This is a genomic window from Paenibacillus sp. HGF5 (assembly GCF_000204455.1).
Lineage (GTDB): Bacteria > Bacillota > Bacilli > Paenibacillales > Paenibacillaceae > Paenibacillus_AQ > Paenibacillus_AQ lautus_A.
On the sequence record NZ_AEXS01000033.1, the window covers coordinates 1 to 41,033 of the forward strand.

At 52.9% G+C, this 41,033-nt stretch carries 36 protein-coding genes; 8 read left to right on the plus strand and 28 right to left on the minus strand.

Annotation, left to right across the window (positions count from 1 at the left end):
- Window positions 1-2,734, plus strand: a 2,734-nt coding sequence (locus HMPREF9412_RS06055) for a glycoside hydrolase family 2 TIM barrel-domain containing protein (RefSeq protein ID WP_009590526.1), incomplete at its 5' end; no start/stop codon positions are given.
- Between the two features lie 160 nt (window positions 2,735-2,894).
- On the opposite strand, the gene HMPREF9412_RS06060 is transcribed toward HMPREF9412_RS06055, so the two are convergent.
- The 10 genes from HMPREF9412_RS06060 to HMPREF9412_RS06105 all read right to left on the minus strand — a co-directional run bounded on the left by HMPREF9412_RS06060 (window position 2,895) and on the right by HMPREF9412_RS06105 (window position 16,669).
- Complete coding sequence (locus HMPREF9412_RS06060; RefSeq protein WP_009590516.1) at window positions 2,895-3,962, minus strand: hemolysin family protein; 1,068 nt, start codon at window positions 3,960-3,962, stop codon at window positions 2,895-2,897.
- Between the two features lie 77 nt (window positions 3,963-4,039).
- A complete protein-coding gene (locus HMPREF9412_RS06065; protein ID WP_009590510.1) occupies window positions 4,040-5,338 on the minus strand; it encodes a hemolysin family protein in 1,299 nt (432 codons plus the stop codon).
- A gap of 506 nt (window positions 5,339-5,844) precedes the next feature.
- The gene (locus tag HMPREF9412_RS06070; protein WP_009590503.1) at window positions 5,845-6,339 is read right to left on the minus strand and encodes a pyridoxamine 5'-phosphate oxidase family protein; all 495 of its coding nucleotides are present in this window, start codon (window positions 6,337-6,339) and stop codon (window positions 5,845-5,847) included.
- A 216-nt stretch (window positions 6,340-6,555) separates the two neighbouring features.
- A complete protein-coding gene (locus HMPREF9412_RS06075; protein ID WP_009590509.1) occupies window positions 6,556-8,571 on the minus strand; it encodes an alpha-L-arabinofuranosidase C-terminal domain-containing protein in 2,016 nt (671 codons plus the stop codon).
- Window positions 8,572-8,622: 51 nt separating this feature from the next.
- A complete protein-coding gene (locus HMPREF9412_RS06080; protein WP_009590524.1) occupies window positions 8,623-9,516 on the minus strand; it encodes a carbohydrate ABC transporter permease in 894 nt (297 codons plus the stop codon).
- Window positions 9,517-9,529: 13 nt separating this feature from the next.
- A complete protein-coding gene (locus HMPREF9412_RS06085) occupies window positions 9,530-10,492 on the minus strand; it encodes an ABC transporter permease (protein WP_009590505.1) in 963 nt (320 codons plus the stop codon).
- 33 nt (window positions 10,493-10,525) lie between these two features.
- Window positions 10,526-12,097, minus strand: a complete 1,572-nt coding sequence (locus HMPREF9412_RS06090; protein WP_009590517.1) for an extracellular solute-binding protein — start codon at window positions 12,095-12,097, stop codon at window positions 10,526-10,528.
- A 194-nt stretch (window positions 12,098-12,291) separates the two neighbouring features.
- Window positions 12,292-13,935: a response regulator gene (locus HMPREF9412_RS06095; RefSeq protein ID WP_009590525.1), complete on the minus strand. Its 1,644-nt coding sequence runs from the start codon at window positions 13,933-13,935 to the stop codon at window positions 12,292-12,294.
- Between the two features lie 4 nt (window positions 13,936-13,939).
- Window positions 13,940-15,739 carry a sensor histidine kinase gene (locus HMPREF9412_RS06100; RefSeq protein WP_009590502.1) on the minus strand — a complete coding sequence of 600 codons (1,800 nt, stop codon included), beginning with the start codon at window positions 15,737-15,739 and terminating at the stop codon, window positions 13,940-13,942.
- A gap of 75 nt (window positions 15,740-15,814) precedes the next feature.
- Window positions 15,815-16,669, minus strand: a complete 855-nt coding sequence (locus tag HMPREF9412_RS06105; RefSeq protein WP_009590522.1) for an AraC family transcriptional regulator — start codon at window positions 16,667-16,669, stop codon at window positions 15,815-15,817.
- A 123-nt stretch (window positions 16,670-16,792) separates the two neighbouring features.
- Here HMPREF9412_RS06105 and HMPREF9412_RS06110 point away from each other — a divergent pair, with 123 nt between their 5' ends.
- Genes HMPREF9412_RS06110 through HMPREF9412_RS06120 form a run of 3 tightly spaced genes read left to right on the plus strand, consistent with a single transcriptional unit; the run spans window position 16,793 to window position 19,533 of the window.
- Window positions 16,793-18,331, plus strand: coding sequence for a sulfatase family protein (locus tag HMPREF9412_RS06110; protein ID WP_009590519.1), 1,539 nt, complete (start codon window positions 16,793-16,795; stop codon window positions 18,329-18,331).
- A gap of 20 nt (window positions 18,332-18,351) precedes the next feature.
- On the plus strand, window positions 18,352-18,978 hold the full coding sequence (locus tag HMPREF9412_RS06115; RefSeq protein ID WP_009590514.1) for a chromate transporter: 627 nt from the start codon (window positions 18,352-18,354) through the stop codon (window positions 18,976-18,978).
- A 24-nt stretch (window positions 18,979-19,002) separates the two neighbouring features.
- Complete coding sequence (locus HMPREF9412_RS06120) at window positions 19,003-19,533, plus strand: chromate transporter (RefSeq protein WP_009590507.1); 531 nt, start codon at window positions 19,003-19,005, stop codon at window positions 19,531-19,533.
- Between the two features lie 225 nt (window positions 19,534-19,758).
- On the opposite strand, the gene HMPREF9412_RS06125 is transcribed toward HMPREF9412_RS06120, so the two are convergent.
- The 4 genes from HMPREF9412_RS06125 to HMPREF9412_RS06140 form a co-directional block, all read right to left on the minus strand.
- Window positions 19,759-20,553, minus strand: coding sequence for a sugar phosphate isomerase/epimerase family protein (locus HMPREF9412_RS06125; RefSeq protein ID WP_009590530.1), 795 nt, complete (start codon window positions 20,551-20,553; stop codon window positions 19,759-19,761).
- Window positions 20,554-20,583: 30 nt separating this feature from the next.
- Complete coding sequence (locus tag HMPREF9412_RS06130; RefSeq protein ID WP_009590527.1) at window positions 20,584-21,330, minus strand: phytanoyl-CoA dioxygenase family protein; 747 nt, start codon at window positions 21,328-21,330, stop codon at window positions 20,584-20,586.
- 78 nt (window positions 21,331-21,408) lie between these two features.
- The gene (locus HMPREF9412_RS06135) at window positions 21,409-22,287 is read right to left on the minus strand and encodes an AraC family transcriptional regulator (protein ID WP_009590520.1); all 879 of its coding nucleotides are present in this window, start codon (window positions 22,285-22,287) and stop codon (window positions 21,409-21,411) included.
- 68 nt (window positions 22,288-22,355) lie between these two features.
- Window positions 22,356-23,264 (minus strand): LysR family transcriptional regulator, encoded by a 909-nt coding sequence (locus HMPREF9412_RS06140; protein WP_009590515.1) that lies wholly within the window; start codon window positions 23,262-23,264, stop codon window positions 22,356-22,358.
- A 130-nt stretch (window positions 23,265-23,394) separates the two neighbouring features.
- Here HMPREF9412_RS06140 and HMPREF9412_RS06145 point away from each other — a divergent pair, with 130 nt between their 5' ends.
- Complete coding sequence (locus HMPREF9412_RS06145; RefSeq protein WP_254664009.1) at window positions 23,395-24,867, plus strand: carboxylesterase/lipase family protein; 1,473 nt, start codon at window positions 23,395-23,397, stop codon at window positions 24,865-24,867.
- On the plus strand, window positions 24,867-25,634 hold the full coding sequence (locus tag HMPREF9412_RS06150; RefSeq protein WP_009590518.1) for a sulfite exporter TauE/SafE family protein: 768 nt from the start codon (window positions 24,867-24,869) through the stop codon (window positions 25,632-25,634). The genes HMPREF9412_RS06145 and HMPREF9412_RS06150 overlap by 1 nt, the downstream gene beginning before the upstream one ends.
- 141 nt (window positions 25,635-25,775) lie before the next feature.
- Here HMPREF9412_RS06150 and HMPREF9412_RS06155 read toward each other — a convergent pair whose 3' ends face one another.
- From HMPREF9412_RS06155 to HMPREF9412_RS06220, 14 genes are all read right to left on the minus strand, one after another.
- Window positions 25,776-26,990: a TraB/GumN family protein gene (locus HMPREF9412_RS06155; protein ID WP_009590533.1), complete on the minus strand. Its 1,215-nt coding sequence runs from the start codon at window positions 26,988-26,990 to the stop codon at window positions 25,776-25,778.
- A 162-nt stretch (window positions 26,991-27,152) separates the two neighbouring features.
- Window positions 27,153-28,457 (minus strand): ABC transporter permease, encoded by a 1,305-nt coding sequence (locus HMPREF9412_RS06160; protein WP_009590508.1) that lies wholly within the window; start codon window positions 28,455-28,457, stop codon window positions 27,153-27,155.
- A complete protein-coding gene (locus HMPREF9412_RS06165; RefSeq protein ID WP_009590529.1) occupies window positions 28,450-29,352 on the minus strand; it encodes an ABC transporter ATP-binding protein in 903 nt (300 codons plus the stop codon). The genes HMPREF9412_RS06160 and HMPREF9412_RS06165 overlap by 8 nt, the downstream gene beginning before the upstream one ends.
- A gap of 22 nt (window positions 29,353-29,374) precedes the next feature.
- A complete protein-coding gene (locus HMPREF9412_RS06170; RefSeq protein WP_009590513.1) occupies window positions 29,375-30,277 on the minus strand; it encodes an ABC transporter ATP-binding protein in 903 nt (300 codons plus the stop codon).
- A gap of 6 nt (window positions 30,278-30,283) precedes the next feature.
- Complete coding sequence (locus HMPREF9412_RS06175; RefSeq protein WP_009590531.1) at window positions 30,284-30,685, minus strand: GntR family transcriptional regulator; 402 nt, start codon at window positions 30,683-30,685, stop codon at window positions 30,284-30,286.
- Window positions 30,686-30,759: 74 nt separating this feature from the next.
- The gene (locus tag HMPREF9412_RS06180; protein ID WP_009590536.1) at window positions 30,760-31,485 is read right to left on the minus strand and encodes a hypothetical protein; all 726 of its coding nucleotides are present in this window, start codon (window positions 31,483-31,485) and stop codon (window positions 30,760-30,762) included.
- Between the two features lie 484 nt (window positions 31,486-31,969).
- Window positions 31,970-32,434 (minus strand): DUF420 domain-containing protein, encoded by a 465-nt coding sequence (locus HMPREF9412_RS06185; protein WP_009590512.1) that lies wholly within the window; start codon window positions 32,432-32,434, stop codon window positions 31,970-31,972.
- A 25-nt stretch (window positions 32,435-32,459) separates the two neighbouring features.
- Window positions 32,460-33,368, minus strand: a complete 909-nt coding sequence (gene ctaG / locus HMPREF9412_RS06190) for a cytochrome c oxidase assembly factor CtaG (RefSeq protein WP_009590521.1) — start codon at window positions 33,366-33,368, stop codon at window positions 32,460-32,462.
- A 100-nt stretch (window positions 33,369-33,468) separates the two neighbouring features.
- Window positions 33,469-33,792, minus strand: coding sequence for a cytochrome C oxidase subunit IV family protein (locus HMPREF9412_RS06195; RefSeq protein ID WP_012818913.1), 324 nt, complete (start codon window positions 33,790-33,792; stop codon window positions 33,469-33,471).
- A 3-nt stretch (window positions 33,793-33,795) separates the two neighbouring features.
- The gene (locus HMPREF9412_RS06200) at window positions 33,796-34,416 is read right to left on the minus strand and encodes a cytochrome (ubi)quinol oxidase subunit III (protein ID WP_009590523.1); all 621 of its coding nucleotides are present in this window, start codon (window positions 34,414-34,416) and stop codon (window positions 33,796-33,798) included.
- The gene (gene ctaD, locus HMPREF9412_RS06205) at window positions 34,413-36,260 is read right to left on the minus strand and encodes a cytochrome c oxidase subunit I (RefSeq protein ID WP_374705894.1); all 1,848 of its coding nucleotides are present in this window, start codon (window positions 36,258-36,260) and stop codon (window positions 34,413-34,415) included. Before ctaD ends, HMPREF9412_RS06200 begins: the two co-directional genes overlap by 4 nt.
- 83 nt (window positions 36,261-36,343) lie before the next feature.
- Window positions 36,344-37,393 (minus strand): cytochrome c oxidase subunit II, encoded by a 1,050-nt coding sequence (gene coxB / locus HMPREF9412_RS06210; RefSeq protein WP_009590534.1) that lies wholly within the window; start codon window positions 37,391-37,393, stop codon window positions 36,344-36,346.
- Between the two features lie 437 nt (window positions 37,394-37,830).
- On the minus strand, window positions 37,831-38,580 hold the full coding sequence (map, locus tag HMPREF9412_RS06215) for a type I methionyl aminopeptidase (protein ID WP_009590504.1): 750 nt from the start codon (window positions 38,578-38,580) through the stop codon (window positions 37,831-37,833).
- Between the two features lie 269 nt (window positions 38,581-38,849).
- Window positions 38,850-39,038 carry a hypothetical protein gene (locus HMPREF9412_RS06220; RefSeq protein WP_006208082.1) on the minus strand — a complete coding sequence of 63 codons (189 nt, stop codon included), beginning with the start codon at window positions 39,036-39,038 and terminating at the stop codon, window positions 38,850-38,852.
- Window positions 39,039-39,416: 378 nt separating this feature from the next.
- Between HMPREF9412_RS06220 and HMPREF9412_RS06225 the strand changes: the two genes are divergently transcribed.
- Together HMPREF9412_RS06225 and HMPREF9412_RS06230 are read left to right on the plus strand one after the other, a co-directional pair.
- Window positions 39,417-40,454, plus strand: a complete 1,038-nt coding sequence (locus HMPREF9412_RS06225) for a serine hydrolase domain-containing protein (RefSeq protein WP_009590528.1) — start codon at window positions 39,417-39,419, stop codon at window positions 40,452-40,454.
- A 165-nt stretch (window positions 40,455-40,619) separates the two neighbouring features.
- Window positions 40,620-40,898, plus strand: a complete 279-nt coding sequence (locus HMPREF9412_RS06230; RefSeq protein ID WP_009590511.1) for a hypothetical protein — start codon at window positions 40,620-40,622, stop codon at window positions 40,896-40,898.
- Window positions 40,899-41,033 lie beyond the last annotated feature (135 nt).

The following is a 41,033-nucleotide window of genomic DNA, read 5'->3' on the forward strand; positions in this document are numbered from 1 at the left end:
ATACAATCCCGTGGGCTCCTACATCCGTGAATTCACGGTACCTGACGTTTGGAAGGAACAGCCCGTTTATATTAGCTTCCAAGGCGTTGAATCCGCTTTCTATGTATGGGTAAACGGCGAGATGGTCGGGTATAGCGAGGATACGTTTACGCCTGCCGAGTTCGACATTAGCCCCTATCTGGTTGAGGGCAAGAACAAATTGGCCGTTGAGGTATACCGATGGTGCGACGCGAGCTGGCTTGAGGATCAGGATTTTTGGAGGCTTAGCGGGATCTTTCGCGAGGTCTACCTGTATTCGGTCCCTGCCGTCCATATCTCCGATTTCTTCGTTCGTCCGGTTCTTGACGACGAATACCGGCATGCGGAGCTGCAGATCGATGCAGCCGTCACGAATTATTATAACGAGACCATCGACAAGAACACGCTCCAGCTGGAGGCGCTTCTCTACGATCAGGACCGGCAGCTGGTCCAGAAACAAACACTCACCATTGCGGATTACATCATTGACGAGGGCAGCTTTACCCTGAGCATGAACGTCCCCGAACCCGAGAAATGGAGCGCGGAATCGCCTTATTTATACACCGTTGTCCTGGCATTGAAGAATACGGACGGAGCTTGCCGCGGAGCCGTAAGCTGCCGCACGGGATTCCGCCGCTTCGAGCTGAAGGACGGGCTGATGCGAATCAACGGTCAGCGCATTCTGTTCAAAGGCGTAAACCGGCATGAATTCTCCCCGGATACCGGACGGGCTCTCAGCCGTGAAGACATGATCACCGATATTGAGCTGATGAAGATGCATAACATTAATGCGGTACGGACTTCCCATTACCCGAATCAATCCGTATGGTATGACCTCTGCGATGAATATGGGTTATACGTTATTGATGAAACGAATTTGGAGACGCACGGGACCTGGAGGTATGGGCAGCAGGAGCTGGAAGAAACGGTGCCCGGCAGCAAGCTGGAGTGGCGCGACAACGTATTGGACCGCTGCAATTCGATGTTCCAACGCGACAAGAATCACCCCTCCGTCATCATCTGGTCGCTTGGCAACGAATCGTTCGGGGGCGACAACTTCATTGCGATGCACGATTTTCTGAAGGAGGCCGACCCGTCGCGGCTGGTTCATTACGAGGGAATCTTCCATTACAGGGCGTCCGAAGCGGCCAGCGACATGGAATCCACCATGTATGCAAGGCCGCAGGATGTGGAGAAGTATGCCAACAGCAATCCGGACAAGCCTTATATCATTTGCGAGTACAGTCACGCGATGGGCAATTCCTGCGGCGGGCTTCACCTGTATTGGGAGCTGTTTGAGAAGTACGACATTTTGCAGGGGGCTTTTATATGGGATTGGATCGACCAGGCGATCCGCACCCAAACGGCGGACGGTATACCCTATTTGGCGTACGGCGGGGACTTCAACGAAACGCCGCATGACGGCAACTTCAGCGGGAACGGCCTGATCTTCGCGGACCGAACCAAAACCCCTAAGCTGGACGAAGTGAAAAAATGCTACCAGAACGTCAAGTTCGAAAGCCTGGATCCTGCCGCAAGCCGGATTCGGGTCAGCAACCGCTTCTTGTTTACCAGCCTCGATCCGTATCTTGTACAATGGGACGTAACGCTAAACGGCAAAGTCAGCCAATCCGGCACGCTCGAGCTCTCGCTTCAGCCTGGTAATCAAACGGAAATCCATGTTCCGTACTCCCCTCTGGATGACGAAGGAAAAGAAGCGATTCTCACCGTCTCCCTCGTTCGGAAGGAGAGCACCAAGTGGGCGCCTGCGGGACATGAGGAGGCTTGGGAGCAGTTTGTGCTGACGCCGTATATTGCCGAGCAGCCCGAAACGGACGCTCTTGCAAACGTGCAAGCACTGGAAGCTGCCGAGTCGGATGAAGAGCTTATCATCAGGGGTTCTGCCGTCTCGTTGCGTTTCCGCCTTGGCACCGGGGATCTGACATCCTACGCACTGTCCGGCAGGGAATGCCTGCTGGCGCCGGCAAGACCGAATTTCTGGCGGGCCGTCACCGACAACGATCTGGGCAACCGGCTCCCTGAACGCAGCGGCGTGTGGAGAACGGCCCATGATCGGCGAAAGCTGCTGTCTTTGCGCTGGCATGCGGAAGGCCCTGCCGTCGTGGTCTCCAGCCACTATCGGATCGAGACCCATCCCGTATCCAGCCTGACGCTGGAATATCGAATCTATCCGGACGGTACCGTCCGCGTGCTTGAAACCTTGATCCCTGGCGCCGGTCTGCCCGACATTCCGGAAGTCGGCATGCTGTTCTTGCTGGATGAAGGACTCGATGCGATCAGCTGGTATGGGCGGGGACCACATGATAATTATTGGGACCGGAAAACAGGAGCCAAAATCGGCCGATACGAGGGCAAGGTCGCTGATCAGTTCGTCCCTTATCTAAGGCCTCAAGAGTGCGGGAATAAAACGGATGTGCGCTTCGCACTGCTAACCGGGGAGAATGGCGGGGACGGACTGAAATTCGAGAGTTCCTCCCTCATGGAGGTATGCGCACTGCCGTGGACGCCGGAGGAACTGGAGGGCAGCGACCATGCGTACAAGCTGCCGCCAAGCGATAAAACCGTCCTGCGCATCAACTACAAGCAAATGGGCGTCGGCGGCGACGACAGCTGGGGAGCGCCGATCCATGAAGAATTCACGCTGCCTTCCAACCGCACGTACAGCTTCGGCTTTACGATGGGGGCAGCACGGTAGCATGCTGACCTACTCGATAGGACACATGCAAAAAGAGCAGCTTCGTGTTGAAGCTGCTCTTTTATGTTTCGGTTATTCCATGCCCTCTCACCACGGAGGGGTGGCCACAAGGACGTTTAACCCTATTCCAGAATCGTGCCCGATGCTGGTTCGCCTTCGCTTAGGCGTGTGCCCCCTGCAGCTCGCGGCGATCCGATTCGTCCCGAATGTCGCCCACGATCTCCTCCAGAATATCCTCCATCGTCACCAGCCCGATCGCCGTGCCGGATTCGTCCGTCACGACAGCCATATGCACGCGGATTTGCTGCATTTTGATCAGGACGTCCTTGATCGAAGACGACTCCGGAAAACGCGGCATGTCGTGAATAAAGTCATTCACGCTGCAGTTTCTTCCAGCCGCTATGCCCGTCAGCATCTCCTTCGTATGGATAAACCCGATGAAATCCTCCGCGCGTCCCGATTCCGTCACCGGGTAACGGGTATAGTCGTACTCGCCGAGAACCTCCAGGATATTGGCAAGCGGCCACCCTCGTTCTACCGTAACGATGCGATCTCTCGGTACCATGATTTCGCGCAAGGTGCGCTCCTCAAAAGCAAATATATTGGTCAAATACCCCATCTCGGTCTGGTTAATTTCGCCGCTCTCGTAGCTCTGGTCCACGATCCACTTCAATTCCTCCTCGGAATGGACCGTTTCATGCCCTGCCGGCTTTACGCCGAATACTCGAAGCAGGAGACGCGAAGCTCCATTCAATGCATAAATGAACGGATACATGATCTTCCCGAACCAATACAAGGGAGATGCCAGCAGCAGCGTCATTTTCTCGGCAAATTGGATCGCCAATGTTTTAGGCGCCAGTTCCCCGATGACGACATGCAGGAACGTGATGATCCCGAGGGCAATGGCATAAGAGAGCACCGTTGCCACCGCCGCCGGCACGTCGAATCGTTCAAACAACGGATGCAGCATCCTTTCGACGGTCGGTTCGCCCAACGCGCCCAGCACGAGAGCCGTAATGGTAATTCCAAGCTGGCAGGCGGACAAATAGTAATCCAGCTCATGGGCTACCTTCCTGGCCGTGACCGCCCGTTTATTCCCCTCGGCGATCAATTGATCGATCCGCGACAGCCGCACCTTCAAGATGGCGAATTCGGCCCCTACGAAAAATGCAGTCAGTCCTATGAACACGGCTACCAAAAATAAATTCAACGCGATTATTCCGTCCAATGATTTCCCTCTTGCGAGGGATTCACCTCCAAAAAAGTTATGGTCTGAATGTACACGGGATCATGCCATGCCCTTGATCATCCGTGTCTGAGAATGACGTGTTTGATCTGAAAATTATCCGTTTCCGCTACGGCCCATATATGCTCGCCATGCTGGATCTCATCGCCGTCCTGAGCCGTCGTGCCTTTCTGGTACTGAATCCAGCCGCCGATCGTATCCATCTCCTCGTTATCCTCGAATACCAAACCGAAGCGCTTCTCAAGCTCCTCCAAGAGAACCCGTCCGCTTATCAGGTATTCGCGTTCCCCGATCTTCCGGATATCCGCTACTTCATCTTCATCGAATTCGTCGCGAATTTCCCCTACGATCTCTTCCAAAATATCCTCCAGGGTCAGGATCCCCGCCGTACCGCCGTATTCATCAATCACCAAAGCCATATGCATCTGCTCCTGCTGCATCTTCAGCATGGCATCCTGGATCGGCGTAATTTCAAGCACGACCGGGAGGTCCCGAACGAATTCTTCCAGCTTGCGGTCTCGTCCTGCCACGATGTGGGGCAGCATCTTCTTGACGTTGACGACGCCAACCACCCGATCCTTGCTGCCGTCCTCGATGACAGGGTACCGCGTATAGTTGTGCTCATCCAGGATACGGACGATGTCCGGGTATTCCATGCTTTTATCCAGGGTGATCAGATCCGTTCTCGGTACCATAATGTCTTTGGCCACGCGCTCATCAAACGAAAACACGTTTTCCATGTAAGCCAGCTTGGTCCCATTGATCTCGCCGCCCTGAAAGCTCTGCGCCATGACGATGCGCAGTTCCTCCTCCGTATAGGCCTGCTCATGCGGCGCAGGTTTCACGCCGAATGCACGAAGCAGCACGCGCGAGGCTCCATTCAACGCCCAAATGAACGGATACATCAGCTTGCCGAACCAATACAGCGGGGCTGCAAGGAGCAGCGTCGTCTTTTCCGAGAATTGAATAGCCAAGGTCTTGGGCGCCATCTCTCCCACCACGACATGCAAAAAGGTTACGAGAATGAACGCAATGGCGTAAGAGGCAATCGAGGCCGTAGAAGCCGATACGTCAAACCAATCGAATACCGGGTACATAATGCGCTCAACGGCCGGCTTGCCGATGGCCCCGAGCCCCAGCGCCGTCACCGTAATGCCGAGCTGGCAGGCCGAGAGATAGTAATCGAGATCGCCGGCTACCTTTTTGGCAACAACCGCCTTTTTGTTTCCTTCCGTTATCAATTGATCGATCCGCGACATGCGGATTTTAACGACGGCAAACTCGGACGCCACGAAAAAAGCGGTCAACGCAATCAGTATGGCAAGTATGAATAAATTAGTGATGGTAATAATGTCCAATGATTTCCCTCTTCAGAGGGATTCACCTCCAGATTGAATTAAAGGCCATGTGCTTTTGCATCTGAACAGGTCATGTCTCTATACGATATCTCCATGAAAAAGAGGTAGTTCGCAGAAGAGAATTACAACCTAGTTCCGCAATTTGATCCATTTGCAATAACGCCTTCCCAATGTACTACCTCCTCTCCTGGAATCTATTTTTCATGTTTATGAAAAAATTATATCATGATCGCAATCAAACCATCCAGTTGCACGTTATGGTTTGCGGACGAATTCCCACACGAATTCACATAATTCTCACTTGTTTGATGAGGTATATTCCTTGTTGGTGCTAAATATGCCCTGTTATGTATTAAAGTGCCCACCCTATCCGGTGCTCATCCATTCATAACCAATACGGGTTCCGTCTTGAAGGATATGCGCCCGGGTTCGGCTAACATAAAAAACCGCAGGATCGTGATGCTGGATCCTGCGGTTTTGCCACTGCTAATGAACATATTTCGTTATCAATGGAGATCTACGGTTTTGTTTATATCCGAGTCGCCCTTTGGCTCTTGGCCCACCATTTTCTTGAAGAAGGCTATCACCGTTTTCGTTTTGTTTCCGGTTTCCCAATACTCCGCGGTGTCCGTGTCCACCTTGATCAGAATAATGTTGGGATCGTCATAGGACGTCTGCAGAAATTTTTCGTACGCCGCATTCCAGAGCGCCTTTTTCTTCTCCAGATCATTCACGACTTCGGCTTTGCCTCGGATCGATACGTAGGATTTCCCCACATAAGCGACATTCACGTTGGGATTCGCCAGGATTTCTTCGTATTTGCTGGTATCCCGCTTCGTTAAGAACCACAAGTCGCCGTCGAATTCGATATCCTGCGTCTGCATCGGCCTGGCATTGATCCCGCCCTCCGATATCGTGGAGAACATGGCCGTTTCGATATCCTTGATAATCTCCTTCACGGTTTCGACCGCTTCCTGGTTTACAACGGTTCCGTTTGCCATCTCAATCACCCCATCCTTGTATTTATCTCTAATTACACTTCCCATAAATAAGTTAAACGATGAATCATGTAACATTTCGTGTCCATTCGTAACGGTCTTCCTGCGTGGATTCAGGCCGGAACGGAACCGTTCCCTGCGCAGAAAAAGCCGGAACTGCAGGCGCAGTCCGACTTTATCGCACGAAACATTCATTTTTAAAAGGACGGCTTCATATCATCACACCTGAGCTCTGAATTCCAGCGCGTAAACGGATGAAGGCCGCAAGTCGTAACCTTGGCGCCATGCCTCTGCAGGAACCCTGCTTTCCTTGCACATAATATGTTCCGGCTGGAAAACGGAGTTGATGTCATCGTAAGAATCGCCGGTGATTTCGTAAAGGGTCGTTTCCCCGGAAGCCTCGAAGGCTTTCAAATCCAGCACGGCCCTAACCGCCTCCAGGCTTCGATTTACGATCAACACGGTGACGATGCTGCCGTCGTCATTCGTCCCCGCCACGATGTCCAGGTCCGGAAGTGCGTCAAGCGCCAAAGGCGTCTCCTTCCTCGAAGCCACGGAGAAGGTTCCGCATTCCGCTTGGACGGGAAGGACGCGCCGAACGTCCCGATTGGCGTAAAGCTTCAGCACTTCATAGGTCGGCGTCCCGTAGATCGTAAGGGGATGCCCGCTCCAGCCGGGCTGCTTGCCGCAGTATTGGTCCGCATAATAGTCCCCGACGCGTATGCAGCCGCCCAGCCAACCATTTACCAGGTCAGAGAAGCTGCCGATGTGCACCATGTCGCTGCAGCGCATCATTTCATTCAGGTTGGCAGCATTGGCCACCGCGGCTCCCAGCGTGTGCTCATTCGGCAGCCCTTTCCGTACCGTATTCGGATAATACATCGTGTTGTATTCAGTGATCGCCAGCTTGACGTGGCTGTGCTCCGGGCGGGACCGGATCAGCTCCGTCGTCTGCCGGACATGGTGCCGGGTCCACTCGGGATAAGAGGCAATCGCCTTATAGCGATCCTCCGCCGGCGTATCCCGGTTCATGCCGAAAGGGCCGTAGCCGTGATACAAATGCAGCGTCAAATAATCGATGCTCTCGCCGGCCAGGTCCAGCACGGCCTTATTCCAGTTCTGCTCGTAATGACCGCAGGCCAGCAGCACGATGGAAGGGTCCGCCTCCTTCATGGCCTTGGCAAACGATATCGTCCGCTCCGCAAACTGCTCGGCCGTGCAAGTTCCGACCTGCCATTGGCCCCACACTTCGTTGCCGATCTCCCAGTACTTGACGTTATACGGCTCTGGGAAGCCGTTCCGGGCACGTAAAGCCCCCATCGGCGTATCCGCGCCCCCGTTGCAGTATTCGATCCACTGCGCGGCTTCTTCAGGGGTGCCCGATCCGTCGTTCACGCAAATCAGGGGCTCCACCTGCAGCTCTCGGCAAAAGCGGATGAATTCGTCCGTTCCGAAATATTTGCTGGTCCACCCTCCCCAGGCCTCATTGTACATGACCGGCCTTTCCAGGACGGGACCGACGCCATGCTCCCAATGGTAAGCGCTGATGTAATTGCCTGCGAGTCTCATCATGCCCGCATTCAAATCTTTAGTCATCTCGACCACTTCGCGTTTGACCATGGCGATGCTGTCGACGGGCAGAAATGAGACGTGATCGATCCAGAGCATGCCGGTGGACACGTGATCGATCCACCTTGGATGCTCAGCCGGAACATATACCCGGATTTCGGCATCGCTGCAAGCGCGCGATATGGACAGCTGCGCCTCGCAGTGCTGCCAGTTATGGCTGCCAAGCTCCATGCGAAGCCGCCCAAGCGTCTCTTCCGTGCGCCGGTCCACGGCTTCCACCGTCACGTATTGAAGCTCGACGGAGGCCCGGGCGACAAGACGAACCGTATAGTTCATCGGCCCTTTTAATGCCGCTTTCTGCGTTATGCCGGCATAAGCTTCATCATCGCTCAGGATGCGGATGCGCTGGGTTCTCCCCGAATGCCGGGGCGCCGGTGCTTCCATCGCATACTGGGTGTTGCGTCCGTTCGTATACGCGCGCCAGCTTCCCGATACCGGCGTCTTCGTTTCTGCATCGCTCTCAAAATCCATGTCCTTCAGCGGAAACGCGAGCATCGCCTCCATATGGTCCCGGATATCCTCCACAAAATGACCGAACAGATACGGATTAATCTCATGCTCGCTCTTGCGGCTGCAATCAATGGTAATCGTTGCGTTCGTATTCAAGAATATAACCTCCAATGGAATTTTAGGGTGAGCGGTGCGATCATACCGGCATTACCCTTTGATCGAGCCGATCATGACGCCTTTCACGAAATGCCGCTGCACCAAAGGATACATCAGCAGTACAGGCAAACTGGATACGATAATGACCGCGTATTTGATGCTTTCGGCCAGCAGGATGCTTTCTTCCAGTCCCACGCTGCCGTCCACGGCATCCGATTGGCTGATCAGCAAAATTTCGCGCAGCACCAGCTGAAGCGGGTGCAGGTCTTCGTTTCGGATGTATATGAGTGCATTAAAGAACGAATTCCAGTGGCCGACCGCATAGAACAACACCATGACCGCCAGGATCGGCTTCGATAGGGGGAGAATGATGCTAAACAGCAGCCTCCAATTGGAGCAACCGTCGATATGAGCCGCCTCCTGCAGCTCCCAAGGAATGCTCGATTGGAAATACGTCCTCATCACGATCAGATTGTACGTCGCGATCGCCCCGGGTATGATCAGCGCCCACATCGTGTTGACCATTCCCAAATCTTTGACCAACAGATACGTCGGAATCAGCCCGCCGTTGAAGAACATGGTCAGCGTGATCAGCACCATGATCCCGTTGCGTCCGGGAAGGTCGGGTCTCGACAGCGGATAGGCCGCCAATATCGTCATGATGATATTGATCGCCGTGCCGACGGTCGTGTAGAGGATGGTATTGCGATATCCCGTCCAAATCTTGTCGTTGTGCAAAATATTCTCATAGGCATCCAGCGTCACGCCCTTCGGCAGCAGCCAAACTTCGCCGTTCAATACCCGTGCCGGGTCGCTGAACGAAGCGCTGACGATAAACAACAGCGGGTACAGCACGATGACGATAATGATCGCTGCGATCGCATAGATCATAATGTCGAATAGCCGTTCACTCGAGGCACCTTTTACTGTCGATGGCTTGGACATGTCCGTCCCCCCTTTACCATAAGCTCGTCTCCGACGTCTTGCGCGCAATCCGGTTCACAAGCAGGAGCAGCACCAGATTGATGGCGGAATTAAACAGGCCGATTGCAGCCGTGTAGCTGTACTCCCCTTTTAAAATGCCCGTCGTGTAGACAAACGTGGAAATAACGTCGCTTGATTCCAGATTCAAGTTGTTCTGCATCAATAATATTTTCTCGAAGCCCACGTTCATGAAATGGCCGATATCCAAAATAAGCAAAATGATGATGACAGGCGCAATGCCCGGCAAGGAAATATGCCAAATGCGCCGCAGCCTTGAAGCCCCGTCCATCTTCGCCGCCTCGTACAGCTGCGGGTTCACGCCGCTCAGCGCCGCAATGTAGATAATGGACTGCCATCCCATGTTCTGCCATATGTTAGAACCGATAAAGATCGTCTTGAACCACCCCGCTTCCTCCAGAAAGCGGATCGGCGTGCCTCCGAAGGCCTCGATCAACAGGTTGACGGGACCGCTGGTCGGAGACAGGAACACGTTCAGGATGCCGACGATGACGACCACCGAAATAAAATGCGGGATATACGTAATGTTCTGCAGCCATTTGCTGAAGGTCTTGCTGCGAATTTCGCTGATGATTAGGGCCAGCAGGATCGGAATCGGAAAGGCAATCAAGAGCGAGAACAAATTAATGGATAGCGTATTCCACAGCAGCCGCCAGAAATAATACGAGTCGAAGAAGCGTTCGAAGTGTCCGAAGCCCTCCCAGTTGCTGCCGAGAATGCCTTTGGCCGGATTGAAATTTTTAAAGGCAATCTGAAGCCCGTACAACGGACCGTAGTGAAACACCAAATACCAGACGATGGGCAGTAGCAGCATGAGATACAGATCATACCGCTTGGCCATTTGCTTTAAGAGGCGGGGGCCCCGCCTCGAATCGCTTCGAGGCAGAGCCATCGCTTTATCGGCGTTGGCGCTCTTCATGGGCATCCACTCCTTCACGATGATGTGGCAGCTTTATTTCTCCATCTTGTCATAAGCATCCTGATACAATTTCTCCAGTTCGCCGATTTTCATCTTTTGGAGCGTGGATTGGAATTCTCCCCACTTGTCGAAGCTAAGCGCGCCCACAATGAACTTCGTGCTTTGCTCCTCGTAGTATTTGTCGATGTCGTTGCGCAGAATGTTGACCTGCTGCGCGGTTTGCTCATCAAACATCGGGGCGGCGTAACGAACCTTCGGCATGAACGGATCGAGCTGCTGCTGCGCCTCCTGCACCTGCGGCGGGTTGATGAACGAAGCGACCTGTTCGCTGATGATGTGAGGGGCCCCTCCTCCCGCATAAGGCGTGATTTTGGCCTGATTGGTAATATCCTTCAGGAAATCCTCCGTATAGTATGGAATCCCGTCCTTGAGCTCGTAATGCTCCCCTTCCCTGCCGAATCTCAGAAGCGTCGATCCTTCGTCGCTGTAAAAATAATCGATCCAGCGCATCGTGACTTCCGGATACTTGTTGATGGACGTGATGGCAAAGGCACCGAAGTCCCGCGCAATCGGCAAGGCCTGACTTTGCATCCGGTCTCCGTTCGGACCTGCGGGCGGCGCGATTCCGGTATATTGATCCTGAATCGACAAGAAGTTATTGTTGGTTTGGTCAAAGAAGAATCCCGCATTGCCCGACCCTTGCTTGGCCAAATACTGCGCTTCGGTGTGCGAGAAGATCTCGGGGTCCAGCAGCTTTTCCTTATAGAGCTTGTTTAAGTACATAAGCATCTCTTTATTCTTGTCGCTGCCCATCCAGATGCTCACTTTGTCGTTGTCGATATTGATGTTATATCCGAGCTGCGTATCGAGACCGAATGAGCCGCTCATCGCGGCAACGATCGCCAATCCGATACGGGCCGTCATCGGAATTTCATCCTGCTTCCCGTTGCCGTTCGGGTCACTGTCGCGGAAGGCAAGCAGCACCTCATACAGTTCGTCCGTCGTCTCCGGTACCTCCAGATTCAGCTTCTCCAGCCACATCTGGTTGATCCATTTCTTATCCGTCCGCGCCGCGCCCAGCGTCACAATGCCCGGAACCGCATAGATATGTCCCTCCGGCGTCGTGATGCCCGCGCGGATTTCAGGATATTCCTCCATCAATTTCTTCAGGTTCGGCGCGTATTCGTCGATGAGGCCTTCCAGCGGGATCAATTGGCCTGCCGATCCGTAGCGAACGGCCTCGAGCGGCGACAGACCGGAGCGGAACAAGGCATCAGGCAGCTCGTTGGAAGCAAACAGCAGGTTTTTCTTCTCCTGGAAGCCGTCCGTCGGCGCTTCGATGAATTCCACCTTGACGTTGCTCAATTTCTCGTAATCCTGGAACACCGGCATTTCCTTGAACGGACCGTTCACGGGCGCAATCCGGGTGAACATTTTCAGTTCCACCGCTTGATCGACGATCGGAAACCCCGTGGTATGTACGACATTCTCCGCAGCTTCGGGTGCGGCTTCCTTCTTCGATCCTCCATCGGAACTGCATCCGGCCAGCATCAAGCTGGAAACGATCATGGAGATGACCGCGTTTCTTCCCCATCGTTTAAGCATGTATCAGCTACCCCCATATCTCTTAATCACCAACCCCTTTTGTAAGCGTTTACTGTTGGTGTGTGCTTATTATAATTCACGCGCCCCGACGGCCCGTTACAAAAATTTGACTATTTACTCCACATATTTTACGGTTTATAACAAGGCGGCTTTCGAGTCCGTTTTCCTGCCCATCCGAATACTTGGTTTTATCCTTATCCTCTTCCCAGGCGGTTCAAATACTCCTGCGGGGTCAGGCCCGTCATTTCCTTGAATACCTTGAAAAAATAATTATGGGTCGTAAACCCCACCTGCCCGCTGATTTCCTTGATCGAATATTTGCCGCTTTCCAGCAGCTTGCGCCCCGCATCGATCCGAACCCGATTCAGGTACTCCGAGAACGTCCGCTGCGTCTCTTCCTTGAATATTCGGCTCAAATAGGAAGAGTTCAGGCCGATGGCGCCCGCGGCAAGCTCCAGCGTCACATAACCCGGGTACCGCTCCAGAATAAAGTGTATGGCCTGCGTGACATGCCGGGAATAAGGCCCTCCCGCCCGGTGCTGCTTCAGCAGTCCGAGCAAGCCTGCATAGAAGGATTGCAGCCACTGCACCAGCTCCCCGACGCTGCCGATCCTTCCGAGCTCGCTTCGGGACGGGAGCTTTACCTTGGCGTCTTCCGTCCCTGGCATCCAGGTTTTCAAAGCCTTGTCCCCGGTTTGCATGAGCTCGCTGACCATCATCTGGACCGTATGCGAATGGATCGGCAGATGGTGGATGGAAGCAAAAACAGAATCGATTAAACCGTGCACGCCTTCGATGTCCAGTCGTTCAATCGAAAGCAGCAGCTGTTTGTGCTCCTCGATCGTTAGAGACACCCGCTGGTGGTATTCATCGGCAAGCCCGCCGGCCCGACCCGGCATCCTGAGGGTCGCGCTGCTGCCGGACGGCTCCGAGCGGGAAGCGTCGAGTAGCCGTTCGGCGGAGCCGTAGCTTGTGCCGAGCTGGGTCAGGCTGGTGCACACATGTCCGACGGCGCTGACGCATTTTAAATTGAGGAACAGCTCAAGCGCATGCTGAAGCTTCCTCATCTGTCCGTCGATTTCGCTCTTTATAGCATGTTCGCTCCGTTCCTTAAACGCAAACACGATCATGAAGCGTCCATCCTCCACATAAGCTGCCGTCCGCTCCCGGATATCGCCAAGGCTCTGCTGCATCATATCGACCACCTGCTGAACCAGCCGATTCGTCTGCACGTCGCTATACGACTCCGTCAGCAGCAGGAACGGAACAATCTGCAGGGCCGCGGCCGCATAGCTTGACGCACCGGTGTACAGGCCGTTTTCTCGCGGAAACGCCTCAACCTCCAGGGTGGCCTCCTTCCGTCCCCTGACCAGATGCACGATATAGTCGCGGATGTGCACGGGATGTATCCGCTCGGTCTTAACCTTGCGGGCCTCGCTCTCTTCCGGCAGCCGATCCGCCTGGCGCAATTCAAGGACCGCTTTGTTAAGCAGGGCAGCAAGCGTCGCACCGTCCAGCCGATGCTTCAATAAATAATCGATGGAGCCGTTCTTCAGGCACTCCCGCACGTAGTCATAATCATCAAAGCTGCTGAGCATGATCGTCTGAATGGACGGAAACCGTGCCTTAATCGCCCGATTGAGCTCCACGCCGTTCATTTCCGGCATATTCACGTCTATAATCGCGATATGCGGAGGAGACTGCTCGATCATCGCGAGCGCCATGATGCCGTTATGCGCTTGGCCGCATAATTCGAATCCGTGCTCATTCCAGTCCAATAACGTTCGCAGATCATGCCGCACCAGCGGTTCGTCGTCAACAAGCAGCACTTGAAACATGGCTTTATATCACCTCTTGTCGGGATTTATCCTTATTCTCCACTATGTTCGGAAGCCGAATCTCGGCCTTCGTATATAAACCCGGCTCACTGTACAATTTGACGCCGTAGCCATCGCCGTACATGTGAACGATCCGCTCATGCACATTGCGTACCCCCATGCCGCTGAAGCGGGACGTGTTTCCGTTCTTGCCCGTCTCCCCCAACAGTTGTTCCTGCTGCCCCGCCGTCATCCCCTTGCCATTGTCGATCACTTCAATCTTGAGGTCGCTTCCCTCTTCACATACGCGTATCAGCACGAGTCCCTCCTGCTCCAGCGGTCCGATGCCATGAATGATGGCATTTTCCACGAGGGGCTGCAGCATCAGCTTCAGGACCCGGCATTCCAGCAAAGCATCGTCCTCCACCTGGGTGACCATCCGGATCGGCTCCATATACCTGTACTTCACGATGGAGATATAGCGTTCTACATAATCCAGCTCCTCTTGCACCGTTAAAAATTCGCTCGAATTGCCCAAAACGCCGCGCATGAGCTCAATCAACGATCCGGACACCTCTTCGATATTCGGCACGCCGTTCATCTTGGCCAAATACTTGATGGTATTCAGCGAATTGTATAAAAAATGAGGATGAATCTGCGCCTGTAGCGCCGTTAATTCGGCCTCCCGCTTCTCTTTCTCGCTGACCCGGATCCCTTCCAGCAGCCGCTTCAAATCCTCCACCATGCTGATGAAGACGCGGTACAGCTGTCCGGTCTCGTCCTCGCTTTTGATTTCCTTTTTCGGAAACGTCAGATTCCCTTCCTTCACAAACATCATCAGGGATTTCAATCGCCGGATGTTGAGGGTGATTCGGGAAGATACCTGCAGCGAAGCGATCAGGACAACGATAAACACGATGATGGATACCTCCGCCAACAGTTTGCGGAGCCTTGCCGATTCGCTCAGCAGCGAGTCCATTGGTATCAGGGCCAGGGTGCTCCATCCCGTATACCCGGATTGACGGCTCACAACGATATAATCTCGGCCGTCTATGCTTTGCTTGATGGCATCCCCATTCCCTGCAAGGTCCTGATGAATGCGGAGAATCTTATCGAACGACGGGGCGAAGGCTGGCGCCGATTCGGCTTCATAGACGAAACCGCCCTGCTTGTCCAGCACATAAATCATGCTGTCGGTGGTCGGCTTCACGCCGTATGTTTTTTGGATAAAATCATAATTCAAATCCACCATGACCACTCCGATCGTTTCGCGGTTATATCGAATCTCCCGGCCGATCGTGATGGCATCCGATACGCCCGACTGCTTGAAATAGGCATGGCGCGATCCGTTGTGGAGCATGTAATCCATCATGGGGCTGCCCAAAACCGTCTTGTCCAGCCAAGGACCGCCCGAGAAATACACCTTCCCGTTCAAACCGACCACCGCAATTCGCGAAATATAGGGCTTGTAATCGATCAGAACGGAGAGAAACTCGTCGATCCGCTTCTGTTCCTGAAACCATTCATAACTAATCTCTTCATGGGGGCTCAGCAGCGTGTCGATCACCGTGTTTTTGTTGGTCACCACGACGGTGTTCAGCCGGTCGATTTCCTCCAGCATCATATTCAGCGATTCATCCGCCTGCCGGATGCTGTCCGAAACCGAGGTGACGGCATTTTGCATGATCGTCTCGCGCATGCTCATATACACGATGACCGTAATGGAGACGATGGACACGAGCGTAACCGCACTGAACGCAATGAAGATTTTCCCTTGAATGCTACGTCTGGGCGATAGCCATCTTTGAATCGTAGAGAGCTTCATGGCGAGTGTCTCCTTTTTTAGGTTCAGTAGAACCGGGCCGTAACCGTTTTCAAAAGTATATAACGCTTCCAGAAATCAGCATGGATTTTCACGCATCGTTATGGGCGGCACCTTGAAGTAAATCTTGAACGCCCGGGTGAATGAATACAAATTGGGATAGCCCAGGGACAGGGCAATCTCGGTGATCGTGGCGTCCGTTTCCGCTAGTAACCGTTTGGCCTTTTCCATTCGGATGCGCTGAAGGTACTTCAGGGGGGGCATTCCGACCTGACTCGCGAACATATTGGAGAAGTACGAGCGGTGCACCCCCGCGAATTCGGCAACCTGCTGAACGGATATCCCCTCGGTAGCATGCAATTCCATGTAATCCAAACACTCGTGAATCCATCCCGCAAGCTCCGTCGGCTCTGCGGAAGCCGCATCGGGAACCATGCCCGCGAGCAGACCATAAACCAAGCCTTGCAGTTCCAGCGATACCGACGGCTTCCAGCGCTCGACGCCGGCCAAGGCATCAATCACGCGTTCGGCGGACTCTTCGACCCGGGAGGATATCATTTGTCTGCCGAACGGGCTTTCCGGCACCAAGCCGGCCAGCTCGAGCAGCGGCCCCACCCTGTTTCCGTCCAATGCCAGCCAGCTCATCCGGAGCGGTGCATCCGAGGGAAGCAGGTGATAGTAATAGGTCCGGCCCGGAAACAGGCAGAACAGGTCATTCTTCTGCAGATCCACTCGTTTGCCGTCAAACTCCAGCCGCACCGTTCCCTCATGCACGAAGTGCAGACTGTAACACTCGATCCGTTTTGGCCCGACCCTGTAATTGGGCTTGGCTAAACTTCGCCCCGCCCGGACGGGCCAGATCTGTGCTTCTTTATCCAAATATCCCGGCGTATAGTAGATAAACTCGGCATACTCGTATTCGTACTCCTGCAACTCGACTTCCCCCTCTTCCCTTCATTCTTTCATCAGGATAACAAAATGACAACAAAAATATAACACGGTGCTATTTTGATAACCCCTATTTTTCAATATCATCATACTAGGAGGGGATTACACTTGTCGAGAAGACCTAACATTTTGCTAATCACTAGCGATCAGCAGCATTGGAATACGATCGGCGCGTTTCAGCCTGAAATCTCTACGCCGAACCTGGACCGCCTCGCGCGTCAAGGTACGACGTTCGAACGGGCGTACTGTCCCAATCCGACCTGCACGCCGAGCCGGGCTTCCATCATTACGGGGCAGTACCCGAGTCAGCATGGAGCCTGGACCTTGGGGACTAAGCTGCTGGAAGACCGCCATACCGTCGGCGAAAGCTTCCAAGAAGCCGGATACCGGACAGCGCTGGTGGGAAAGGCACATTTTCAGCCGTTAACATCCACGGAAGACTACCCGTCCGTCGAAGCATACCCGATCCTTCAGGATTTGGCGTATTGGCGAGATTTTCACGGTCCTTTTTACGGATTCGATCACGTCGAGCTGGCGCGCAACCATACGAACGAGGCCCATGTCGGACAACATTATGCCCTATGGCTCGAGGAGCAAGGATGTGCCAATTGGCGGGATTACTTCCTGCCGCCTACGGGAACCATGGATCCTACCCAAACATACACATGGCCCATCCCGGAAAAATACCACTACAATACCTGGATCGCCGAGCGGACCCACACGCTTTTGGACCAGTACAAGAAGGCGGAAGAGCCATTCTTTTTGTGGGCAAGCTTCTTCGACCCGCACCCGGAATATTTGGTGCCGGAGCCTTGGGATTCGATGTATGATCCGGAGAAACTCACGATCCCGTCCCTGACGCCCGGAGAGCATGACCGGAATCCGCCGCATTTCGGATTGACTCAGGAAGAGGAGCCCGATTTTTCGCATCTTGCTGAGACCGGGTTCGGCATTCACGGTTACCGTTCCCATCACTATTACGAATACGGCTCGAAATCCAGGTTAACGGAATACGACAAGAAAAAGCTGGTCGCCGTGTATTACGGCATGATCAGCATGATGGATAAATATATCGGCAAAATACTCGATAGACTGGACGAACTGGGACTGTCGGAGAATACGATCGTTGTCTTCACCACCGATCACGGACATTTCTTCGGCCAGCACGGCCTTCAAGCCAAGGGCGGGTTCCATTACGAGGATTTGATCAAGCTTCCGTTCATTGTGCGTTATCCGGGGCAGGTGCCCGCTGGGAAAAGGTCGAATGCGATACAGTCTCTGGTCGATCTGGCCCCGACCTTCCTATCCTTCTGCGGCATACCGGTCCCGCACTTGATGACGGGCATCGACCAAAAGGACGTGTGGCTCGGAGCTGTCGATACCGCAAGGCAGCACGCCCTCTGCGAATTCCGGCATGAGCCTTCAACGATTCATCAAAAAACGTACATCGAGCAGCGTTATAAAATCACCGTTTATTACAATCAAACCTACGGCGAGCTGTTTGACCTTGAGGCAGATCCCGGAGAACTGCACAATTTGTGGGACGAACCGGGATATGAGCAGCTGAAGGCGGAGCTGCTGCTTAAATATATCTGGGCCGAGCTTGGCAAGGAGCCGATGCCGATGCCGAGAATCCATCACGCCTAATGCAGAAGCTAAACGCGTACATGAACCGGGCGAAAGAACAAATAACGCTTCTGGCCCGGCTATTCTGGACCTTCTTTCGCATCGGCCCTTCCACCTTCGGAGGCGGATACGCGATGCTGCCCATGATTGAGCGCGAAGTGGTGAGCAAGAAAAAATGGGTGAACGAGGAGGAAATCGGCGAGCTGATCTCGCTTGCCGGTTCCGCTCCCGGCGGCGTCGGCGTGAATGCCGCCGCCATGATCGGGCATCGCCAAGCCGGCTTGGCCGGGGCCGTTTCGGCCGTGCTGGGCGTGACATGCCCCACATTTATCATCGTGCTCCTGATCAGCACGGCTGCGGTGTTTTTCCGGGATCAGCCCAAGGTTGAAGCGGCTTTAAAGGGGATGCACGGCGCCATCATCGCGCTGATCGCGGTGGCTGCTTACCGGATGGCCAAATATGCCGTCTTTGATGCCACCACAACGATCACCGCCCTTGCCACCGTATCCGTGATGCTGTTCACCGGCCTCCATCCCCTCTATCTGATTGCGCTTAGCCTGCTCGGCGGCATGGCCGTCATCCAGATCAAAATACGGCTGGGACTTCGAGCGGATACCGAGAAGAAGGCTGCGGCCGACAGCTGCCCGGAATTGGAATATTACATTTGAGCGAAACGAATCGGGGCGAAGGAAATGTATTGGGACTTGTTCATGATATTCATTGGCGTAGGCCTTGTGTCTTTTGGCGGCGGATATGCGGTTATCCCGGTCATTCAGAAGGAGATCACGGAAAAAGGGCTGCTGACCGCAGCGGAATTCCAGCAGACCGTGGCGCTGGCCGGCATGGCACCCGGGTCGATCGCCACCAATGCCGCCACGCTGATCGGCTATCAGACCGCCGGCTATGCCGGGGCCGTCGTCTCGACCGCCGGCATCATCCTGCCGTCGCTGGTCGTCATCGTGATGCTCTCCGCCTTCTTCTACCGCATGCGGGGGAATCCATGGGTGAAATCTTCGTTATACGGCTTGCGTCCGGTCACGACCGGACTCATCGTCTATGCGGCCATTCATTTTGGTTATCCCGATGAGGGCGACGGGGTATTAAGCGGACTCATTCCCACGCTGCTGATTTGCGGAGCTTGTTTATTTCTCCTGCTCAAATACAAACTCCACCCGTTGTTGATTCTCCTTATGGCCGGCGCTGCCGGCGTCGTTTTATTCTAACGCGGTAAGGTGAGGCGGGAAGCTTCAGTCGGCTCCAACAGCATCCCAATATGGTTCTTTTGTACATCGCGTGCGCGGGTCCCTCCCTGAGGGCTTGGTGCGTGGTCCGGGGCATGCATGGATGGCTGGCTGCGGGTGTATGAGTGGTTACAGGGATGGCTTTCCCAAAGAAACGAATAACAAGCCGGAACCTTTATACGGTCCGGCTTGTTATTCGTTTCTTATTTATGGCGCCAACCGTTCCGAAATGCGTTTGGCCATCCACTCGTTTACGTCCCAGAGATCCGCGACGGGAGCCCCTGTGAAAGGGAGGGTGTGCATGTACCCGGCCGGACCAAATTCAGGCGTTATGCTGGTGTGACTGAACCCTTGCTCTCTTCGGTATTGGACAATGCGTGACCACCAGGCTTCAAAGACTGTCAGCTCCCGGCCGTATTCAGGCGCCCCGGGATGGGGAACCTGCGGGCCCTGAGCGTAGCCTACGCGCGCGTGAATATGGACGGTCCGGCGTATGGCGGCTTCCATGTCTTCCGCATAGTCCTCCAGCAAGGACTCGGTCACGCAGCACCAATGGCTGAAATCGGCCGTAATGCTCAGCTCCGGGAACTCCTCCAGCAAGGTGCGCGTCGTCCACGGCGTGAACATCGCCCGCGACCGGTGGGTTTCGTGCCCGATGGTGATGCCGACCTCCTGCTCTATTTTCAGCGCAGCCTCGAAAAAACGCAGCTGCTCCTCGATCTTCATGCCATCCCGGGCGCTATGGGACACGATCAGCTTCGGGCCGAAGGCTGCGGCCCGGTGCGCCTGCTCGGCAAAGGTGTCTTGATGGGGCACGGATGTAGTCACCTGGGCAATGTAATGAAGCTGAAATTCCTCCAGCAAATCCTTAAATTCGGCTTCCAGATTCGCCGGCGGCAGCGGAGCTTCAATTCCCGTGTAACCGGCCTGTGTAGCCCTCGTCAATTGGTCCCTGCAGCTTCCCTCCATGCCCCACAGGGCCTTATACAGCTGAATGTTCAATTCGTGCACGCTCCTTTATCCCCATCCGGGTTATTCGTTGACGAATTTCGTTCCGGCGATGTTCTTTCCACGGGCCAGCCACACCTTAAAACCGGGATTCTTATCCGGATAAACCAGCGCGTCCGTCGAGAAATACCGCATGGTGTACCCGCAGCGCCGGTACGGGCTTGTATTCGGCGCCGCGCCATGGATGATGCGCGAATCGTGAAGCGAGCATTCCCCTAGCTCCAGTTCGAAATAAACCGCCCTAGACTCGTCAACCGAGCCGGTCTTGATTTGGGTGTCGAACAAATTCGTTGTCCCGTCCACCTCCTCATAGTCCGAGAACCCGCTATGATGCGTGCCTGGAATGACGCGCATGCATCCATTTTCCTTCCAGCTGCGGTCGATTGCCAGCCATACGGTGATAATCTTGTCGAAGCTGCTTAATCTTCCGTTCCAGTAGGCCGAATCCTCATGCCAAGGCGTAGCGCGTCCGATATGCGGATCTTTGCAGATAAAATGGCTCGACCACAGCCCGATATTCGGTCCGATGATCGGTTCGACCAGATCAAGCACCTCATCGGCCAACAGGAAATCCAGCAGCCTTTCGTCACGGAAATGCGGCGTATCCAGTTCGTCCGATAGCTTGCTGCCCTTCTCCTCGAGCTGTTCTTCAAAGATGGAGGTCAGTACCTGCATTTTTTCGGCGCTAAAGAGCGGTTTCCGGTATAGGTAATACCCGTTCTCCTTATAAAACTCAACTTCCTGCTTCGAAAGCGCTTGCGTTGTCATCATCATAACCTCCAGTCAAGTAAGGATTTCACCAACTGAGGCCATTATATCCCGGACGGTGACAGCCATACTGCGCATTCGTTAGGAAAAATACTGCATATCTTCGGCTATCCCTGCATGATGGCGGTACTGCCTGGGGGACATCCCTTTTCGCTGACGAAACACCCTCTCGAAATGCCCTAACGTATTGAAGCCGGAGGCGTAACAAATTTCGGTGACGGGCAGCGAGGAAGCCCGAAGCAGCGATTCGGCAAATTGCATTCTGACATTTTGCAGGTAACGCTGAAAAGACTGTCCCACGGACTTCGAGAAACACTCGCTGAAATACGTAGCCGAGTATTGGGCCTGTGCGGCCGCATCTTCCAATCTCAAATCTTCCCGGAAGTGGTGGTGAATGTAGATCAAGGCCCTTTGCAGGTTTACGTTGAGCTGCCGATTCCCGGTCCCGTTCGTGGGCAAAGCGCAGTTTGCGGTACTGCCCCGATTCAGATCCACCAACAGCCGCTGAAGCGTAGCCCGAATCGCGATCTCGCTGCCTTCGCGCGAAGCTCCGGTTTCTTCCCTCATCCGTTCATAATCGGCGAATATCTGCCGGTGCTGCATCTCCTCGAGCTGTGCATGCAGCACCAGCTTGCCTCCGAACAACCAGTGATACAGGTTATCGTCCATCATGGCCTCGGTAAAAATGACATTGTATATTTCGAGAGGCTTGTCTTCCTTGGACACCAGCTCATGGAAGTCGGCCGGCGTCAGCAGGAAGAGGGTTCCGGAAGACAGCGGATACGCGGAGCCGTTGAGCCTATGCTCCCCTTCTCCCCCAACTACATAACTCAGCTCGTAAAATTCATGCCAATGCAGCGGAATCGTCCCCGGATGAATGCCGTGAAATACTTGAACAGGCGCGCGAGGCTGCAATCGGTAATTCTCATTGGTTAGCCTGGGAGGCTGTTTGGTTTCCACTTGTGACGCTCCTTTTCGCTTTTCAATTCACTAAAATCTCACGCCGTGGACGGTCAGGTCGGTACAGGCTAGAGCTCTCTCCGAGCCATGTTCTGCCGGTGCGATTCGGCCAGCCGAGCAAAGTACCGAATGGCAAAATCCCGGAACAGCACCGCCGTCTGCATAAGGTATCGGTCCTTGGGCCAAGACAAGGAAATCGAGCGCTTGCACCAGCTTTCTTCGAGCCTCAGCTGGACGACATCGGGCCCGGTTGATCCGCCCCATGTCACGACCGGCAGGAAGGCGACGCCCTGACCCGCTCGAATGAGACCGCGGACGGTGGCGGGGTCGTCGCTCTCGAATCGGATGCGGGGGGTAAAGCCGGCAAGGCGGCAGAACGCATCGGTCGTTTCACGCAGCGATTTGCCCGGAGGCAGCGTAATGAAGCTCTCTTCCTTAAGCTCCCGCAAGCTGACCCGATCTCGATCCGCAAGCGGATGGTCAGCGGGTACCGCAACCACGATCTCCTCTTCGAGCAAGCACACCGAGGTCGTTCCCTTCGGCGGCTCTGCGCCATCGGACAGGCATAAATCGAAGCTCGGCATCCCTACGGATGACAAAACATGCTGCTGCAATTGGAACTCGGCATTCGGGCATTCTTTGCGAAAATCAGCCAATAGATCCGGCAGCAAATGCGAGGAGACGCGCACATCGAGCGTGATGGCGGCGGAGGTGCTGCCGCTGGCATCCTGCAGCTGCAGCTTTCCGTCCTCCAGCGCCTGCAGCGCAATATCCACTTGATGGAGAAACAGCTTGCCATGCTCGTTCAGACGTATGGATTTGCGTTCCCGCTCGAACAGCTTGGTTCCCAGCTCGGTTTCTAGCGATGCGATCATTTTGCTTAATGCCGGCTGCGATATATGAAGGCTATGGGCTGCTTTCGTCATGTGCTGCATTCGGGCAGCAGTCTGAAAATACTTTAATTGCAACAGTTCCATCTCATTCCAACTTTCTTTGATACATAACTCATCAGTTATCATTTATATAATCTAATATATATTAGGGCTCATCATAGAAACAAGATATAATAATCTCATCTTGTAAGGATAGGAGACGGTCGACTTGATCGTGCAAACATTATCAGGCACAGTGGAAGGCGCCGATTTAAACGGCGTGCATGTATTCCGGGGCATCCCCTATGCTGCCGCACCTGTAGGCAATCGCAGATTCAAGCCTCCGGCCCCTCCGCTCGCTTGGACGGGCGTAAGGCCGTGCAAGCAATTCGGGCCGATCGCCCCCCAGCAGCATCAGCCGAACGGGAACGTGCCCGGGCTTGTTCAGTCCGAGGATTGCCTAAACTTAAATGTGTGGACAACGGGCGTCAGCGAGAAATTAAAACCGGTCATGGTTTATATCCATGGCGGCGGGTTCGTGTCGGGAAACGGAGCGGATTGCGATGGATCCCGCTACGCAGCAGAGGATGGGATCGTCTACGTATCGATCAATTACCGGATTGGTGCATTAGGTTTTTTGTATTTGGGAGACCTGCTCGGCAACGAGTATGAAACCTCCGGAAACTATGGCATGCTTGATATCATAGCTGCCCTCCGATGGGTTCGGTTGAATATTGCCGTATTTGGCGGCGACCCGTCGCGGGTAACCGTCATCGGCAATTCTGCCGGGGCCAAATGTACCGCCACCCTCTACGTGATGGAAGCGGCACAGGGCTTATTTCACCGGGCCATTGCCCAAAGCGGCGCAACGCAGTCGATACGGGATTGCCAAACCGCCAATGTCACGACTCTTAGGCTGCTTGAAGAGCTGGGGTTACCGCAAGCACAGGCGCATCAGCTGCTTGAACTTCCTGCGGAGAGAATCATCGAAGCGCAGTCGGCGATCGGCTCCGACACCTCGCGCAGCCTGCATATGTTCGGCCCGGTTGCCGACGGCCATGTCATTCCGTTGGATCCACTGGCGAGTCTAGCCGGGAACGCCGGCCTTCCGCCGCTGCTGATCGGCACGAATGAGAATGAAGCGGCTATTTTTATCCATAACGATCCGGCGCTTCAGTCCCCGGCTTTCGAGACGCTCGAACGATTCTTCGGAGAGAATGCCGCTGTGGCGTGGAATGCTTATGCTTGTTATGAGCAATCGATGGCATCGGGTGAAGCGTGGAGCAAAGCATTGACCGAACATCTCTATACGATCGGAGCGATGCAGTTTGCAGAAGCCGTGGCATCGTCAGGAACTCCTGTATGGATGTATCGGCTCCAATGCGGCGGCTCGCTCGGCGCGATACACGGGTATGAAGGCAGTATCATCGGCGCGGCATTCAACCGAAATGCGATGCCCGCTGAATGGCACTCCAATGAGGATCCCTATTCCGTAGCCGCCGAGAGCTATGCGCTGGCACGCGCCATGCGGGAAGCATGGGTCGCATTCGTACAAAGCGGAGAGCCGAATATTCGTGCGCTGCCGGCTTGGCCCGTCTATGGGAGCGGGCACCCCACCATGGTACTGGACCGAAACAGCTGCGTTCGAGAGGACCTGCCGGTTCCGGCCGGAATCGGCGTGCCCCATCAGGTTTGGAGGATGGCCTGATGTTGTTGATCCAAATCGCCCTCGTTATGGTGCTGCTCGGACTACTCCTCGGTTTCGTGGGCGCAGGCGGATCGGGTTTTATTATTTCCATCCTGACGGTCGTATTCGGTTATCCCATCCATACCGCGCTGGGTACCGCACTGGCAGCGATGTTCTTCTCGTCGCTTTCCGGTTCGGTCAGTCATTATCGTGAAGGGAATATGGTGCTGAGAACGGGTGCCGTCGTCGGCTTAGCCGGTGCGGCAGGGGCGTGGGTCAGCTCAGGCTGGTCCTCGCTGATTCCCGAGGATCAACTGGGCTTTATGACATCCGGGATGCTCTTCGCCTCCGGACTGGCCTTATGGTTCAGGATGTTGTACGTCTCTCGGCGGTCCCAGGCTTCCGAGGTCTCGGCTCCACCGATTGTCCAGGGTTTCCGGTACTGGCTGCAGGCGCTGCTCATCGGACTGATCACCGGTGCCTTATCGGGTTTGTTCGGAATCGGCTCCACCCCGTTCATCCAGATCGGGCTCATGCTTGTCCTCGGCATGTCGCTGCGCTTTGCTGCCGGTACGACCATGCTGGTCATTATGCCGATTGCGCTGGCCGGAGGCGCCGGATACTTCTCCATCGGATACCTGGATGTTCAACTGCTCGCCGCCGTTGTGGTCGGGACGATGTCCGGGTCGTACGTCGGAGCAAAATTTACGAAGCGCGTACCCGTTGTCTGGCTGAAAACCTGCATGGTCCTTACCCCGATGATCGGCGCTGCCATATTGCTGCTGTAGGGGCTGCTGGAACTGCTTCTAGTTATGTAATAAAATACGGAAACAACAAAAAACCTTCCAATGATCGTCATTCGATCATTGGAAGGTTTTCGCTTTTTGAATGTTAGAAACGAGTCATAATTCGCAAGCGATGGCTTTTATCTATTTACGAACAACGGTATAGCCTTTATCCTCAAGCAGCTTCACGATGCCATGCTCACCCAGATAGTGGGCTGCGCCAACCACGATGAAGTACTCTTCTTTTTTGCCGTTCTTCAGGTATCCGTCGATTTTCTCGGCCATGCCGATGTTTCGGTCAATCAGCATCGCTTTGTTGTATTCCTCATCAGCGGCCATGCTGTTGGTGAACTCCAGCAGCGCCTCATCATTACCCGTCTTCCACATTTCAGCCAATTGCTCCACACCGTCATCCAGGACGTCGAAATTATCCAAGGCGATGTTGAGATTCTTTTCTTGCAGCTCTTTGGAGAAGCCATTAAACATGCCGAGCTGCAATTCATAGGATTCAAGCTCGATTACCGGAATTTTGCGCTCGATCGCTTTCTGGACGAAATACAGATCGATTCCAGCAGCGGCTTCGTATCCAGCCTTCACCGCTTTCAAGCTGCTGATCGTGGTTTCCACTACCCAAGGCTTGAATACATCCAAGGCATTCGGCTTCATACCGCTCTCCGTCAGGATTTTGCCTAGCTTGGCGTACGTCTCGCTGGACACATGATCCTTGAGCGTTGTTCCATCCTTATACATGCCCATATCCATGATCAACTGCTGCTGCGCTTCGTCAGCTGCTTTGCTGACATCAACCTCGACACCGAGATAGTCTGCTTCGGCAAAGGCTTCCTCAAATTCTGGACGCAGCGGGTAGAAGCTGTCATCCGCGATATGCATAGAGCCCACCAGGTACACAGTATTCCCGTTGCTCTCTACTTCCCATATAAACCCGCGGCCGCCGGTCTGCGCGGTTTCCGTCGCCTTGGAAACTAGCAGAACGGTACGGGTTGCTGCATTCCATTTGACCTCATAGCCGGCTGCGTCCCCGACAACCCGAATGGGCGCATAAGTTACGCCATTGATTCGTTTCAGTTTGCCTTTTAAGGTAATGGTCTTACCGTCCACCACCGCAGTAATGGTATCATCTGCAGCCCCCGTCAGCTTCACGTCCAGAGCCTGGAGCGTGCTTCTAAGCGGAACAAGCGTCGTGCCTTTTTCTATAACCGGTGTACCAAGCGAATATTCGACAACTTGGTTATTCACTTTCACAGCCGGCTGCTGCGGCGCTGCCATGGCAGGCACTGACGTGGCAAGCAATCCCGCCGAAATCGTGAGAGACAAGAGCATGCGTTTCCAATTTTTCATGTATGTAAACTCCTTTATTTTGGTGTAGTCTGGTGCGATAAAGAATAGCCGTGCAGCACGAGATTCATTTTATGGGGTTATGTCCGCCATACCGACGTCGGTATGGCGCCCCCGTTAACTCTACTTTTTTGTTCCAGCAGCCCAAACACTACTTGCATTGCTTTACATCTTGTATGCTTTCATTGCTTTTCGAAGCTCCTTGAACGTAGGGCGTTTACCGTACATCAGGACGCCGGTGCGATAGATTTTCGCAGCCAGCCAGCCGAAGACGAGAATGGCCACGACCAGGATCGCCAGCGAGAGAAGAATCTCCCATACGGTAATGTCGCCTAGTCCGATCCGTACCAGAATCGTGGTCGGCGAGATGAACGGAATGTACGAGGACACCTTCATCAGCATCGAGTTTGGAGCGCTCAGGCTAAAGATCGCGATATAGAACGCCACCAGCGACAGCATCGTAATCGGCATGACCGCCTGCCCTAAATCCTCGGTACGGCTGACGATCGAACCAATGGCCGCATAAAGCATCGCATACAAGAAATAGCCAAGGATGTAGAAGATTAAACCGAACACCAGCAGCATCGGATCGATCGCGCTCAGGTCGAGATTCATCTCCTTCAATGTATCCAGGTTGTGCGGAAGCATCAGGTTCACGGCGGCCACGATGCCGAATGCGGCGATCTGCGACAGTCCCAGCAGGAACATGCCGATGACCTTGCCAAACATTTGGCTCAGCGGAGATACGCTTGTAATCAAGATCTCCATAATGCGGGAGCTCTTCTCTGTCGTCACTTCGGATGCGATCATGTTGCCCGTACCCATCAAGGTGAAGAAGAACAGAATAATCAGAGCGTAAACCACAATGTAGTTGATAACCTCGGAAGCCCCTTCCTTCTCATCCGAAGCCCCGTCTGCATTGCCTGATGGATTCGTGCTAATGCTGCGGGCGTCAATCTGAACCGGCGTATTCAGTTCATTGATTTGGGCATCGGACAAATTGAGTCCTTCTACGATGCTGCGCGTCTTTGCCACCTGCAGCGCTGCTTGCAGATTGGATTGCAGTTCCGGGCTCATGGCCTCGTCTTCGGAGCTGTAGACCACGGTTGGGAATGTATTGCCTTCCTGCGCTTCAAATTTCAAATAACCTTCGATTACGCCGTCTTTAATGTCTTGATTCAGGGCAGCTTCATCTGTCGTTTCGTATTTGACGAATTCGTAGGAATTAGCCGGTAAGCTGCTCCAAGTTGTCTCCAATTGTTCGGCAAGCGTTTGTTCTTGTCCATATACCAGCCCGATGCGGGTGGTCTCGTCGGATCCAGCCTTATCCCCCGTAAACATTTGGATCAGAAAAGGAAGATTGATCCCGATCGTAATAATGAGTGCAAATATCAAGGTTGAAACGAGAAACGACTTCGTTCTTACTTTATTCATGAACGTAAATCGGATAACGGTCCACATATTATTCATTGGATTCACCTACCGCCTTTATGAAGATTTGATTGAGTGTCGGCTCCTTCACTTCAAACCGATGGATTGTGCTTTGCGACATGGCCGTATTCAAAATGTTCTGCGCTGCATCAACCTGACTGATCCGGATGGAGTAGCCGTCCTCTGTGCGCTCCACCGCCGTTACGCCAGGCAGGGCTTCAAGCCCCCGAACTTCACCGGACGTACCGAGCACCACCTCTTCACGAGGATACTTGGATTTGATATCCTTCAAATTCCCTTTTACCACCGTATTGGAGCGATGGAGAATCGTAATGTTTTTGCACAGTTCCTCAACGTGTTCCATCCGGTGAGTGGAGAACAGAATGCTCGTTCCTTTGTCTCGGAGTTCTTTTACCGTTGATTTCAGAAGTTCGACGTTAACCGGATCCAGTCCGCTGAAGGCTTCGTCGAGAATGAGAATTTGCGGGTCATGGACAACCGCTGCGATAAAGCCCATTTTTTGCTGATTGCCCTTGGACAGCTCTTCGATCTTCTTGTCGTAATAGTCGGGAACTTCAAACCGTTCCAGCCAGTACTTCAAACTCTTGTCGGCGTCTTTTGGAGACATGCCCCGCAGCTGAGCCAAGTAGGAAATTTGCTCGCTGACCTTCACTTTCGGGTATAACCCGCGTTCTTCCGGCAAGTACCCCATAATGTGGCGAAGTTCCTTGTTGTAAGGCTTTCCGTTGTACAGGATCGTACCGTCATCCGGGTAGATCAGTCCAAGCACCATCCGCATGGTGGTGGTTTTGCCGGCGCCGTTCGCCCCGAGCAGCCCGTAGATTTCACCTTCCTCAACCTGAAGCGAAATCCGGTTTACTGCCGTTTTGTCTGCATAAATCTTAACTACATTGTCTAATTGCAATCGTTGCATCTTTTAAAAACCCCTCTCTATCCTAGTTCTGCACATTGGCAGGCATGTTTCCGTCAATCCATAATCGAAGCACTTCATCCAGCTCCAGGGAACGGGTCTGAATAAACGGGATGCCTGCAGACTGCAAGATCCTCTCCACTTCCAAGCATTCCGTCGTTATAAAAGAAATCGTGCTCGCTGTCTCTTGCTTAAAGCTCAGAATACCCGGCAGTTCCTCTACAATGGCGGCATCTCCCTGAATCCAGCATTCCCTCCAGTTGTCCAGCAGCGAATCCTTCTCCACCATGCCGAGCATCTTCCCATGATGGATGAGAATAACATAATCGGCCAGGCGCCGGATTTCATCCACCACATGGGTGGAGAGCACGATGGTTGTATCCATGGACTTCATCACTTTGTGCAGCTGATCGATCATCAGCTTCCAGGCGAAGGGATCCAGACCCGAGGAAGGTTCATCCAGCAGCAGGAACTTGGGCCTTGGCGCCAGAGCAGCGGCAATCTCGAACTTGCGGCGTTCCCCCTTGGACATCTTGCGCAGTTTGACGCCCCGCGGGACATCGAACCGGGATAGAAGCTCATCGAAAAAATAACCGTCCCAATCGTCATACCAGGATGCGCGAAAGCTGGCCGCTTCATCCACCGTCATATGCTGTTCTTCTATGCTTAGCTGTTCAGGAACGAATCCCATCTGTTTACGGATCGAGACCGGAAGCTCTCCTCGGTAAGACTCGCCGAACCAGGTGATTTCGCCTTCGTCCGGAAACACGGTCTGCATCATCATATTCAGCAGCGTGCTTTTTCCCGAGCCGTTAGGCCCCACCAGGGCAACGATATATCCTTGGGGAATCGATAATTGTATCGGGCCTATGGTTTTCGTTCTTCGCCGTTTAATGACATTACGAAATTCAATAACATGCGGTTCCATGGAATGTTAGCGACCTCCTTTGGCATCATATTTTTCCCGGACAACTTCCATGAACATCTCTTTCATCTCTTCTTCATTGAATTGAACGGCAAGCCCTTTATCTACAGCATCCCTTAATGCCTCAATGACCGCATCGCGTTTATATTGTTCTCGGGCCTGGTCGCCGACGCCTGCAACGAAAGTTCCGGTACCTTGCCTCGTTCGCAGCAGCCCTTCATTCTCAAGATCCTGATACACCCTGCGCACCGTAATGACGCTACACTTCAGATCTCCGGCAAATTCCCTAATGGATGGCAATAACGTTCCCTCCTCGATTTGACCGCTAATAATGAGCGAGCGCAGCTGTGTTTCAATCTGGTGATATAAAGGCTCTGCGCTATTTTCATTGATCTGTATCAGAAGTCGCACCTTTTACCACCTCGCTTTTCTTTTGTACATAAGCCCGTGCCATTGCATGCCATACGGATTCATCTTAAGGTCCTTCATGATAAATCCCTGGTCTGCTGCCGCGTGTAGGTTAACTTGCTCATGAGCAGCATGGACGCCAATCCCGCAATCAGCGCACCCCACATCACCGGAGATAACAGGCCCCATTGCATGGCGGCGTTTGCTGAGAATTCGAATATGCTGTAACCCAGCAGGCTCAGTACAGCGACCGATCCCGCAATGAAAAAATTCAAAATAACGGTATTCCTTAGATACACCTTGCCGCTGCTCATACTTTCCCAGTAAATATAAGGTCCCGTTAATAAAAATCCAACCCCGACCCATGTCAGCATAAAGGCGATATAGCTTGGAATATCCATCACGCTTCTTAGGTGATTGCCTATAGCGTAGATGATTCCGTAAAACACGATGCTGTTGATGGCAAAAGCGATCAGGGAATTAATGATCCGGCTAACAAAAATAGCGGAAGCCGGCACCGGTATGCTCCGGTAGAAGTACAGCATTCGGGTGTATGAATCCTCGTTCAAATATTTGAAGGACTTTCTGTTAAATAAAAATCCTACAAAAGGAGCAAAAAGCACCATGATAAAATCGACAAACGGGTTATTGTATTCGTCTAGATGCTCGAACTGAACGTTTATGACGACGCTCGTGGCAAACCCCATGTACAGCATGAACAGTATCGTCCATATGATTTGGAGCTTATCGCTTGCGAAGTCTTTCTTCACGATCTTCATCGCATTATGGAAAACCTGTTGCAATGCGTCTCACCCTTTCATTCCTTCATACATTCATTTCGTTCTATCATCACAGTCTGAGTTACACTGTGCTTAGTGTGATTACTGTGCTCACTGTGTATATCTTTATACACAGTATATAGTGTGCATATAAACAGTGTCAATAGAAGTTGTAAAATTTTATAATTTCCTGGTTTCAACAGCGACCGGAACGGGTTCACTCCCCGTCCTGCCCACACAGTACACCCGGTTGAGATAACCACGGGTGTTCCTTCCCTGCGGCGGCTCACTCAACAGTATCCCTGCTCAAGGGGAGTGCAGCCGTGGAGGAGACCTGGCGTTCGCCTTTGAAACCGGGAAACTACCACCTCCTCTAATCCCAGTTTCCTGGTTTCAACAGCGACCGGAACGGATACACTCCCCCTCTTCTGCCATCAACATCCTTGAATAAGCCGCCCCTCAAACAAAAAAACACCCGCCAGATTTCTCTGACGGGTGTTCTCCTCCATTACATTCCAAATATGACTTTCCATACAGGCTGGGTATGTCCGCCCGGGTACAACAGGTACAGCAAGGTATACACAGCTACGCCGGTAATGGCCGTAAAGAACCAGATGATCGACGTAACCTTGCCCCACTTGCGGTGCGTGGAGAATTTCTCCTTGAAGCCGAGGACCAGCGTCGTGATCCCGAACACAGCGGCTACGGTAGCCAGTACAATGTGGAAGATCAGGAATACCTGGTAATACGGCTTCAGGTCATCAGGTCCGCCCCATGACGTGTTACCGATGAATACGGTGCGCGAAGAATAGATGATAAAGAAGATGACGGCTGCGATGGCCGCCCAGATCATCACTTTCTTGTGGGCCTCGCGCTTCCCTTTAATGATAAGTCCCCAGCCAATCGCCACCAGAACGGCGCTGATGACGATGAACGTTGTACTGACCGTGGGAAATATAAAAAACCAATCCATATGGATCCCCCTTCAATAAATCCTGTTACGCCTGATTGAGTTTGCCTGGAGGAATCTCGCCAGGCAAAGGATCGTCTTCCTGATTTTCTCGTTTGTACCAGTGAAAGAACACATAGGCCAGCATCGAAGCAAAAATGATTTCCTGGAAAAACTTCATGATGATCCCGCCCACCCGCTGGTCAATCGCGGGCTCCAGGTAGCCGAAGAACTCCGGCCCGCCGAACTGGCTGAGCAACGCGGTGGTATCGCCGGCAACGCAATAGCCCATCGCCTTCGCCCATACCACTGGATCGCTATAAGTTGCGTACATCGGTTCGCTTGAGAAAATAATGAGCCCGCATGCCGGTGTCAGCAAGACCATGTTGAGAAAGATGTATCCCATCTTCATAAGCCCTGACGAATTGTCCTTCTCCGGAATCGGTTTAATGATGGCCCACCACATCAGCAGCGAGGCGATAAACAGGATCAGGTAATACAGACGGTGCACCCAGAAGTTTAACATGACAAAGTCATGGATGACCGGGATGTGGTAAAACGAAAACAAGCCGTTAAACAGAACCGCGGCAACAATCGGACGCGCAAGGAAACCGAGCTTCTTAAACGGATTGACCTTGTCGAAGGCGCGCCACATCCAAACAGGAATACCCAGAATCAAGAGCGGCACTGCCATTAGATAGGACATGGCCATACTGACCATATGAAACGAGAACATTGTATGCCCGAGCAGTTCAATAGGTCCACCCTGTGCGAGATAGAACGTTAGCATCCCGCCTACAAACAGTGTTTTCCTTCCTGCGGAAACCGGAGCACTCCCTTCAAAGCGACTGCTTAGCGGCCCGGTCAACAGGAAGTAGCCTGCCGTAACGAGCAGCATAAATGCCAGGAACAAGGGACTCCATTTATCTGCAAAACTAAAATATTCTAAGCCCAGCATGCAAAAACCTCCCCTAAACGGGTTAAATTCTGTCGAAATTGTGACACCTTCCTACGACTTAAAAAAAGAGGGGGCTGAAGTAGCCCACCTCTTTTTCATTTTACCACCAAACCCAGAACAGTGCCATGACAATACAGGTACTAGCTACGAAGAAGCCGCCAATCATGAACAGGATTGGCATCAGATGCCCTTTGTCCTTCAAGTGCATCCAGTAACCCATTTGCACGAACACCTGCAACACAGCCATAACCAGCAAAAGGATGATCGTAAATGCTGTGTTGATGCCACCGGCTGCGACAGCCGCAAAAGCAATCGCAGTCAAGACGATGGAGAAAATAAAGACGACAATGTGTTTCTCAGGACCTTCCACACGATGGCGGTGTTTCACTGTAGGCCCCTCATTGGATTGTTGATTCGCAGTCATTCCTTAGCCCACCTTTCCAAGAAGGTATACGACCGAGAAGATGAACACCCATACAACGTCGATAAAGTGCCAGTACATAGCAGACACATAAACCTTAGGTGCTGTAACCACGGTTAACCCTTTTCTGTACAGCTGAGCAATCAACAGGCTGATCCACACGACCCCGAAAGCAACGTGGGCGCCGTGGAAGCCAACCAGCGTATAGAATGCAGACGAGAATGCACTCGTCTTCATGTTAAACGATTCATGCACAACATATTCATAGAATTCATAAATCTCAAGGCCAAGGAATCCAAGACCCAGGACAACGGTCACGATCAGCCACAGCTTCAGCTTCTCGATATTATGACGGTGCAGCGCCTGAATGGCGAACACGCTGGTCAAGGAACTGACAAGCAATATCAGCGTTGCTGCTGCCGTGATCGGAAGCGAAAACAGCTCAGCAGCAGTTGGACCTTCGTTGTTCTGGCCGCGAAGCGCCAGGAACGTTGCAAACAACGTACCGAAGAGCACGGCCTCTCCACCGAGGAAGAGCCAGAAACCAAGAACCTTATTACGGCCTTCGAGTGTTGCCTTCTCGGGCTCGTGAGGAAGTTCGCCGTTTACATGTTCAGCGTGACTCATGCTTTACCCTCCCCTTCCAGTTCTTCAACTTCGATGTGATATCCATGATCATCGTACAGGGAACGAGCGATCATTGCCGCGAACGTAATCAGAAGACCAACAATCAGAACGATATATTTATTGAAGATTAAGCTCATGAACGAATTCGAGAAGTCTTCCGTGCTAAACATGAAACCAAGACCCGCGATAAACAGACCCAGTGACATCACAAACGGAAGGATGCTTGGCGAAGGCATGTGGATCGGACCAACCGGCTCGGATGGTGTCATCTCTTTATTGCCTGCCATCTTCTCTTTCCAGTAAGCGTCAATGCCGCGAACGAGCGGAATTTGCTTAAAGTTGTACTCTGGCGGTGGAGACGGAATGCTCCACTCGAGCGTGCGTCCATCTTCCCATGGATCCGCTGCAACGCCAACCGGTTTTCTTGTAGTGACGGCAATGTTAGCCAAGAAGAGCAATACGCCGATCCCCATCAAGATTGCACCGATGGTACTGATGAAGTTAAGCTCGTCGAAATTCTGGTTCGGCAAGTACGAGACAATCCGCCGCTGCATACCTAGCAATCCAAGGAAATGCTGTACGAAGAATGTCATGTGGAAGCCGATTGCGAACAACCAGAACGTCCATTTGCCCAGCGTTTCGTTCAGCATACGGCCGAACATTTTTGGCCACCAGTAGTGAAGGCCGGCGAACAGACCGAATACCAGACCGCCAACGATAACGTAGTGGAAGTGAGCTACAACAAAGTATGTGTCATGGAACTGGAAGTCTGCAGGAGCAGAAGCCAGCATGACGCCGGTAACCCCACCCATTACGAACGTCGGTACGAAACCGATCGCAAACAGGTTTGCACTGGTGAAGCGGATTTGGCCGCCCCACATCGTGAAGAGCCAGTTAAAGATTTTGATACCGGTAGGAACGGCGATCAGCATCGTTGCGATGGAGAAGAGCGCATTCGCTACAGGTCCAAGACCTGTCGTAAACATATGGTGAGCCCAAACCATGAAGCCCAAGAAGGCGATCAGGATGGTTGCAAATACCATGGAGCTGTATCCGAACAAACGTTTACGGGAGAATGTAGGGATAACTTCTGAGATAATACCGAACGCCGGCAAAATCAGAATGTAAACTTCAGGGTGTCCGAAAATCCAGAAAATATGCTGCCACAATACAGGGCTTCCGCCTGCCGCAACATCAAAGAAATTGGCACCGAGCAAACGGTCAAAGCTGAGCAATACTAGACCTACCGTAATGGCAGGGAATGCGAACAGAATCATGGCCGAAGTGATGAACGCCGTCCATGTAAACATCGGCATTCTCATGAAGGACATGCCAGGCGCACGCATCGTAATGATGGTAGCCAGGAAGTTGATACCACCGATCAACGTACCGAGACCTGCAATCTGAAGTCCTATCGTGTAAAAGTCTACGCCGTGCGTGGACGAATAGTCGTTGGTGGAGAGCGGCGTATAGGACGTCCAGCCCGCATCAGGCGCGCCGCCCATAATCCAGCTCAGGTTAAGTAAAAGTCCACCGAACAAGAACGTCCAAAATCCGAGCGAGTTCAGAAACGGAAACGCGACGTCGCGTGCGCCGATCTGAAGCGGGATGACCGCGTTCATCAAGGCGAAGATAACTGGCATAACGCCAAGGAAGATCATCGTCGTTCCGTGCATTGTAATCAATTCGTTAAATACTTGAGCCGATACCAGATCGTTCATCGGCTTGATCAGCTGCAAGCGAATCAGAATCGCTTCGATACCGCCTATCCCGAAGAAGAAACCACCCGCGATCAGGTATAATATACCGATTTTCTTGTGGTCGACGGTTGTCAGCCAATCCATGATCCCCGTGTAGCGTTTGACGCTATGGCTAGAAGCATGAGCGTGAGCCAAGGTTTGTACCCCCTTTTAAAGTTCTTGCTGTATTAATAATCCAACTTATAATTGGCCAAGTAATCGGCAATCTGCTCGATTTCTTCGTCACTGAAGCCGAGATCCTTCGGATTAGGCATCGTGTTGCCAGGTTTTACAGCCTGAGGCTCCATCAGCCATTCCACCAGGTTGTCTTTCGTCGGCTTAGTGCCTGGTTTGCCGCTTATGTCGTTCAGCAAGATACTCGCAATCGTCTCACGGGATCCAATGCCGGTCAGGTTAGGACCCATCGCTCCGCCTTGGTCGCCCACAGCGTGGCAGGAAAGACAGTTGGTCTTGAATTTCTCGGCGAGTGCCGCATCCGCAGGAAGCACGGCTGGCTCTTTGAATGCCGCCACCCATTTGTCAAATGCCGCATCGTCAACCGCTTTCACCCGGAATTCCATGAAACCGTGAGAAGGACCGCACAACTCCGCGCATTTACCAATGTATGTATCCGCTTTGTCAGCAACCAGAGTCATGTAGTTAACGCTGCCTTCCGTGTTTGTATCCATCTTGCCGCCGAGCGATGGTACCCAGAAGGAGTGAAGCACATCATTCGTTTTTAATTGGAATGCAATTTTCTTGCCTACGGGAACAACCAGCTCTTGAGCCGTTCTTACGCCGTAGTCTGGATAATTGAACTCCCACCAGAACTGGTGAGAAGTAACTTCCACCTTAACTGCATCTGGATTGTTCCAGTCGTTCTCTCCGTAAGCAAATACCTTTTGAATAGTAGGAACTGCAAGCACGAGCACCAAGAGCAGCGGAATCGCCGTCCAAATGATCTCAAGCTTATGGTTACCTTCCACTTGCTCAGGAATTTCATCTTGTCCCTTTTTTCTACGGAATTTAACAAGCACGTATGCGGCAATTCCAAATACCACAACCATTACGACGATCATAATCGAAATGGAGAGCTTAATTAAATCCAGTTGACCTTGTGCTACCGGACCTTGTGGTCTTAAGACCGACAAATCCTCTCGGCCGCAGCCGGATAACACCAAAGCAAACATGGCCATCAAAGGAAGAAGACGCTTTACAGCCTGCCACCGTTTCATCATTGATCTACCCCACTTTTCCGATTTTCGTAGACTACCATCCGGCGCAAACAGCGGTAATCTACCTGCACAATCACGGATGAAGTAATCCTGTCAATTAAAGCAATCACTTATTAAATATAAGTTCATGGGTTGCTTTTGTCAATCATTCACAGGGAGTTCACAAATTGTTCGAAAAGTCGTCAAAGTCGCGCCATTACTGATTTTGCAATCGCTTTCAAAGCGTACCTTCCACCCCGCGCCCCCTCATTCGACATTCTTCACATCCCGTCAACGACAGCCTTCATAGCTATATATACAGTCATTTCCGCCTTTTTGAATCTGTATGCAGCCCTTCCCCCTGTCAACCAGGACAAACATGATGAAGGAGGTGTTCCTCGAAAGCCGCAACCGGCCCTGCAAAGAATGCCTCCTATTATTATGGTATATTTTTCGGCATCTTAATCCGTCAGAATAACAGCATCTCCACGCGTAATGGCAATCGTATGCTCATACTGGACGCCCACCGATCCATCCGCGCTGGAGATGGTCCAGCCGTCATCCCCCCAGAACACCGCTCCTGAAGGGCCCAGGGTGAATACCGGTTCGATGGTAATGACCATGCCTGCTTTGAGTTTGAGGCCCCTTCCGGGATTTCCATAGTTCGGCACATCGGGCGGCTCGTGGATGGCGCGGCCGATGCCATGACCGACAAGCGGTTTGACGATCCCATAGCCTTCTCTCTCAGCGACCCTTTCGATCGCATGGCCGACGTCACCCAAGGTTGCGCCATGCCGCGCGGCCTCGATCCCTTTAAACAGCGCTTCGTGCGTATGCTTCATAAGCTGCCTTACTTCCGGGGAAACCTGATCCACCGCGTAAGTCCAGCCGGAGTCGGCCAGCCAGCCGTCCTTGTTCACCACCATATCAATGGTGACGACATCCCCGGATTGCAGCGGCCGCTGGTCGGGAAATCCATGGCACACCACCTCGTTGACCGATGCGCAAGTCGCGTAAGGAAAACCTTTGTATCCTTTTTGCTCGGGGAAGGCCCCGTTCCTCTCCAGAAACTTCTCGACCCTGGCATCGATCTCGCTGGTCGTGATCCCCGGTTCGATGACTTTCGCTATTTCACGGTGACAGGCGGCCAATATGCGCCCCGCCTCGCGGATATGTCCGATCTCTTCCTTCCGTCTAAGCTGTATCCTCACATCTGCCCACTCCCTTATATCCTTATCGGATCGATTGCTAACAATATATGTAGGGACCGATGCAAAATGCCCCGAGAAGCAGACTTTCCGCGTAATAGGAAGACACCATGATTGAAAAAACGGCTAAACGCAAAAAAACCGCTTTCGGGACATTTGTCCCAAAAACGGTTTAACCATAGGCGCTAAAATGGTTCATGTCATTAGTCGTTAACAAGGTGAAGATGCGATGCGTGTCTGTGATATTTCTATAGACCAGGTGCTGTTACAGGTTACGAAACGGAGGAATTCAGCTTGCCAAGTTCATGCTCAACAACAAGAGTAAGCTCTTCTTCGTAGCCCCCCATAATATGGTACTTCCGGACATACTCCTTTACAAATTTTTTCGGATCTTTAGGCCGGAAAATTCGTGTCATTTCCCGCAGACTTTCCTTAACCTCATTGTGACCTTTCGTTGCCATGATGGATCCCTCCCAAAACGTGTGGAATAAATTACTCCGTTTAAAGAGAATGCCGAAAAGATCTACCTCATTAAGTTGAAGCCATATTGCAGTTCTTACGGTGACCATTAGGTTGATATTCAGCAACTTACCAATGCACCTGACACTATACATACCCTAACAGCATGCAACTGAATCATTAATATATTATATCATATTCCTCTGTTTGTTTCATCTTTCCCAAAAATTGTTTTTCTGTACTATGTTTTTTCGCAGCGTCATCGGTTGCGCACAGAATTGGTTAAGATACTTTTGAACGATCCTGCCGGCTGCAAGCGGCGAATGCCGTCACCGGAATCAAAGATTTGAGAAGATGAGATACAAGGAGGCCATTATATCATGGTGAAGTCACAGACTATCCTGCATTCCCCCGTTGCCTCAAGCCCGCCTATTCCCGTTGCGGAGCCTGAAGACGCAGGCCTTCGGCGCGACGTGCTCGATCGGGTAGACCTGATCATACAGAAGCAATATCCGAAAATGCGGAGCTTTCTCCTCCTTCATGCCGGCAAACTTATCTACGAACGCTATTACGGCGGCCACGGCATATCCTCGCTGAATGATTTAAGGTCAGCCACCAAGAGCTTTACGTCTGCGCTTTGCGGCATCGCCCTCTCACGCGGCGAGCTGCCTGACCTGAAAGCCTCCGTGACCGATATCTTTCAGCGTTACGTTCCCCAGCGAGCTCATCCGTTATTGCGCAACGTGTCCCTTCATCATCTGCTGACGATGACCTCGGGCTTTGCGTGGCAAACCGGTAAAAAGCTCGGGGAACCGCTCATCCACCGTTTCCATCGCAACCGGAAATGGACGAGCTTCGCCCTATCCCTCCCTGTCGTCGAACAGGAAATGGGCCGATTCCAATACCGGAGCACCGATTCCCACCTGCTCTCCGTTGCGGTTAGCGAGGCCACGGGAATGGACGCCTACACCTATGCCCGGCAATATCTGTTCGAGCCGCTCGGCATTCGCCATGCCGCCTGGTCCCCGAGCCCCGAGGGCCACAGCATGGGTCATATCGGCCTGTATCTTACCTCCCGCGACATGGCCAAATTCGGTCAATGCTGCCTGGACGGGGGACAGTGGCAAGGCAAGCCCGTTATTCCTGAAACCTGGCTTAAGCAAGCGCTCGCTCCGCAGGTGAAAGGCTATCCCGCTTTCGGCGATTACGGGTTCCAATGGTGGACCGGCATTCAGAACGGATCGGTTTATGCGCTCGCCCACGGCCATGGAGGACAGCAAATCTACCTTTTTCCCCAGTTGGATGCGGTCGTCGTATTTACGGCCGACAGCAAGGTCAGCCGCTGGAAGAATCCGCGGGTACTGCTGGAACGCCACATCCTTGATACCCTGAAATCCGCAGCGGCTTCCGCCGAATAGCTGGCAATTCGCAAACCTCTTCTTTCTTCGCAAGAAAGCGTTTGTGCCTTTTCCAAGCCTATTCACTGGCTAACATGCAAATTTCGGCGGATAGTCCCCCCTCTTTCTGGTTACTTTATGCCATATGAATCATTTCTTAAAATCAAGCTGAGAGGAGCATGCGACATGTCCGGTAAAGACAAGAATCTTCACCCGATTTCGAGAGAAGGGGTGGACGTGGACGGAACGTACACGAATGAATGGGGACGGGAGGAATACCTGAAGCGAGGAGAGGAATTCCCGTTCGATCCGCAGATGGGCTCCACGGAGTGGCGGCTGGCGGAGTATGATTTCGACAACCACCATCAAGGCAGAACAGACGAGCGTCTGGTTCCGAAAGAAAAAGGTCCGGATAAACAGGTGAATGCCGAATCTCCGCTCCGCCATGACGTGGAAGTAGATTAAAGCCCTTGCATATCGGCAGCGAAGAGATGATTCATCAGACCTGCTAATAAAAGGGTGATTTGATATGCGAAAATCGAAGCGGCTTCTGCTGTGGCTGATCCCGATCGCCATCGCGGCAGCCTTATGGCTCATAGC

What these genes read in the sequence shown, in the direction of transcription:
- HMPREF9412_RS06070 (WP_009590503.1), bottom strand. Translation starts at nt 6,339, where the DNA reads ATGGCAAACGGAACCGTTGTAAACCAGGAAGCGGTCGAAACCGTGAAG.
- HMPREF9412_RS06080 (WP_009590524.1), bottom strand. Translation starts at nt 9,516, where the DNA reads ATGTCCAAGCCATCGACAGTAAAAGGTGCCTCGAGTGAACGGCTATTC.
- HMPREF9412_RS06085 (WP_009590505.1), bottom strand. Translation starts at nt 10,492, where the DNA reads ATGAAGAGCGCCAACGCCGATAAAGCGATGGCTCTGCCTCGAAGCGAT.
- HMPREF9412_RS06090 (WP_009590517.1), bottom strand. Translation starts at nt 12,097, where the DNA reads ATGCTTAAACGATGGGGAAGAAACGCGGTCATCTCCATGATCGTTTCC.
- HMPREF9412_RS06095 (WP_009590525.1), bottom strand. Translation starts at nt 13,935, where the DNA reads ATGTTTCAAGTGCTGCTTGTTGACGACGAACCGCTGGTGCGGCATGAT.
- HMPREF9412_RS06100 (WP_009590502.1), bottom strand. Translation starts at nt 15,739, where the DNA reads ATGAAGCTCTCTACGATTCAAAGATGGCTATCGCCCAGACGTAGCATT.
- HMPREF9412_RS06115 (WP_009590514.1), top strand. Translation starts at nt 18,352, where the DNA reads ATGAACCGGGCGAAAGAACAAATAACGCTTCTGGCCCGGCTATTCTGG.
- HMPREF9412_RS06120 (WP_009590507.1), top strand. Translation starts at nt 19,003, where the DNA reads ATGTATTGGGACTTGTTCATGATATTCATTGGCGTAGGCCTTGTGTCT.
- HMPREF9412_RS06130 (WP_009590527.1), bottom strand. Translation starts at nt 21,330, where the DNA reads ATGATGACAACGCAAGCGCTTTCGAAGCAGGAAGTTGAGTTTTATAAG.
- HMPREF9412_RS06140 (WP_009590515.1), bottom strand. Translation starts at nt 23,264, where the DNA reads ATGGAACTGTTGCAATTAAAGTATTTTCAGACTGCTGCCCGAATGCAG.
- HMPREF9412_RS06150 (WP_009590518.1), top strand. Translation starts at nt 24,867, where the DNA reads ATGTTGTTGATCCAAATCGCCCTCGTTATGGTGCTGCTCGGACTACTC.
- HMPREF9412_RS06155 (WP_009590533.1), bottom strand. Translation starts at nt 26,990, where the DNA reads ATGAAAAATTGGAAACGCATGCTCTTGTCTCTCACGATTTCGGCGGGA.
- HMPREF9412_RS06160 (WP_009590508.1), bottom strand. Translation starts at nt 28,457, where the DNA reads ATGAATAATATGTGGACCGTTATCCGATTTACGTTCATGAATAAAGTA.
- HMPREF9412_RS06165 (WP_009590529.1), bottom strand. Translation starts at nt 29,352, where the DNA reads ATGCAACGATTGCAATTAGACAATGTAGTTAAGATTTATGCAGACAAA.
- HMPREF9412_RS06170 (WP_009590513.1), bottom strand. Translation starts at nt 30,277, where the DNA reads ATGGAACCGCATGTTATTGAATTTCGTAATGTCATTAAACGGCGAAGA.
- HMPREF9412_RS06185 (WP_009590512.1), bottom strand. Translation starts at nt 32,434, where the DNA reads ATGGATTGGTTTTTTATATTTCCCACGGTCAGTACAACGTTCATCGTC.
- ctaG (WP_009590521.1), bottom strand. Translation starts at nt 33,368, where the DNA reads ATGCTGGGCTTAGAATATTTTAGTTTTGCAGATAAATGGAGTCCCTTG.
- HMPREF9412_RS06195 (WP_012818913.1), bottom strand. Translation starts at nt 33,792, where the DNA reads ATGACTGCGAATCAACAATCCAATGAGGGGCCTACAGTGAAACACCGC.
- HMPREF9412_RS06200 (WP_009590523.1), bottom strand. Translation starts at nt 34,416, where the DNA reads ATGAGTCACGCTGAACATGTAAACGGCGAACTTCCTCACGAGCCCGAG.
- ctaD (WP_374705894.1), bottom strand. Translation starts at nt 36,260, where the DNA reads ATGGATTGGCTGACAACCGTCGACCACAAGAAAATCGGTATATTATAC.
- coxB (WP_009590534.1), bottom strand. Translation starts at nt 37,393, where the DNA reads ATGATGAAACGGTGGCAGGCTGTAAAGCGTCTTCTTCCTTTGATGGCC.
- HMPREF9412_RS06220 (WP_006208082.1), bottom strand. Translation starts at nt 39,038, where the DNA reads ATGGCAACGAAAGGTCACAATGAGGTTAAGGAAAGTCTGCGGGAAATG.
- HMPREF9412_RS06225 (WP_009590528.1), top strand. Translation starts at nt 39,417, where the DNA reads ATGGTGAAGTCACAGACTATCCTGCATTCCCCCGTTGCCTCAAGCCCG.
- HMPREF9412_RS06230 (WP_009590511.1), top strand. Translation starts at nt 40,620, where the DNA reads ATGTCCGGTAAAGACAAGAATCTTCACCCGATTTCGAGAGAAGGGGTG.